A 40,708-nucleotide genomic window follows, 5' to 3' on the forward strand; every position below is an offset into this window, starting at 1 on the left:
CGCGACGATCACGCCGCCCGCAGGGTCTCGGCCAGCAGGCGGCCCTCGGCGGCGCGGCTGGAGCCGGCCCGCCAGGCGACGACGATCTCGCGGCTGGACTGGGCGGTGTTCAGCGGCCGAATGGTCACCGGGGCGTTCTCGGCCAGACCCGCCTGCACGGCCATGGCCGGCAGGAACGAGACGCCCAGGCCCGAGCCGATCATCTGCACCAGGGTAGGCAATGAGGTGGCCGCGAAGCTTTCGTCCTCGCCATTGGTCTTGGGCGGCTCCAGGCCACAGGCCGACAGGGCGTGGTCGCGCAGGCAGTGGCCGTCTTCGAGCAGGATCAGCTCCTGGCCGTCGAGGCTGGAGGGGTCGACCCGCTCCTGCAGGGCCATCGGGTGATTGGCTGGCGCGGCGGCCAGCAGTTCGTCGTCCTCGACATGGGCGCAGTCGAGACCGGTCATATCGTAGGGCAGGGCGATGAGGGCCGCGTCCAGCGAACCTGCCTTCAGCGAGGCGATCAGGCGCTGGGTCAGGTCCTCGCGCAGAAAGAGGCGCAGCTTGGGGAACTGGTCGCGCAGCATCGGCAGGGCGCGCGGCAGCAGGTAGGGGGCCACGGTCGGGATCACGCCCAGGCGGAAACGCCCGGCCAGCGGCTGGCCGGCGCCGCGGGCGGCCTGAACCAGGTCTTCGGTCTGGGCGAGAATGGCGGTGGCCCGGCGCACGGCCTCCTGGCCGGCGGCGGTCAGGATCACGCCCGAGCGGGCGCGATCGACCACCGGCGCGCCGAGGATCTTCTCCAGCTCCTGGATCCCGGCCGACAGGGTGGGCTGGGTGACGTAGCAGGCGTCGGCGGCCCGGCTGAACGAGCCGTGCTCCGACAGGAGCTTCAGATATTGCAGCTGGCGGAGGGTCGGGAGCATGGCTTCCGATATAGGCCGCCTCTATCGAAACTCCAAAAGCAATCGACCCGATTTCGAGCTCGTCGCCAGCGAACGATCGTGCGCATGTCGCTCGCGGCCCACCCAGCGCCTAAAGAACGCCCATGCCCTTCCCTGCCCTCCCCTAAAGCGCCGCCTTCACCGCCCTGGCGAAGGCCGCCCCGTGGTCGTGGGCGTGCTCGAGGAAGAGATCCGGCTCGATGATCTCCAGCTCCATCAGCTGCGGGGTGTGGTCGAGGCCGCGGATCAGGTCGACGCGGGCGTAGGTCAGGGGCGCTCCGACGGCGTCCAGCACCATGCGGGCGGCGTGCAGGGCCTCGGGCTCGGGCGCGATCTCGCTGACCTTGCCGCCGTACTGCGGCTGCACCCGGAAGTCGCCGGGCACGGCCACCTTGGTCACCGCGTGGCTGAAGACCCCGTCGAAGAAGAACAGCGACAGCTCCCCCTCCTCGCCCACCGCCGGCAGGAACGGCTGGATCAGGGCTGGTCCGGTGGGCGCGCCAGAGAGGTCGGAATCGCGGCCCAGCTTCACCGTCTGGTGCGAGCCGCCGGAGACCTGGGGCTTGGCGACGACGACATCGACCTGAAAGCGATCGCGGGCCTCCACGACGGCTTCGGGCGTGACCTTGTCCAGCGTGATCGTCGGCACCACCGGCGCGCCCTTGGCGGCCAGTTCCGGCAGATAGGTCTTGGCCGTGTTCCAGCGCAGCAGCGACGGCGGGTTGGCCGTGCGCACGCCGGCCGCCTCCAGGGCGTCGAGCCGCGCGTACCATTCGGGCTCGCGATGGTGATAGCCCCAGCTGAGCAGCGGCAGGACGATCCCCTGCCCGTCCGGATCGACCGGATCGGTCCAGGAGCGCGACGCGACGGTCAGGCCCAGGGCGCGTAGGGGCGTCGCCAGGCGCTCGAACAGCGGCGGCCAGCTCTGGGCGAAGCGCGGTTCGTCGGCGGCGGGGACCAGGATCAGGACGTCGGGGCGGGCGGTGCTCATGCCCCAGGGTTAGAAAGCCGCACCGTATCGGGCAAGCCCCGCGTTGCCTTGCCGGCCCCGTTCCTTTACTTGCCAACGGTTCTCTTTTCGCAGTCCCCATCGGAACCCCTCATGACCGCCCTCTACGACGTCGCCGCCATCGGCAACGCCATCGTCGACGTCATCGCCCAGTGCGACGACGCCTTCCTGGACGCGCAAGGGCTGGTCAAGGGCTCGATGGCGCTGATCGACACGACGCGCGCGACCAGCCTGTACGACGCCATGGCCGCCGGCATCGAGGCCTCGGGCGGCAGCGCGGGCAACACCGTGGCGGGCGTGGCCAGCTTCGGCGGCAAGGCCGCCTTCATCGGCAAGGTCGCCAACGACCAGCTGGGCCGCGTCTTCACCCACGACATGCGCGCCATCGGCGGCACCTTCATCACCCCGCCGCTGGCCGAAGGCCCGGCCACCGCCCAGTGCCTGATCAACGTCACCCCCGACGCCCAGCGCACCATGTCGACCTATCTGGGCGCCTGCGTCGAGCTGACCGCCGCCGACGTCGACCCGGCCATCATCGAGGCCGCCCAGTACGCCTATCTCGAAGGCTATCTGTTCGACCCGCTGGAAGCCCGCCGCGCCTTCGCCAAGGCCGCCGCCCTGAGCCACGGTTCGGGCCGCAAGATCGCCATCACGCTTTCGGACAGCTTTGTCGTGGATCGTCACCGCGAGGCCCTGCTGGGCTTCGTCGAGACCCAGTGCGACATCGTCTTCGCCAACGCCTCCGAAGTGTGCGCCCTGTTCCAGACCGACGATTTCGATGCGGCCGTGAAGGAACTGGCCAAGCGGGTCGAGATCGCCGCCGTCACCCGAAGCGAAAAGGGTTCGGTGGTCGCCCAAGGCGATAGCGTCCATGAAATCTCGGCCTTCCCCGTGGAAAAAGTCGTGGACACGACGGGCGCGGGCGACCAATACGCCGCAGGTTTCCTCTACGGCCTCTCCCAGGGCCGCTCGCTGGCCGACTGCGGCAAGCTGGGCTCCCTGGCCGCCGCCGAGGTCATCGCCCACTACGGTCCGCGTCCGCAGGTCAAGCTGCGCGACCTGGCCGCCCAGAACGGACTCTAACCACCAAGGCCCTCCGGGGCCTTCAAGGACGAAGCATGGCCCGCACCGCTGAAGTGGTCCGCGAGACGAAAGAGACCCAGATCCGGGTCTGGATCGATCTCGACGGGACCGGCGCCTCGACGATCTCCACCGGCATTGGTTTCTACGACCATATGCTGGAGAGCTTCGCGCGCCACGGCGGCTTCGACCTGAAGATCGAGACCAAGGGCGACCTGCACATCGACATGCACCACACGGTGGAAGACACCGGGATCGTGCTGGGTCAGGCGATCAACAAGGCGCTGGACGGCTTCAAGGGCATCCGGCGCTTCGGCCACGCCTATATCCCGATGGACGAGACCCTGACGCGCTGCGCCATCGATCTGTCCAACCGCGCCTATCTGATCTGGAAGGTCGAGTTCAAGCGGCCCAAGGTCGGCGAGATGGACACCGAGCTCTTCAAGGAGTTCCACCACGCGTTCGCCATGAACTGCGGGGCGTGCATCCATCTGGAGACGCTGTACGGCGACAACACCCACCACGTGGCGGAGAGCGGCTTCAAGGCGCTTGCCCGAGCCCTGCGTCAGGCGGTGGAGTTCGATCCGAAGACCGGCGGCCAGGCGCCGTCGACCAAGGGCGTGCTGTAGGTTCCATGCAAACTCTCGCCCTGATCGACTACGGGTCGGGCAACCTGCGATCTGCGGAGAAGGCCTTGAACGAGGCCGCCCGCCGACGCGGCGTCGCCGCCTCCATCGTCGTCACCGCCGATCCCGATCTCGTGGCCAAAGCCGACCGGGTGTTCCTGCCCGGCGTCGGGGCCTTCGCCTCGTGCCGCGCTGGGCTGGACGCCTCGGGCGTGTTCGAGGCCATGAACGAGGCCGTGCACCAGCGCGGCGCGCCGTTCATGGGCATCTGCGTCGGTCACCAGCTGCTGGCCACCGAAGGTCTCGAGTTCGGCGTCACGCCGGGCCTCGACTGGATCGGCGGCCAGGTGAAGAAGCTTCAGCCGTCCGATCCGTCGCTGACCATCCCGCACATGGGCTGGAACGCGATCGCCTTCTCGCGCGCTCACGCCCTGTTCGCGGGCATCGAGGACGGCGCCCACATGTACTACGCCAATTCCTTCGCCCTGGCGGCGGCCGATCCGGCCGACGTGGTGGCGACCAGCGACCACGGCGGCGCGTTCGTCGCGGCGGTGGCCAAGGGGAATGTCGCGGGCGTACAATTCCACCCCGAAAAATCACAAGCCGCCGGGCTCGCCCTGCTCGCCAACTTCCTGGAATGGCGCCCATGATCCTCTATCCCGCCATCGACCTGAAGGACGGCCAGTGCGTGCGCCTGCTGCACGGCGACATGGACAAGGCCACGGTCTTCAACAACAGCCCGGCCGACCAGGCCCAGCGCTTCGTCAAGGACGGCTTCTCGTGGCTGCACGTCGTTGACCTGAACGGCGCCATCGAAGGCAAGTCGGTCAACACCGCCGCCGTGCAGTCGATCCTGGAGTCGATCTCGATCCCGGTGCAGCTGGGCGGCGGCATCCGCACCCTGGAAGGCATCGAGGCCTGGATCGAGGCCGGCGTGTCGCGCGTCATCCTCGGCACCGTGGCCGTCCACGATCCGGACCTGGTCCGCAAGGCCGCCCGCCTGTGGCCCGAGCAGATCGCCGTGGCCGTCGACGTGCGTGACGGCAAGGTCGCCATCGACGGCTGGACCGGCCTGTCGGACATCGACGCCATCACCCTGGGCAAGCGCTTCGAGGACGTGGGCGTGGCCGCCCTGATCGTCACCGACATCAGCCGCGACGGCGCCCTGACCGGCGTCAATGTCGAGGGCGTGGGCGAACTGGCCGACGCCGTCTCGATCCCCGTCATCGCCTCGGGCGGCGTCGCCTCGGTGGCCGACATCGAACGACTGAAGGCCCGCAAGGGCGTCGAGGTCGCCGGCGCCATCCTGGGCCGCTCGCTCTACGCCGGCACGATCAAGCCCTCCGAAGCCCTGGTCGCGGCGGCGCTCTGATGCTGAAGACCCGGATCATTCCTTGCCTCGACGTCAAGGACGGCCGGGTCGTCAAGGGCGTCAACTTCGTCGACCTGCGCGACGCCGGCGACCCCGTCGAGCAGGCCGCGGCCTATGACGCGGCCGGCGCCGACGAACTGATGTTCCTCGACATCACCGCTTCCAGCGAGGGCCGCGGCCTGATCCTGGACGTGATCTCGCGCACCGCCGAGGTCTGCTTCATGCCCGTCTCGGTGGGCGGGGGCGTGCGCCAGGTGGCCGACATGCGTCGCCTGCTGCTGGCCGGCGCCGACAAGGTCTCGACCAACACCGCCGCGGTCGAGAACCCCGACCTGATCGCCGCCGGCGCCGACGCCTTCGGGGCCCAGTGCGTGGTCGTGGCCATCGACGCCAAGGCCCGGCCGGACGGCTCGGGCTGGAACGTCTGGACCTATGGCGGCCGCAAGGACACCGGCCTCGACGTCGTCGACTGGGCCGCCAAGGTGGTCGAGCGCGGCGCGGGCGAGATCCTGCTGACCTCGATGGACCGCGACGGGGCCAAGATCGGCTACGACATCCCGCTGCTGCAGGCGGTGACGGGCGCGGTCAACGTGCCGGTGATCGCCTCGGGCGGCGCCGGCAAGACCGAGCACCTGGTCGAAGCCGCCCGCGACGGCCACGCCGCCGCCGTGCTGGCCGCCTCGATCTTCCACTTCGGCGAGATCTCGATCGGCGAGGCCAAGGCCGCCATGGCCGCCGCCGGCGTGCCGGTGCGCCTGGATCCGGCGCGAGCGGTCGCATGAGCCGGCTGTTCGAAGTCCTGGAGCGCCTGGCCGCCACCGTCGAGAGCCGCAAGGGCGGCGATCCGAGCGCGTCCTACACCGCCAAGCTGCTGAACGATCCCGCCCTGGCCGCCAAGAAGCTGGGCGAGGAAGCCGTCGAGACGGTGATCGCCGCCGTGTCGCAAGGCCCCGAAGCCCTGGCCTCGGAGAGCGCTGACCTGCTGTACCACTGGCTGGCGCTGATGGCCGCGGCCGGCGTGTCGCTGGACGCCGTGGCCGAGAAGCTGGAAGCCCGCGAAGGGACCTCTGGGCACGCTGAGAAGGCGTCGCGGCCGAAGTAGACGGTTTTCAGCCTTCGGCGGTGCGCACGATGTTGAGAAACGCTCCGTCCTTTCCGCACGACACGCAGTGGAACCAGACGTCCGAAAGTCCTTCGAGCGCGGTCGGCGGAATATCCCTGTGGAGATCGAGGTCGGCCAGCGCATTTCGCGCGATCGCATAGGACACCCGGGCGATGGGGCGATCTCGCTTGAGCATCTCCGCCCAGGCCCGCACGACCTCGATCTCGTCGTCGGCCCGGAACTGGCTCACATAGATACCGCCACGAAACTGGCAGACCACGGTGTAGAGCGAGCCCGTCATCTACCCCTTCCGCTTCAGCGCCACGTAGAGCGCGCCCTCGCCGCCGTGGCGCTGGTCCGCCGGCGACACCCCGGCGATCATCTCGCGCAGGGCCGGCGCGGCCAGCCATTCGGGCGTGCGTTGGCGCAGGACGCCGTGGCCGACCTTGCCCTTGCCGGTGATCACCAGCACCGCCCGGTGGCCGTCGTCGAAGGCCCGGCGGATGAAACGCTCCAGAGTGGCGCGGGCCTGGTCCTGGTCGAGGCCGTGCATGTCGAGGCGGGCGCCGATCGGGTCGTGAGCCTTGGCGATGCGGCGATGGCGGTTGGGCTCGATGCGTTCGGGCGGCGGCTTGGGCGCCTTGGGCTTGGGCTTGAGCGCCGGAATGTCGGCCGGGTCGATGCGCAGCGGCGCGATCGAGGCCAGACGGGTCGGCGGAGCGACCTCGGCGGCGTGACCCATAAGCTCGGCCTTGGCCGGACAAACCTTGACCTTGGCGCGCATCTTCAGCGGCGTCTCGCCGGCCTTGGCGCGTACGGTGGAGGCCACCAGCCGCCAGAGGCGCTGGCCGTCGTCGTCGGGCGGCCGCTTGCTCATCGGATCAGGCCCCGGGGATCAGGATTGCGGCTGAGGGACCAGGCGCCACAGGCGCAGGTCGTGACGCACGCGGCCGGCCTCGGTTCCCGCCGCCTGGCCGGTGCCCATGTAGAGGTCGGCCCGCACCGCGCCCTTGATGGCGCCGCCGGTGTCCAGCGCCACCACGGCCCGGCGATAGGTCGGGAAGGCTCCGGTCAGCTTGGGCGCGCTGGCGTCGATCCAGTAGAGGCCGCCCAGGGCGTTCTGGCTGGGATCGACGGCGATGGCCCGGCCGGCCGGCAGCGGCACATTGGCCGCGCCCGTGGCCTGGCGGCCGTCGTCGGGCAAGGTCTGGAAGAACACGTAGCGCGGGTTCAGCCGCATGATCTCGTCGGCCTTGGGACCACGATTGGCCGCCAGCCAGCCGCGGATCGCCTCGCCCGAGGTGTCGCCGTCGGCCAGCAGGCCACGATCGCGCATGGCCGTGGCGATGCCGGTGAAGGGCTTGCCGTTATGGGCGGCGAAGGCCGCGCGCACGCGGCGGCCGTCGGGCAGGGTCAGGACGCCCGAGCCCTGGATCTGCAAGAAGAACAGGTCCTCGGGCCGCAGCCAGGCCAGCGGCCGGTCCAGCGGCGAGGCCTCGATGGCGGCGCGGTCGTCATAGGGGGTGAAGGTCCCGCCAGCGACGCGGCCGGCCACCGTCTTGCCCTTCAGGGTCGGATCGAAGGCGCCGAGGTCGAGCATGAGCAGATCGGCCGGACGCCCGCGCATCGGGGCGCTGAACTCGGCCGAACGCGACATCCGCGCCTCGTATTCCGGCGCGAAATAGGCGGTCAGCAGGCCCTGGCCGGCGATCGGCTCGGGACGGAAATTGGCTTCCAGGAACAGGCGCGCCCGGGCGTCGTCGACCGGCCCGGCCTGCTTGGCCTTCCGGCACACCTCGGCCGTGGGCGGATCCTTGGCGACGCCGCAGGTCTCGCGGAAGGCCTGCAGGGCGGCGGCGTGGTCTTCCTCGTTCCAGCCCTGGAGCGCCGAGAAGCCGGCCCCCGAAGAGACCGGCGGAGTGGGTTGCGGCCGGGGTGTCGGGGTTGTCGAGGGCGGGACCGGCGCCGTCGGGGTGATCGGCAGGGGCGGGGCGGCCGTCGTACAGGCGGCCAGAACCAGGGCGGCCGCCGCGGCGGTCAGGACGGAACGCAACATCAGGCCTCGGCGACCGCGACGCGCACCAGGGTCCAGTTGGGATTACGGCTCTTGAGATCGCGCTCGAAGGTCCACATGTCGGCCGTGCGGCGATCGTCCACCGCCTCGCCGGCGGCGCTGGTCGAGCGGGTGCGCACCTCGCCGAGGATCCGCACCACGGCGCGGCCGACATCGCCCTCGACCGAGGCGCTGTCGAGATCGACGCGCGGCAGGGTCAGCAGCTCGACGCTCTCGGTGCGGCCCTCGGCCTCGCGAGCGACGATCGCGCCCTCGAAATTGGCCATGACGTCAGGCGCCAGCAGCGGCCGGAGGGTTTCACGATCGCCGGCGGCGAAGGCCTTGAGGATCATCTCGTAGGCCTGGCGGGCGCCCACCAGGAATCGGCCGACGTCGAAGTCGGGCTGGCGGGCGCGCAGGGCGGCCACGCCGGTGGCGGCCACCGGGGCCACGGTCTCCGGGTTTTCGGCCGGACGGCCTGCGGCTGGAGCGGCCACGGCGGCGGGCGTGTCCTCGGGCTGACGCCCGATCCGCCGGCCAAGCACGGCGTAGAGCTGGTAGAGGACGACGGCGGCGAGCACCGCGAAGACGATCAGTTCAGTCACGACAAATTCCGCATCGGGCCGTCGATGGCGACGACAGCCTTCCTATATAGGCGAAGCGACCGCCCGCGTCAGGCGCCTGACGTTGCACGGCGTTCTCGCACATGTTAGCAGCGCCGCTCACGCCTAAGGCCGGGCGACCCGCGCCGAACACGGAAAACGTTCATGACCGACACCATCGGCGCTCCGCCCGCCGCCCAGGACGACAACGAAGCGGCCGCCGCCGGCATCCGCATCGTCGCCCAGTTCGTTCGCGACCTCTCGTTCGAAAACCCTCTGGCCCCGGACTCGCTCCGCGCCGCCGCCGACCAGCCCGCCATCGACATGGGCGTCGAGATGAACGCCCGCGGCCGCAATGACGGCCTGTTCGAAGTGGACCTGAAGCTGTCGGCCCGCGCCACGCGCGGCGAGACCGCCGTGTTCCACGTCGAAGTCGTCTACGGCGGCCTGTTCCACATCACCGGCGTGCCGGAAGACGCCCTCGAGCAAGTCCTGCTGATCGAGTGCCCGCGCTTCCTGTTCCCGTTCGCCCGTCGCCTGATCGCCGACGTCACCAGCGAAGGCGGCTTCCCGCCCTTCCTGATCGACCCGATCGACTTCGGCGGCGTCTACGCCGCGCGCAAGGCCCAGGCCGAAGGCGCGCCGATCGGCAACGCCTGATCCAGGCGCGATCGCTGAATTGAAGAAGGCCCGGAGCGAAAGCCCCGGGCCTTTCTTTTTGCTCGCCCGTCCGCGGCGCGGCTACGGCTGCAGCCGGTAGCCGCCCGCCTCGGTGATCAGGATCCGCGCCACGGCCGGATCGGGCTCGATCTTCTGGCGCAGGCGATAGACGTGGGTTTCCAGCGTGTGGGTGGTGACGCCAGCGTTGTAGCCCCAGACCTCGGTCAGCAGCTCCTCGCGCGAAACCGGCTTGGAGCCGGCGCGGTAGAGGTACTTGAGGATGTTGGTTTCCTTCTCGGTCAGCCGCACCTTCTTCTGCTTGTCGTCGACGAGCAGCTTGGCGGACGGCCGGAACTCGTAGGGACCGATGCGGAACAGCGCGTCCTCCGAGGCCTCGTAGCTGCGAAGCTGGGCGCGGATGCGGGCCAGCAGCACCCCGAAGCGGAAGGGCTTGGTGACATAGTCGTTGGCGCCCGATTCCAGGCCCAGGATGGTGTCGCTGTCGCTGGCGGCGGCCGTCAGCATGATCACCGGCGCGGTGACGCCGTTCTTGCGCATCAGCCGGCAGGCCTCGCGGCCGTCCATGTCGGGCAGGTCAACGTCGAGCAGGATCAGGTCCGGCTTGATCTCGCGGGCCTGCCGCACGCCTTCGCCGGCGGTGGCGCACTCGGCCACGGCGAATTCCTCGTGCAGGGCGAGCTGTTCGGCCAAGGCGCCGCGCAGGTCGTCGTCGTCGTCGATGAGAAGCAGGGTCTTGCGTTGCGCCATGAGCCGGAACATGACCGCTGCGAGGCCCGGCGCCAAGGGGCGCGGCTTGCGGGAGCGGGGTTTGCGATGATCTTCCAGGCGTATTCGGACGGAACGATCGATCTGGGCGACGGCCGGAGCGTGCGCTGCGCCCTCGGCAAGGCCGGCGTCATCGCCGCAACCGACAAGCGCGAGGGCGACAACCGAAGCCCGCTGGGGACCTGGAGCATCCGCAAGGTGCTCTACCGCCCCGACGTCTATCCGGACGGCCCCGCGACGGCCCTGCCCATCGCGCCGATCGCGCCGGACGACGGCTGGTGCGACGCTCCGGGCGACCCGAACTACAATCGACCGGTGAAACTGCCCTACCCGGCCAGCGCCGAGCGGATGTGGCGCGAGGATTCGGTCTACGACCTGGTCGGGATCCTGGCCCACAACGACGATCCGCCGGTTCCAGGGATGGGCTCGGCGATCTTCCTGCACCTGGCGCGTGAGGGGTATCCGGGCACGGAAGGCTGCGTGGCCCTGGCGCGGGCGGACATCGAGACGCTGCTGGCCAAGGCCCAGCCGGGGGATGCGATCGGGATCTCGGAGGCGTGAGCTCAAGACGTCTGGCCCTGTGAGGTGATCCTTCTCCCCTTGCGGGAGAAGGTGGCGAGCGAAGGCCGTCGGATGAGGGGTTTCTCAGATAGGAGACGCTGCCGCCCGGCCTGACCGCTGCACGCGGTGTTGAGTTCTGAGAGACCCCTCACCCGACCCTGCTCCGCAGGGCCACCCTCTCCCGCAAGGGGAGAGGGACATGGGTTGGCGGCCTCCCGTGAAAACTCACGAAAGTTGATGGGGAGGCGCGGAGCGGCCGGGCGGAGCCCGGAGACCGTGATGTGGTTTAGCGTTTCGGCTTCGTCTGACCGCTCCGCCACACCGTAGGCTCGAAGGACCGGGGGCGCGGGTGCTTTTTCAACCCTGGACCCGGTTGTCCCTCGGACGGGCAGGACCAATAGCCCCGCGGTGATCCGGCGGCGCCTCGGCTGATCCTGTTAGGCCGGTTTGAAACGATCCCGGCCCTGTCGACCCGCTTGTCTCGTCACGGAACGGCTGGCGGCCCAATCACGCCTTCTGAGCGATCCTGCAAACCCGCCCTTCCCATGACGCAACAAGCGGCCCCGCTCGATGCGATCTCAGCCGCTAACTCGGGCCGGTACCAAGAGCCCTCCCCATGGCTGGGATGGGGATGATTATGGGGGGTCTGGAGTGGGGGAGGATAAGTTGGGGTTATAAAGTTTCAGGGCGTTGAGTTCGCTGGACTCTTTTCCGATTACGCCGTGTGAAGAGCGTGCGTAAGGCCGCCCCAACTCCGTAAAATCCCCGCGAAAGCGGGGACCCAGGCTTTTTCTGCCACCCGCCGCGCTCGACGATAAAACACCTGGGTCCCCGCTTTCGCGGGGATTTTACGGGGGAGGAAGGCCAAGCCAAGTCTCGCCCCCCTAACCCACTTGGGCACAAACCTCTACCGCGTCCCGAATAGCGCCGAACCGACCCGGACGGATGTGGCTCCACAGGCGATGGCGGTTTCAAAGTCGTCGCTCATGCCCATGGAGAGCTTCGCAAGGCCGTTGCGGGCGGCGATGTCGGCCAACAGGCGGAAATGCGGAGCGGGATCCTCATCGGCCGGCGGGATGCACATCAGGCCTTCCACGGCGAGGCCGTAGGTTTCTCGGCAAGCGGCGATGAAGGTATCGGCGTCGGCGGGGGTGATCCCGGCCTTCTGCGGCTCCTCGCCGGTGTTGACCTGGACGTAGAGGCGCGGGGCCTTGCCCTGGGCCTGGACCTCGTCGGCGAGCACGCGGGCCAGCTTCTCGCGATCCAGGGTCTCGATGACGTCGAAGAAGGCCACGGCGTCGCGGGCCTTGTTGGTCTGCAGGGGGCCGATCAGGCGCAGTTCGATCTCGCCGCGATGCGCGCTCCAGCGTTCCTTGGCCTCCTGCACGCGGTTCTCGCCGAAAACCCGCTGGCCCCCGTCGAAGACCGGGGCGATATGGTCCCAGGGCTGCAGCTTCGACACCGCCACCAGCTGGACGGAGTCGGCGGCGCGGCCGGCGGCCTTCGCGGCGGCCGCGATGCGGGACTGGATGGAGATCAGGGCTTCGGACATGGCGGACCAGGAAACGGACAGTCTGGAGACCCTCTCTAGAACGGCCGCGCGGCTTCGCCCATGGGCCTGGCCGGGCGATCCCCTGCCCCGGCTGCTGTTTTTCACCGATCCGATCCGCACGCCCGATCCGGAAGGCCTCGCCGAGCGCCTGCCGGCCGGCGCGGGGATCGTCTATCGGCCCTTCGACGCCGCCGACGCGGTCGAGCGCGGCTTGCGTCTGGCCAAGATCGCCCAAAGGCGCGGCCTGCTGCTGCTGGCCGGCGCCGATGTGGCCCTGGCCGAAGCGATCGGCGCGCACGGCGTGCACCTGCCCCAGCGGCTGGCGGAAACAGCCCCGGCCATCCGCGCGGCCCATCCGGCCTGGCGGGTCACGGCGGCGGCGCACGACGCGGCCGCCGCGCGAGCCGCAGAGCTAGCCGGGGTCGAAGCGCTGGTGGTCTCGCCAGTCTTTGCCAGCAACAGCCCGTCGGCCGGAACGCCGTTGGGGGTTGAGGGTCTGGCGGTGATCAACGCCAGCATCGCCCTGCCCGTCTACGCCCTGGGCGGCGTCAACGCGAAGACCGCCGACGCGCTGGTCGGCGCGGACGTCTATGGTTTGGCGGGGATCGAGGGGTTCAGCGCTTAGCCACCATTCTCCCGTCATTCCCGCCCTTGTGGCGGGAACCCCTCTGTCAGCCGCAAGGGCAGATGGGGCGACGTGCTGAGCACGTCGCTTGCAGTTCACGTGCGAACGGAACCAGGGGTTCCCGCCACAAGGGCGGGAATGACGGGAAGTTGAAATGTCTGGGATCGAGCTCGAAGCTCAGATCACAAGGATCAGAACTTGAACGCCGTCTCGAGCTTCACGCGCGGGGCGGGCTCGCGGGTTTCGTTCTTGCGGGCGGCCACGGCGGGGTTGTTCTCGCCCAGGGCCACGGCGCCGCCGACGCGGATCGACGGGGTGACCTTGAAGTAGGCCCCGGCCTGGACGTCCTTCAACTCCATGTCGCGACCGACGGGCTGGTCGAGGTCGAGCTTGAGGCCCCACTTGCCCTTGCGGGCGTCGAATTCGAGGGTCTTCTTCGGGCCTTGCGGGCTGAAGGGCGCGCCCTGCGAACCGGTGAAGTCGTTCTTTACGGAGAAGTCGGCGGTGGCGGGCGCGGTGCGGGTCTTCGTCTGGGCGTGCGCGATCGAGGCCGATCCCGTCAGGATCAGCGCGGCGGCGGCGCCTGCCATTACGAATTGGGTCGCGACCTTCGTCACTCGACACCTGTCCCCAAAATTACCCCTGCCCGAACCCTATATAGGCACGGACACCCTGAACGCCGAATAAAGGCCTGAATACAACGCGGTCAACAGGGCTTGGATCACGCGGATCGTCGCAGGTTACGATTCAAGCGGCGCCTGTGGCGGTCATGTCACGCGATTCCTGTTTTGACGCGGCGCGGCCATGCTATAGAGCCGTTCCGGCTGCGGGGGCGCGCCTGGGCTGCGCGCACGCGCCGGCAGACATTTGGAGCAAGGTACTATGGCGTTTGAGCGTGGGTCGGTGTTGCGCGGCGTCGCCGCTGGCGTTCTGGCGCTGTCGGTTCTCGGCGTTGGCGCTTGCAGCAGCAACAAGCCGCCCAAGACCTTCACGACCCAGAGCGAAGAGCCGGGCTTCCAGCCCTTCGGCCTCTTCAAGAAGAGCGCGCCCAAGGCCGCCACGAGCGAAGGCTCGATCGGCGTCAACGGCTTCCTGTGGCGCGCGTCGCTGGACACCCTGGCGTTCATGCCGCTGGCCTCGGCCGACCCGTACGGCGGCGTGATCGTCACCGACTGGTACGTGAACCCGGAAAAGCCGGAAGAGCGGTTCAAGGCGACCGTCTACATCCTCGACACCCGCCTGCGCGCCGACGGTCTGAACGTGACCATCTTCAAGCAGGCCAAGGACGCTTCAGGCGCCTGGGTCGACACGGCGGCCGCGGACCAGACCGCGACCGACATCGAGAACGCCATTCTGACGCGCGCGCGCCAGCTTCGCCTCTCGAACATCAAGAACTAAGGACCTCTCGTCCTTCGCACGCCTTTCGGGAGCTCCCTGGCGACAAGGGGCTCCCGTTCGCATATTTAGGCGCGCCCGGACCGCGAAACCGCTTATGACCATTGCGGACCGCGCCCGGCGCGTATGACGCAAGCTCTTTTGGTTTCCATGGCCCGCTACAATCCCAAAGACACCGAGCCGAAGTGGCGTGAACGCTGGGCGCAAGCCGAGACGTTCCTGACGCCGATCACCCCGGATGCGCGGCCGAAATACTACGTGCTCGAGATGTTCCCCTATCCGTCGGGGCGCATCCACATGGGCCACGTGCGCAACTACGCCATGGGCGACGTCGTGGCCCGCTACAAGCGCGCCCAGGGCTTCAACGTGCTGCACCCGATGGGCTGGGACGCCTTCGGCATGCCGGCCGAGAACGCCGCCATGGAGCGCGGCGTCCACCCCAAGGGCTGGACCTACGACAACATCGCCGCCATGCGCGAGCAGCTGAAGGCCCTGGGCCTGTCGGTCGACTGGTCGCGCGAGTTCGCCACCTGCGACCCGGAATATTACGGCAAGCAGCAGGCCTGGTTCCTGCGCCTGCTGAAGCGCGGCCTGGTCTATCGCAAGGAAGCCTCGGTCAACTGGGACCCGGTCGACATGACCGTGCTGGCCAACGAGCAGGTCATCGACGGCAAGGGCTGGCGCTCGGGCGCGACCGTGGAGAAGCGCAAGCTGACCCAGTGGTTCCTGCGCATCACCGACTACGCCGACGCCCTGATCGACGGGCTGAAGACCCTGGATCGCTGGCCCGAGAAGGTCCGCATCATGCAGGAGAACTGGATCGGCCGGTCCAAGGGGCTGCGGTTCAAGTTCCAGTTTGACGGCGAAGCGCCCGACGGCCTGGCCGAGGGGCTGGAGGTCTACACCACCCGTCCCGACACCCTGTTCGGCGCCAGCTTCGTGGGCATCGCCCCCGAGCACCCGCTGGCCGAGCAGCTGGCGGTCGAGAACCCCGACCTGCAGGCCTTCATCGCAGAGTGCCGCAAGGGCGGCACCTCCGAGGCCGACATCGAAGGCGCCGAGAAGCTGGGTCGCGACACCGGCCTGCGCGTGAAGCACCCGCTGGACCCGTCGATCACCCTGCCCGTCTGGATCGCCAACTTCATCCTGATGGACTACGGCACCGGCGCGATCTTCGCCTGCCCGGCCCACGACCAGCGCGACCTGGACTTCGCCCGCAAGTACGACCTGCCGGTGAAGCCCGTGGTGCTGCCGGCGGGCGCGGATCCGGCTGAGTTCACGGTCGGCAAGGAGGCCTATGTCGGCCCCGGCAAGATCTTCAACTCGGAGTTCCTGGACGGGATGGACGTCGAGGCCGCCAAGGCCGAGGCGGTGGCCCGCATCGAGACCACCGGCCAGGGCCAGGGCGCGACCGTCTACCGCCTGCGCGACTGGGGCGTCTCGCGCCAGCGCTACTGGGGCTGCCCGATCCCGGTCATCCACTGCGAGGCCTGCGGCCCGGTGTCGGTGCCGGAAGACCAGCTGCCGGTGGTGCTGCCCGAGGACGTCACCTTCGACCCCAACAAGCCGGGCAACCCGCTGGTGCGGCACCCGACCTGGAAGCACGTCAATTGCCCGTCGTGCGGCGCCCCGGCCGAGCGCGAAACCGACACGCTGGACACCTTCGTCGACAGCAGCTGGTACTTCGCCCGCTTCACCGACCCAACCGCCGCCGAGCCGATCGACAAGGCCTGCGCCGACCACTGGATGCCGGTGGACCAGTATATCGGCGGCGTCGAGCACGCCGTGCTGCACCTGCTGTACGCCCGCTTCATCACCAAGGCGCTGAAGGACGAGGGTCTGCTGTCGGTCGATGAGCCGTTCGCGGGCCTGTTCACCCAGGGCATGGTCACCCACGAGGCCTACAAGAACGCGGCTGGCGAGTGGGTCGAGCCGTCGGACGTGGTGATCACGGCCGAGGGTAACAGCCGCACCGCCAAGCACGCCAAGACCGGCGCGCCAATCCTCATCGGCGACATCGAGAAGATGTCGAAGTCGAAGAAGAACGTCGTCGCTCCGGAAGACATCTTCGAGGCCTACGGCGTCGACGCCGCGCGCCTGTTCGTGATGAGCGACAGCCCGCCCGAGCGCGACGTGCAGTGGACCAACAGCGGCGTGGAGGGCTCCTGGCGCTTCACCCACCGCCTGTGGAACGAGTTCGACAGCCAGCCGACCGGCGACTTCGCTCATGACGAGGCCGACGAGACGGCCCTGGCCCTGCGCAAGGCGGCCCACAAGCTGATCGGCTTCGTCACCGACAGCATCGAGGGCTTCCGCTTCAACAGCGGCGTGGCGCGCCTGTACGAGTTCCTGAACGCCCTGAAGGCCGCTCCGGCGGAAGGGGCTTCGGAAGCCGTGCTGGCGGCCCGCGCCGAGGCCCTGGACATCCTGGCCCGCCTGGTCGCCCCGTTCACCCCTCACCTGGCCGAAGAAGCCTGGGTGCGTCTGGGTCGCGAGGGCATGGTGGTCGATGCCGCCTGGCCCAAGGCCGATCCGGCCCTGGCCGCCGACGACGAGCGCGTGCTGCCGATCCAGATCAACGGCAAGCGCCGCGGCGAGATCAAGGTCAAGGCCGGCGCCCCGGACGACGAGGTGCAGAAAATCGCTCTGGCGGATCCGGGCGTCATGGCCCACCTTGAGGGGGTCACGGTCCGCAAGGTGATCGTGGTCAAAGACCGCATCGTCAACATCGTGGCGAACTGATCCATGAAGCGTCTCCTGGCGGCCGCCGCCCTCCTCTCGACCCTGGCTCTGTCGGCCTGCGGTTTCACCCCGCTCTACGCCCAGCACGGGGTCACCGGCGGGCTCGGCGCGATCGAGGTGGTGGCCGCTGAGGGCCGCGCCGGCTACCTGCTGCGCGAGCAGCTGGAAGACGCCCTGGCGCGCAACCCCAGCGTCCTGCCCTCGCACCGCCTGAGCTATACGGTGAAGGAAAACCGCTATGCTCGCGGCGTGCGCGTGGACAACGTGGCCAACCGCTACGAGCTCAACATGAAGGTCGACTGGAAGCTGGTCGACGCCACGACCGGCTCGGAGGTCCGCAAGGGCCAGACGATCGCCGTGGTGACCTACGATTCCGCCGACCAGCCCTATGCGGCCATCGCCGCCCAGCAGGACGGCCAGGAACGAGCCGCCGCCGAGGTGGCGCGCAAGATCCAGCTGGACCTCGCCGCCTGGCTGGCCGGCAAGGCGCCCGCCTGACCTCGTGGCCATTCTTTCCAAGCGGCAGGACGTCGAGCGGTTCCTGAAGGATCCGACCCCCGACGTCCGGGCCGTCGTCATCTACGGCAAGGATCGCGGCGTCGTGCGCGACCGCGCCACCCAGCTCGCTCACAAGGTGGTCGAGCGGCCCGACGATCCCTTCGACACCGCTCTGCTGACCGAGGGCGACCTCGACAGCCAGCCGGGCCGTCTGGAAGACGAGCTGGCCGCCCTGTCGATGATGGGCGGCAAACGGCTCGTACGCCTGCGCCTGATGGGCGAGAAGGCCGGACCCGACAAGCAGGCCGCCGAGGCCCTCACCGCCCATGTCGAGGGCCGCCTGAACCCGGAGGCCTTCTTCCTGGTCGAGGCCGGGGCCCTGGGCCGCGACTCCGCCCTGCGCAAGACGGGTGAGAAGGCCAACGGCTGCTACGTCATCCCCTGCTACGAGGACGAGGTCGGCGACATGGCGCGCCTGACCCGCGACGCGCTGTCGAGGGACGGCGTCAGCCTCAACGGCGAGGCGCTGGACCTGTTCGTCAACCGCTTGCCCAAGGAGCGCGGCGTGGCCCGCGCCGAGATCGAGCGGCTGGCGCTGTATCTCGGCCCCAACAGCGGCGTGTTGGCCACCCCGGCCGACCTGACCGACTTTCTCGGCGTCGAGCCCGAGGCTTCGCTGAGCGACGCCGCCGCCGACGCCTTCGGCGGCCGCATCGGTCCCGCCCAGGCTGGCCTGCGCCGCGCCGCCCAGGAGGGTGAAGGCGGCCCCGCGGCCGTACGGGCCATGGGCTACTATCTGGGCCGTCTGCGCCGCACCCTGACCCTGCACAAAAACGGCGTGGACCTGGGAGCCGCCGCCAAGGCCTCGGGCGTGTTCTGGAAGACCGAGCGGGAATTCCTGCGCCAGGCCCGCGCCTGGACGCTGGAGCACCTTCTGACCGTGCAGCAGGACATCCTGACCGCCGACAAGGCCTGCAAGACCTCCGGCTCGCCCGACCAGCTGATCGCCGAACGCCTGGCCCTGCAGATCGCCGGCCGCGCACGTCGGCTGGGGCTCTGAGCGGCGCAAGGTTGATCTTACGTCGGTAAACTGATTGGCTTCTCGCTGGGATCGGGCGGGGGAAGCATCATGCGCGGCGTCTTGCTGGCGGCCAGTCTGTTTTGGCTTGGCGCGCCGCCCGCCTTAGCCCAGTCGCTGACCGCCGGCGAGATCGCCCAGGTCGACGCCATAGCCGCCAAGGCCCTGGCGGACGGCGTCACCCCCTCGCTGTCGATCGCCGTAGGCCTTGGCGAAGGCCAGCTGGCCTTCGCCAAGGCCTACGGGCTGCGGACGCTCGACCCGCCACAGGCCGCCGACGTCGACGCCCGCTACGACATCGGCTCGGTCTCCAAGCAGTTCACCGCCGCCATTGCGCTGCGTTTGGCCGACAAGGGCGCGCTGGCGCTCGACGACAAGATCTCGGCCCGCCTCCCAGGCCTCTCCGGCGGCGAGACGATCACGCTGCGCCAGGCTCTCAACCACACGGCCGGCTACAACAGCTACTTCATGCTCGATTTTCTGCCGGCCGAGAGCGAGCGGCCGATCGCCCCGATCGACATCGCCCGGCGCTGGGGCCGTGCGCCGCTCGACTTCCCGCCCGGTACGCGCTGGGACTACAGCAACACCGGCTATGCGGTCGCCGGCCTGGTCGTCGAGCAGGCCTCCGGCCGGTCCTTGGCCGATCTGCTCGCGGACGAGATCTTCGCGCCCCTGAACATGACCAGCGCCGCACCGACCGACCGGCGTCCCCTCGCCGCCTCCGACGCCCGAGGCTATACGCGCACCGCCACCCAGCCGCCTCGCGTCGCGCCCCAGGCGGGTCCAGGCTGGACCTTCGGAGCCGGCGGTCTGGCCATGACCGCCTCCGACCTGGCGCGCTGGGATGTCGCCATGCTCGACGGCCGCCTGCTCTCGGCCGGCGCCTGGACGGTCCAACGCGATACCGCCCGCCTGACGGACGGCTCCGACACAGGCTACGGCCTGGGCGTCTATGTTGATGTGGTCGAGGGCCATCACCGGGTTCGCCACGACGGCGCGGCCTATGGCTTCACCGCCGAGAACCGGGTCTATCCGGACGAGGCGGCGGCGGTCGTGGTGCTGTCAAACGCCGACTTCGGCCACGCCGTCGGCGGCGTCGCCGACGCGCTGGAGCGCCTGCTGCTGCGGTCGCGCGAGATCACCGTCGCAGAAACGCCGCGTCCCCTGCCGGCGGCGCCTGTCGCCGACCCCGAGGCGCTCACCCGGTTCCGCGCGCTGCTCATCCAGCTCGCCGACGGCGATCTCGACCGTGGGCGGCTGCGCCCCGATCTCTCGGCCTATCTCTCCGGCGCCGTGCTTGATGACTACCGCGCGAGCCTGAAATCGCTCGGCCCGCCGGCGGCGATCGTCCAGCTGCGCAGCGACGAGATCGGCGGCCTGCGCGCGAGCCTCTATCGGTTGACCTGGACGGACGTGACGATGATCGGCGTCCTGCGGATCGCACCCGACGGCGCGATCGCGTCGTTCGCCCTGTTCGAACCTTAAGATGCGTGCCCCCGCACACAAGCCCCCGCACGGCGAAGAGGCCGAGATAGAGATTCGGCCTTCAAGGCAAAGCCTTTGAGCGCAACCAATCGCCAGTCTTGTGGAAAATCATCGCGGGACGGACGACCGATTTATGCGGTCGGATCCGGCTTTCGCCTTGCTGAGCAAGGCCTTAGCGCGAAATCAGCGCCGCCCTGCCCTCGCCTGTGGCGAACGGCGCGGCCCGGTATACGGCCGCGCCTTCTTCCGTGCGCGACAGAAGACCCTCGAGACGCCCTATTTCAGGCGCCCCGGGTCAGGCGGTTGCAGAGGTCGTCCAGCTGCTCGAGCGTCGCGTAGCGGACGATCAGCGAACCGGCGCCGCCGCGATGGTCGATCTCGACGTCGAGGCCGAGCACCGACGACAGGTCGGCTTCCAGGGCCTGGGTGTCGGTGTCCTTGGCGCGCGGCGCCTTGGGCGCGCCGCCGGCCTTGGCGCGCGGGGTCGCATCGCCGGTCTGGGCGACACGGGCCAGGGCCTCGGTCTCGCGCACCGACAGGCCGCCGTCGATGACCTGTTGGGCCAGGGCGCCGGGATCGGCCGCCGTGGCGATGGCGCGGGCGTGGCCGGCCGTCAGGGCCCCGGTAACCAGGTGCTGTTGCACGGCTTCCGGCAGGGCCAGCAGGCGCAGGGTGTTGGCCACGTGGCTGCGGCTCTTGCCGATGGTCTGGGCGATCGCGTCCTGGGTGCGGCCGAACTTGTCCATCAGCACGCGGTAGCTCAGCGCCTCTTCGAGGATGTTGAGGTCCGAGCGCTGGACGTTCTCGATGATGCCAATCTCGAGCACGGCCAGGTCGTCGAGCTCGCGCACGATGATCGGTACGGTCTTGAGGCCAGCCCGCTGGGCGGCGCGCCAGCGACGCTCGCCGGCGACGATCTGGTACTCGCCCGGAGCGCCCGGCGCCGGCCGCACCAGGATCGGCTGCAGCACGCCCTTCTCGGCGATCGAGTTGGCCAGTTCTACCAGGTCATCCTCGCGGAAGGTCCGGCGGGGCTGATCGGGATTACGCTTCAGCAGCTCGATCGGCGCCTCGCGCGAGCCGCCGGTATTGTCGCCCGGCGCCTGTGCAGGGGCCGCATCGACCTCGCCCAGCAGCGCCGACAGACCGCGACCCAGACCCCGACGGCCTTCCGACATCCCCGCTTCACCGACCACGACCGTCTCCTGGAAACTTCAAATTCGATAACGACTTCGACCCGTATCCTCAGGTCGTCTTCACCCTGTGGATCAGGCCGCCTGGGCCTGACGGTCCTTCTCGCGGCTGATGACCTCGCGGGCCAGACGCAGATAGGCCTGCGATCCGGCGCATTTGAGGTCGTACAGCAGCACCGGCTTGCCGAACGACGGCGCCTCCGACACCCGGACGTTGCGCGGTATGACCGCGTCATAGACCTTGTCGCCGAAGTGATCCCGGACATCCTTGGCCACCTGTTCAGACAGGCTGTTGCGGCGATCGTACATGGTCAGCACCACGCCCTGGATCTCCAGGCGCGGATTGAGGCTGCCCCGGACGCGCTCGATGGTGCGGATCAGCTGGGTCAGGCCCTCCAGGGCGAAGAACTCGCACTGCAGCGGCACGAACACGGCGTCAGCCGCGGTCATGGCGTTGACCGTCAGCACGTTCAGCGACGGCGGGCAGTCGATCAGCACATAGGTGTAGGGGCCGTTGGCGCGCAGCGGCTCCAGAGCGTCGCGCAGGCGGTAGGAACGGCGGGCCACCTGGCCCAGCTCCAGCTCGACGCCCGACAGGTCGGCGTCGGCCGGGATCACGTCCAGGCCCGGCAGCGAGGTCTGGACGGCGGCCTCGATCACCGGCGCCTCGCCCATCAGCACGTCGTACAGCGTCTTCTTGCGCTGCAGGCGACCGATCCCCAGGCCCGTCGAGCAGTTGCCCTGCGGGTCGGCGTCGATCAGCAGCACGCGCTCGCCGCAGGCCGCCAGGGCGGTGCCCAGGTTGATGGCCGTGGTGGTCTTGCCCACCCCGCCCTTCTGGTTGGCGACGGCCAGGACTCTCAGCTCAGACTTTGCGGACACGGCTCAGCCCCTTGATTTGCACGACATGGCCGCGCGGATCGCTCTTGGAGCTCCGCACGTCCGACTCGAACTTCCAGGTCTTCTCGGCTTCGGCGATCTCGGCGGCGACCTCCTGGCCCTTCAGGAGCCAGGCGACCGCGCCGCGCTTGAAATAGGGTTGGGCGAATTCCAGCAGGCGCGGCATCGGCGCGCAGGCCCGGGCCGTGACCACCTGGACCTTCAGGTCCAGGCTCTCGGCGCGAGCGTTGTGGATCTCGACCGGCAGGTCGAGTTCGCGGGAAACGGCCTCGAGGAAGCGGCAGCGCTTGGCCATGCTCTCGACGAGGTGGACCTTGGCCCCCGGAACGTCCTTCAGCAGGATGGCCAGCACCACGCCGGGCAGGCCGGCGCCGGCCCCCAGGTCGGCCCAGACCTTGGCCTGGGGGGCGAAGGTCAGCAGCTGGGCGCTGTCCCAGGCGTGACGGTTCCAATAGGCGGCCATCGAGGCCGGGCCGACCAGGTTCATCACCGCGTTCCACTCGGCCAGCAGCTCGCGATAGCGGGCGAGATCCGCGATCTGGACGTCGGTCGCGCCCGTCAGCCTCTGGAAGGCCGGGGCGTCGACCGGGTCGAGCGTCTCGATGACGAATTCGGATACGGCCATCAGGCGGCGCGACCCCGACGAACGTGGGCCAGCAGGGCCGTCAGCGCGCCGGGGGTCACCCCCTCGATGCGGGCGGCCTGGCCCAGGGTCAGGGGCTTCACCCGGATCAGCTTCTCGCGCACCTCGTTCGAGAGGCTGCCGATATCGCGGTAGTCGAGGTCGGCCGGCAGGCGCAGGTCCTCGTCCTTGCGCAGGGATTCGGCGTCGGCGCGCTGGCGGTCGAGATAGCCGGCATAGGCCGCCTCGATCTCGATCTGCTCGCGGGCCATCGGGCTCCAGTCGGCGATCTCCGGCCAGACGCGGACCAGGTCGTCGAGGCCGACGTCGGGATAGGCCAGCATGGCCAGGACGTCGCGGCGCTGGCCGTCGGCATTGACCTTGAAGCCGGCCTTCACGGCCTCGGCGGGTGTCATGTTCAGCGCCCGGGCGCGGGCGCGAACGGCGGCCAGTTCGGCGGCCTTGGCCTCCCAGGCGGCGGCGCGGGCCTCGCCGACGACGCCCAGTTCGACGCCGCGCCCGGTCAGGCGCTGGTCGGCGTTGTCGGCGCGCAGGGTCAGGCGGAACTCGGCCCGGCTGGTGAACATGCGGTAGGGCTCGGTCACGCCACGTGTGACCAGGTCGTCGATCATCACGCCGATATAGGCCTCGTCGCGCGCGAAGACGGCCGGCTCGCGGCCCAGCGCCGACAGCGCGGCGTTCATGCCGGCGACCAGGCCCTGCGCCCCGGCCTCTTCATAGCCCGTGGTGCCGTTGATCTGGCCGGCCAGATAGAGGCCCGGCAGGCGCTTGGTCTCCAGCGTGGCGTAGAGCTCGCGCGGGTCGACATAGTCGTATTCGATCGCATAGCCGTAGCGGATCACCTCCACGGCCTCGAGACCGGGAATGGTGCGCAGGAAGAGCAGCTGGGTTTCGGCCGAGACCGAGGTCGAGACGCCGTTCGGATAGACGGTGTCGTCGTCCAGGCCCTCCGGCTCCAGGAACACCTGGTGGCTGGTCTTGTCGGCGAAGCGGACGACCTTGTCCTCGATCGACGGGCAATAGCGCGGGCCGATCCCCGTGGCGCGGCCGCCATAGACGGCGGACTCGCCCAAACGATCGGCGATGATCTTGTGGGTTTCCTCGGTCGTATAGGTGATGCCGCAGCGGATCTGCGGCACGTCGATACGGTCGTTGAGGAAGGAGAACGGCACGGGCTCTTCGTCGGCCGCCTGCATCTCCAGGCGGTCCCAGGCGATGGTCTTGCCGTCGAGACGGGCGGGCGTGCCGGTCTTCAGGCGGCCCATGTCGAAGCCGAGGCCATAGAGGCGGTCGGATAGGCCGATGGACGGCTGGTCGCCCACGCGGCCGGCCGGGATGCGGGTCTCGCCTTGGTGGATCAGGCCCTTGAGGAAGGTGCCGGTGGTCAGCACCACCTTGGGGGCGCGATAGACGCTCCCCTCCCCGTCCACGGCGCCGGCCACGTGGCCGTCCTCGACGATCAGGTCTTCGGCCGCGGCGGCGATCACGTCGAGGTTCGGATAGGCGAACAGCTCGGCCTGCATGGCCTCGCGATAGAGCTTGCGGTCGATCTGCGAGCGCGGGCCGCGCACGGCAGGGCCCTTGGAGCGGTTCAGCATCCGATACTGGATGCCGGCCTTGTCGGCCATGCGGCCCATCAGGCCGTCCAGGGCGTCGATCTCGCGAACCAGGTGGCCCTTGCCGAGGCCGCCGATGGCCGGGTTGCACGACATCTCGCCGACGGTTTCACGTTTGTGGGTCAGCAGCAGGGTGCGCGCGCCGGTGCGCGCGGCCGCGGCCGCGGCTTCGCAGCCGGCATGACCGCCGCCGACGACGATGACGTCCCAGGCCTGTTGGCCATTGGGGGGCGAGATAGTGGACAAGGGAGAAGCGCCTCAATGCGGAACGCCCCCGTCGCGGCGGGGGCGTGTCCAGACTTATAGCCGCAAGCCGCCCTGTGGGCGAGTCGAGACCGGCGCGTTTCACGTGAAACGCCGTGTGCGTATCTGTGGTCAGCCTGTGGACCGTTCAAGGCGGTGTTCCACGTGAAACATTCACTTCCCAATGCAGAAGCTTGAAAAGACACGGTCAAGCACGTCTTCCGGGTCGATCCGGCCGGTGATCCGGGAAAGCGCCCGGGCGGCGAGACGAACGTCCTCCGCAGCCAGTTCCACGTCGTCGGTTTCGGCCAAGGCGCGCTCCAGATAGGCCCTCGCCTCGCCCAGACGTTCCGCGTGACGGATCCGGGTGGCCGCCGGGAACTCCGCGCCGGACAGCGCCTCGACCACGTGATCGGTCAGAACGGCGCGGATGGGATCGGCCCCCTCCTCCCGTGCCGACAGCGCCGCCACGTGCAACCCCAGCGCCTCGGCCTCGGCGCGTATGGCCGCCACGACGCCCGGCTCTACCAGATCGGTCTTGTTGACCACCATCCAGTCGCCGCTACGGATTATTGCGTGGTGTTCGGAATGTTTCACGTGAAACTCCGCCGCGTCCACGACCCACAGACGCAGATCGGCGTCTTCGGCCCAGGCCCGCGCCCGGCGCACGCCCTCGGCCTCGATGTCGTCGGAGGTCTCGCGGATACCGGCCGTATCGGCCAGCAAGGCCTTGTAGCCGCCCAACACCAAGGGAACCTCGATGACGTCCCGCGTGGTGCCCGGGGTCGCCGTGACGATGGCGGCGTCGCGCTCGGCCAGGGCGTTCAGTAGCGTACTCTTGCCGGCATTGGGCGCGCCGACCAGGGCGATGCGGAAGCCGTCCCGCACCCGCCGCCCACGTGCGACATCAGCCAAAGCGGCGTCGATCTCGAACTTCAAAGTCTCCAGCCCGGGCCGCGCGCGGGCCGCCACGTCCTCGGGCAATTCCTCGTCGGGAAAGTCGACGGCGGCCTCCAGCATGGCCAGCGCCTGGACCAGAAGATCCCGCCAGGCGTCGTAGCGGCGGCCCAAGGCGCCGCCTAGCTGACCCAGCGCCTGCTTGCGCTGGCCTTCGGTCTCGGCGTCGATCAGGTCGCCCACGGCCTCGGCCTGGGCCAGGTCGAGCTTGCCGTGCTGGAAGGCGCGCCGGGTGAACTCGCCGGGTTCGGCCAAGCGCAGGCCCAGGGCCGACAGCGCGGCCAGCAGCGCCTCGACGACCGCCCGGCCGCCATGCACGTGAAACTCCGCGGCGTCCTCGCCGGTGTAGCTGGCCGGCCCCTGGAACCACAGCACCAGGGCGTCATCGAGCGCCACGCCGTCATGGCGGAGGGTGCGCAGGGCCGCCTGACGCGGCTTGGGCAGGTTTCCCGCGAGGGCCCGTACGGCGTCGCTGCTGGCGGGACCGGAGACGCGGATCACCGCCACGGCGGCGCGACCGGCCGCGGTGGCCGGCGCGTAGATCGTATCGACCATCAGATCAGTCGCGCTTGCCGACCGCCGCTCCGGCCGCGGCCGTCATCAGCTTGCGGAAGCTGTCCTGCGCGCCGGCGCCGAACGCCATCCAGTTCTTCAGCAATTCCTCAGGCGCCAGCATCGCCATGTTGGAGTCCATGCGCGCCTGCATCTCCTTGACGAGATGTTCGTTCAGCGGGCTCACGTCCGGCAGGCCCAGAAAGGCCCGCGCCTCGACCGGGGTGCAGTCGATCTCGATCGTCATCTTCATCGAAAAGGTTCCCTGGCGGCGGGCCACGAGATTGTGACGTCGCACCCTGCTCGCCACAGGTTAGAGCGCTTCGGTCGAAAGTCCCAATCGACGGCCCAAGGGTGGCCCCCATGGTGGCCTTGAGTACGGAGAAAGCCCAATGAGCGAGACCCTCACGATCACCACGCCCGACGGCGACTTCACGGCCTATGTGGCCCGCCCCGCCACGGGTGACGCCGCGCCGCCGGCCATCGTCGTCATCCAGGAGATCTTCGGCGTCAACCAGGTGATGCGCGACATCTGCGACAAGCTGGCCGGCGAGGGCTTCCTGGCCGTCTGTCCCGACCTCTTCTGGCGGATCGAGCCCGGCATCGACATCACCGACAAGTCCGAGGCCGAGTGGAAGAAGGCCTTCGAACTGTTCAACGCGTTCGACGTGGACGCCGGGGTCGCCGACATCGACGCGACCATCGACGCCATCCGCCCGCAGTCGTCGGGCAAGGTCGGCGCGGTCGGCTACTGCCTGGGCGGCCTGCTGGCCTTTCTGACCGCCACCCGCACCGACGCGGACGCCAGCGTCTCCTATTACGGCGTCGGCCTGGAGAAGCACGTCGGCGAGGCCGAGAAGCTGGAAAAGCCGCTGCTGCTGCACGTGGCCGAGGAAGACAAGTTCGTGCCCAAGGAAGCCCAGCAGGTGATCTTCGCGGCCCTGAAGGACCACCCGCAGATCACGCTTCATACCTATGCCGGCCGCGACCACGCTTTCGCGCGTGAAGGTGGTGAGCACTATGACGCCGCCGATGCGTCCCTCGCCAACGGCCGCAGCCTGGCCTTCTTCAAGAAGACCCTCGCCTGATGCTGGCCGTCGAAGCCAAGGCCGCCGGCGGCCCCGAAGTGCTGGAGGTCGTCGAGCGCGACCTGCCCTCCCCCGGTCCCGGCCAGATCCTCGTCCGCCACGCGGCCGTCGGTCTGAACTTCATCGACACCTATCACCGCTCCGGCCTCTACCCGCTGAAGTACCCGCAGGTGCTCGGCCTGGAGGCCGCGGGCCACGTGGAAGCCATTGGTGAGGGCGTGACCCGCTTCGCCGTCGGCGATCGCGTCGCCTACAACGGCACCATGGGCGCCTATGCTGAAGCGTCGATCGTGCCGGCCGACCGGGCGGTGAAGGTTCCGGAAGGCGTCGAGCTGGAGGTCGCCGCCGCTGTGCTGCTGAAGGGCATGACGGCCGAGTTCCTGGTCCGTCGCTGCTTCCCCGTGAAGGCCGGCCAGACCCTGCTGATCCACGCCGCCGCCGGCGGGGTCGGCCAGATCCTGGTGCAGTGGGCCAAGGCCCTGGGCGCCAGCGTCATCGCCACGGTCGGCTCGGAGGCCAAGGCCCAGATCGTCCGCGACCTCGGCGCCGACCACGTGATCCTCTACGACCACGAGGACGTCGCCGCCCGGGTGGCCGAGATCACCGGCGGGGCCGGCGTGCCGGTCGTCTATGACGGCGTCGGCAAGGACACCTTCCAGGGCAGCCTGAAGAGCCTGGGCCGTCGAGGCGTGCTGGTGACCTATGGCAACGCCTCGGGACCCGTGCCGCCGTTCGCCCCGCTGGAGCTGGGCGCCAAGTCGGCCTGTATCACCCGCCCTCGCCTGTTCGACTACATCGTCACGACCGAGGAGCTCGACGCGAGCGCCGCGGCCCTGTTCGAGGTGCTGGCCTCGGGCGCGGTGAAGATCGAGATCGGTCAGCGGTTCCCGCTGGCGGAGGCGCGGCAGGCGCATGAGGCGCTGGAGGGACGGAAGACGACGGGGGCGACGGTGTTGGTGCCCTAGGCCCGGGGAAACCCCCTCCGGCCCTCCGGGCCACCTCCCCCAGAGGGGGAGGATCTACGCCGCAGATGCTCCCCCTCTGGGGGAGCTGTCGCGGAGCGACTGAGGGGGTTCACCAACCCCACCGACCAACAAAAAAAGCCCCGGATCGCTCCGGGGCCTTTCTCGTGTTTCACGTGAAACACCAAGCTTAAGTATTCATGCTCTGGAAGAAATCGCCGTTCGTCTTCGACTGGCGCAGCTTCTCGAGCAGGAACTCGATGGCGTCCGAAGCGCCCATCGGATTGAGGATCCGGCGCAGCACGTAGGTCTTCTGCAGCTGGTCGCGCGGGGTGATGAGCTCTTCCTTGCGGGTGCCCGACTTGAGCACGTCGATGGCCGGGAAGATGCGCTTGTCGGCCACCTTGCGGTCGAGGACGATTTCCGAGTTACCGGTGCCCTTGAACTCTTCGAAGATGACTTCGTCCATCCGGCTGCCGGTGTCGATCAGGGCCGTGGCGATGATCGACAGCGAGCCGCCCTCTTCCACGTTGCGCGCGGCGCCGAAGAAGCGCTTGGGGCGCTGCAGGGCGTTGGCGTCGACACCACCAGTCAGGACCTTGCCCGACGACGGCACCACGGTGTTGTAGGCGCGGCCGAGGCGCGTGACCGAGTCCAGCAGGATGACGACGTCGCGCTTGTGCTCGACCAGGCGCTTGGCCTTCTCGATGACCATCTCGGCGACCTGCACGTGGCGCGTGGCCGGCTCGTCGAAGGTCGAGGCGATGACCTCGCCCTTCACCGTGCGCTGCATGTCGGTGACTTCTTCCGGGCGCTCGTCGATCAGCAGGACGATCAGATAGCACTCGGGGTGGTTGGTCTCGATCGACTTGGCGATGTTCTGCAGCATCACCGTCTTACCCACGCGCGGCGGGGCGACGATCAGGCAGCGCTGGCCCTTGCCGAGCGGGGCGACGATGTCGATGACGCGGCCCGAGCGATCCTTGATGGTCGGATCGGGCAGCTCCATGTTCAGGCGCTCTTCGGGATAGAGCGGCGTCAGGTTGTCGAAGTGCACCTTGTGGCGCACGTTCTCGGGGCTTTCGAAGTTGATCTTCGAGACGCTGGTCAGGGCAAAATAACGCTCGCCTTCGCGCGGCGAACGGATCGCGCCCTCGACGCTGTCGCCGGTGCGCAGGCCGAACTTGCGGATCTGCGAGGGCGAAACGTAGATGTCGTCCGGACCCGGCAGGTAGTTGGCTTCCGGCGAGCGCAGGAAGCCGAAGCCGTCCTGGACCACTTCCATGGTGCCCGAACCGAAGATCTCCACGCCTTCTTCGGCGAGGGTCTTCAGGATGGCGAACATCATGTCCTGCTTGCGCATGGAGTTGGCGTTCTCGACCTCGAAGGTCTCGGCGAACGCCAGCAGGTCGGCCGGGGACTTTTCCTTCAGTTCCTGCAGCGACATGCGCGTCAGGCCCATGGCGGCGATGGCCGCGGTGATTTCGGCGTTGTCGTCCTCGTCGCCGGCGTCGCCTTCGGCGGCGTTGTCGGCGGAGGCTTCAGCAGTGGTGTCGATCGCGGCGTCTTCCGTCGTTTCGACGGTGTCGAGCGAGGTTTCCAGCTCGGCGGGGACTTGCGGGTCGGTGTCTTCAGACATGCATGGACTCACGGTGGCCCGGATACGATCCGGGCTTGGGTAGAAATTCAGCCGGCTCCACGTGGAAGCGGCGATGGGGTCGCGCCATTGACGACGGCGCGGATCGATCAGGGGAACGGATCATGAGGCGCACCAGGACGGGCGCGATCCGTGAAAGGCGGGAACGCTGCGGTATGACCGCAACGTCTGACCAAGACGGGAACCACAAGGCGGCCCCGGGGTCAAGCGCTACCGGAGCAGTCCTGTGGGCGCTCGTCATCCCGCCTGAGGATGAAGGTGGGAGAATGCGGGGGCCAGGCCCCCTTCCCGCTAGTTCAGGTACTTGGTCGTCACCGACAGCACGATGACGATCGCCGCCACGAAGGGCAGCTCGTTGGTCGCGCGCCAGAACTTTTCCGAGCGGGTGTTCTGGCCGGCCTCGAACTGGCGGCGGGCCTTCGACAGAAAGCCGTGCCAGCCGAACAGGAAGAACACCCCGGCCAGCTTGGCCAGCATCCAGGGCTTCAGCAGAAAGTCCCAGCCGCGAATGGCGCCGTCGGCCATGATCAGGCCAAGGCCGAAGACCAGGGCGGCGACCATCGCCGGATTGATGATCCCGCGCAGCAACCGGCGCTCCATGACCTTGAAGGTCGCGTCCATCTCCGAACCGAGCGTGGCGCCGGTGTGGTAGACGTAGAGGCGCGGCAGGTAGAGCATCCCCGCCATCCAGGCGATCACGGCCAGGATGTGCAGGCCGCGGATCAGGTTGAAATGCTCGACCAGGAAGTCGGTCACGCGGCGGCTCCCGAATGGACTTTGGGGCAGGGTTGGTCGTCTTCGCAGATCAGCGACGACGGATCGGCGAGGGCTTCCGTGACCAGAGTCCCCAAACAATCGATGAACGCCGGCGTCACGCCCAGGGCCGGCGGGCGGACATAGATCGAGCCCCCGTGCTCGTAGGCCAGCTCGCGATATTCGACGTCGAGCTCGACCAGGGTCTCGATATGCTCGGAGACGAAGGCGATCGGCGCGACGACCAGGGCCAGGCCGGCCTGCGCGGCCGCCTTGACCTCGTCGTCCGTCGACGGACCGATCCACTTCAGCGGGCCGACCCGGCTCTGGTAGCTGATCTTCCAGTCGACGCCCTCGCCCAGGATATCGCCCAGCTTGGCGACAACGGCCGCGGCCGTGGCCTCGACCTGGCGCTGGTAGGGATCGCCGGCGATGATCACCTTCTCGGGCAGACCATGGGCCGAGAACAGGATGCGCGCCGGCTTGGGCGAACCGGCTTTGAGGTAGTCCTGGCGGATCAGATCCGCGTGCGCCTGCACGAACCCTTCGGCCGTGGGATAGCAGCACACGGTCGTCGTCCGACCTGGGCCTTTGCGATAAGCGCGGTTCCACGCTTTCAGCGACGAGGCCGTCGTCGTGGTCGAGTACTGCGGATAGAGCGGCAGCAGCACCACCTCGTCGGGGCCGAAGGCCTTCACGGCCTTGGCCGTCTCGCCGGTCAGCGGATCCCAGTAGCGCATGGCGATGAAGGTCTTGACCGTATCGCCCGGCAACCGCTGGGCCAGCACCGCCTCGAGCGCCGCCGCCTGCTTCTGCGTTTCCGGCAGCAGGGGCGAGCCGCCGCCCATCAGGGCGTAGTTGGCGCGCGCCGACTTGGCCCGGGTGGTCGAGATCAGGGTCGCCACCGGATAGCGGACGAAGAACGGCGCCTGGATGATCGCCGGATCACGGAACAGGTTGAACAGGAACGGCCGCACGGCCTCCTGACGATCGGGTCCGCCCAGGTTGAACAGGACGACGGCGATCTTGCGACCGTTCTTCTGCTGGCTCACTGGCCGGTCACCCGCTTCAGCACCTGCTCGACATGAGCGATCGGCGTATCGGGCAGAATGCCGTGACCCAGGTTGAAGATATAGGGGCCCTGTCCCCACTGCGCGAGCATCTGGTCGACGCGTTCGTCCAGCGCCGCCCCGCCGGCCCGCAGCAGCAGCGGATCGAGGGCGCCCTGGATGGTCTTGGTCTTCTGGATCGTCTGACCCAGCTTCGCCGAGGCCGAGGTATCGAGCGCCACCGCCTCCACCGGCACGGCCTGCGCGTAGGCTTCTACGAGCGTTCCGGCCCCGCGGGGGAAGCCGATGAGCGGCACGGTCACGCCGCGGGCGCGCAGGCCCTCGACGATAGCGATGTGGGGCCGGGTCACCAGACGCTCGAACAGCGGCTCTGAGAGGCCTTCAGCCCAGCTCTCGAACAGCTTCAGCGCCTGGGCGCCGGAAGCGGCCTGCATGGCCAGATAGTCCACCGTCGCGTCGACCAGGATCTGGATCAGCCGGTCCAGCTTGTCGGCGTGCTGGTAGGCGAAGGTCCGCGCGCCCGAGCGATCGCTGGAGCCGCCTTCGATCATGTAGGTGGCCACCGTCCACGGCGCGCCGGCGAAACCGATCAGGGCCTTGGACGGATCGATGTCGGCGCGAACCCGCGACAGCGTTTCGCCGACGGCCTTCAGGGCTTCACCCGCCTGGCCCACCTTGTCGGCCATGGCGTCGAGATCCGGCAGCTCACCGAGCTTGGGACCCTCGCCGGCCTCGAACCAGACCTTCTGGCCGAGAGCGCCGGGGATCAGCAGGATGTCGGCGAAGACGATGGCCGCGTCATACGGAAAACGACGCAGCGGCTGCAGCGTCACCTCGGCCGCCTTTTCGGGGTTCAGGCAGAAGCTGATGAAATCCGGGGTCGTCGCGCGCACGGCGCGGTACTCGGGAAGGTACCGTCCCGCCTGACGCATGAACCAGACCGGGGGACGCTCGGCGGTCTCGCCAGCCAGCACGGAGAGAAACTTCGGGATCGGGGCGCTCGTCATACCGGCGTTAAATCCCGGCGAGCCTTCCCACTCAAGTCCGGGAGACCCCGTACCCTCTTATTCTTCTTAAAAATAAGATTCTTAGAAAGGTAGGAGGAAGGAGGAGGGCAAGTGCAACACGGGGATAAGTCCGCCCGTGTGGAGGAGTCCAACAGGCCCTACTCGGTATGCCCAAGCTTGGTCCACATGGGGGTCATACCTTGTGAACTCCGTGGACAAGCCGCCAGGGCCCTGGAATCCCTAAGGAACCCAGATGCTGGTAAAAGCGAAATTAACCATCTGTTAGGAGTTTCCACAGGCGTGGACGAACGCTCAGGCACATGTCCTGAAGGGCAGGTTCAAGCTGGGGATTGTCCGGCGTCAATGAGGCCGTTTATCACAGGGGCGCGGCGCGTGGCCGCGGCAGGGCGTATTTGGCGCCCGCTTGTCCCCAGAGGGCGCCCAGAGTGGTAAAGCAATCTTTAACGGACGATCCACAGGAAGGCGCCTCGGCTGAGACCGATCGCCACACCGCGCGGTTCGCCACCTACTTCCACATCCACCTGGTGTCGGACTCCACGGGCGAGACGCTCAACGCCATGGCGCGCGCGGTTTGCGCCCGTTTCACCGACATCCTGCCCATCGAACACATCTACGCGCTGGTTCGTTCCACGCGTCAGCTGGATCGCGCCCTCGACGAGATCGCCGGCGCGCCGGGCGTGGTCATGCACACCATCATCGACCCGAACCTGCGCGCGGCCCTGGAAGAAGGCTGCCGCAAGCTCGAAATGCCGTGCATCGCCGCGCTGGATCCGGTGGTCAGCGCCATGTCGCGCTATCTGGGGGCCAAGATCTCCACGCGCGTGGGCGCGCAGCACGCGCTGAACAACGACTATTTCGACCGCATCGAGGCCCTGGACTACGCTATCGCCCACGACGACGGCCAGGGCGGCCAGGATCTGACCCAGGCCGACGTCATTCTGGTGGGCGTGTCGCGCACGTCGAAGACCCCGACCTGCATCTATCTGGCCCATCGCGGCGTGCGCGCGGCCAATGTGCCTCTGGTGCCGGGCCGTCCGCCGCCCGACCAGCTGTTCGAGTTGAAGAACACCCTGATCGTCGGTCTGATGACCAGCCCCGAACGGCTGATCCAGATCCGTCGCAACCGCCTGCTCTCCCTCAAGGAGAATAGAGAGAGCGATTATATCGACACCGACAGCGTGCGGGCCGAGATCATCGCCGCCCGGCGTCTGTTCGAGCGCAACGGCTGGCCGATCATCGACGTCACCCGCCGGTCGGTGGAAGAAACCGCGGCGGCGATCATCAACCTGCTGTCGGGCGGTCGCGGCCAGGTCGAGGTGCTGGGATGAGTGCGACCCCTATTACGCTCGCCTCCACCAGCTGGACGCGCCAGACGATCCTCAAGAACGCCGGCGTGCCGTTCGAGGCGCTCGCCGCCGGCGTGGACGAAGACGCCGCCAAGGCCGGCCTGCTGGCCGAGGAGGTCTCCCCGCGCGACATCGCCGACGCCCTGGCCGAGATGAAGGCGGTCAAGGTCTCGGGCAAGCGGCCGGGCCTGGTGATCGGTTCGGACCAGACGCTTGAGCTGAAGGGCCGGCTGTTCGACAAGGTCGGCACGGTGGAAGAAGCCCGCGCGCGCCTGCTGGAGCTGCGCGGCGAGGTTCACAAGCTGCATTCCGGCGTCGTCGTCGCCCGCGATGGCCGGCCGATCTGGCGCGTGGTCGAGACGGCGAAGCTGTCGGTGCGTCCGTTCAGCGACGCCTGGCTCGACGGCTATCTGGAGCGCAACGGCGAGCAGATCCTCTCATCGGTCGGCTGCTACATGCTGGAGGGCGAAGGCCTGCAGATGTTCGACCGCGTCGACGGCGACTATTTCACCATCCTCGGGCTGCCGATGACCGGCCTGCTCGACTTCCTGCGCCTGCACGGAGCCCTCCAGGCATGAGTTCTCAACACGGGCAGGCGATCACGGGCGCGGCGCTGGTGGCCGGCGTCTGCGGCCAGCCGATCGTCCATTCGATGAGCCCGATCCTTCACAACGCCTGGCTGGCGGCGGCTGGGATCGACGGCGCCTATGTGCCGATGGGCCCGGCCGAGGATCGGTTCGAGGCCTTCGTGAACGGCTTTCGCGGCGGTGTGATCCGGGGCCTCAACGTCACCATTCCCTTCAAGGAGCGGGCCCTGGCCTGCGCCGACGAGGCCAGTGATCTCGCCCGCCTGGCCGGCGCCGCCAACCTGCTGCGCTTCCGCGACGATGGCACGATCTTCGCCGACAACACCGACGGCCCGGGTCTGCTGGGCGCCATCGCCGCCCAGGCGCCGGACTTTGACGTGACCGCTTCGCCCGTCGTGATCCTCGGGGCCGGCGGCGCGGCGCGGGGCGCGGCCGCCGCCCTGCTGCTGGCCGGCGCGCCCGCCGTCCGCATCGTCAACCGCACGCTCGCCAAGGCCCAGGCCGTCGCCGACGCGCTTGGGGACAAGGTCACGGCCGCCGGCGAGGACGCCCTCCCCGCCCTGCTGGCCGACGCCGGCCTGGTGATCAACGCCACCTCGCTGGGCCTGGGCGGCGGCGAAGGTCCGGCGGCCGATCTGTCGCTGACGCCGCAAGGCTGCGTGGTGATGGACATGGTCTACAAGCCGCTGCGCACCGAGTTTCTGCAACGCGCGCAGGCCGCCGGCCGCGCGACCGTGGACGGCCTGGAAATGCTGCTGCTGCAGGCCGTGCCGTCGTTCGAGGCCTTCTTCGGCCAGGCGCCGCCGGCGCAAGTGGACGTGCGCGCCATCGCCCTGGCGCATCTGGGGATCTCAGCGAAGTGATCATCCTCGGCCTCACCGGCTCCATCGGCATGGGCAAGTCGACCACGGCCAAGATGTTCGAGACCCAGGGCGCGCCGGTCTACGACTCCGACGCCGCCGTGCATGCGCTCTATTCGGTCGGCGGCGCGGCCGTAGGGCCGGTCGAGGCGGCGTTTCCCGGCGTTGTCGTGGACGGCGCGATCGACCGGGCGCGGCTCAGCGCTCAGGTCGTCGGCGATCCCGAGGCGCTGGAGAAGCTGGAGGCCATCGTCCACCCGCTGGTCGGCGCCCATCGCATCGGCTTTTTCGAGAAGGCGCAGGCCGACGGGCATGGGATCGTCGTGCTCGACGTGCCGCTGCTCTACGAGACCGGCGGTCAGAAGAACGTCCACAAGGTGGTGGTGGTCAGCGCGCCCGCCGATATCCAGCGCGAGCGGGTGCTGGCCCGGCCCGGCATGACGGCGGAGAAGTTCGAGGCGATCCTGGCCCGCCAGCTGCCCGACGCCGAAAAGCGCACCCGCGCTGACTTCGTCATCGATACGGGCCGGGGCCTGGAGGCCGCCGAGGACCAGGTGCGCGACATCCTGACCCTGTTGAGAACCTCCGCCCACGCTTGATGCGCGACTCGAACCGGCCCATTGAAAGGCCATGGCCCGGGAAATCATCCTCGACACCGAAACCACCGGCTTCGATCCGAAGACGGGCGACCGCCTGGTCGAAATCGGCTGCATCGAGGTGGTGGACTTCATGCCCACTGGCCGCTCGTTCCACGAATATTGTGATCCGCTGCGCGACATGCCGGCCGAGGCCGAGAAGGTGCACGGCCTGTCGGCCGCCTTCCTGACCGGCAAGCCGAAGTTCCACGAGATCGCCGACAAGTTCCTGGAATTCGTCGGTGACAGCGTCGTCGTGGCCCACAACGCCTCGTTCGACCGCAGCTTCGTCAATTTCGAGCTGGAGAAGTGCGGCCGCGCGCCGCTGCCCGAAGAGCGCTGGGTCGACACCCTGGCCATGGCCAAGAAGCGCTTCCCGGGCATGTACAACTCGCTCGACGCGCTCTGCAAACGCTTCAAGATCAGCCTCGACAGCCGCGACAAGCACGGGGCGCTGATCGACTCCCACCTGCTGGCCGAGGTCTATCTCGAACTGCAGGGCGGCAAGGAGCGCGCGCTCGAACTGACCCACGCCGTGGCGGTGAACGCCGTCAGCGCCGCCCGCGCCGGCGGCTACGGCGCCCGCCCGCGCCCCCTGCCCTTCCGCTCGACCGATGCGGAACGCGCGGTGCACGCCGACTGGGTCAAGTCGACCCTGAAGGACAAGGCCGTCTGGCTGAAGTTCGACCTGCCGGAACTGGCGCCGGCCTCCGAGTAACTTAACTCAACCTCTCCCATAGGGAGAGGGTTAGACCTTCAAATCCGCCGTCACCGGCGCGTGGTCGCTCGGGCGTTCCCATTCGCGGACGTTGTCGTGGACGCGCGAGGAGACCTTGCCGTCGACGATCGCCGCCTCGCGCAGGCCGGGGCTGGCCAGGATGTGGTCCAGGCGCAGGCCGCGGTTGGACTTGCGGAAGTCGGCGGCGCGGTAGCTCCACCAGGAAAACAGCTTTTCCGGCTCGGGCGTCGCCAGGCGCGGCAGGTCCAGCAGGTCCATCGACTTGATGAAGGCGTCGAAGGCCTCGAGTTCGGCCGGGGTATGGCTGACCACCTTCAGCATCTGGCGGTGGCTCCAGACGTCGTTTTCGCCCGGCGCGATGTTCAGGTCGCCGGTGACGATCAGCGGCGCCTTGGGATCGCGCTTCTTCAGGGCGGCCGTCAGGGTCTCGTAGAAATCGAGCTTGTGGTCGAACTTCGGGTTGGCGACCCGGTCGGGCAGGTCGCCGCCGGCCGGGATGTAGAAGTTCTGGATCTCGACCCCGGCCACCTTCACCGCCACGCAGCGGGCATGACCCTCGCGGCAGTTCATCAGGGTCGGGACGTCCTCGATCGGCAGGCGCGAGGCGATGGCCACCCCGTGCCAGCCCTTCTGGCCGGCTATCTTCAGGTGCGGCAGGCCCATGGCCTCGAAGGCCTCGCGCGGGAACTCGCCCTCCTGGCACTTGATCTCCTGCATGCACAGGACATCGGGCGCGGCTTCATCGACGAAGCGGGCGGCCTGTTCGGCGCGCAGGCGGACGGAATTGACGTTCCAGGTGGCGATACGGAGGCGCATGCCGCTCCCTACCCTCGCCGTGGGCGGACCACAAAGAAAAACGCCCGGACGCACGAGGCGTCCGGGCGAAAGTCAGGTCTCTCATGCCGCCGCCGGGAGGGGATAGATCCGGCACGGTTTGCGAAGAGCGGGTCGGGCGCTCATCGCCATGCGTGGTAAAAGTGCCACGTCGAAATTTTTAGTTCAAGGGAAAAAGCGCTTCATACTTGCATGTTGTGAGAATGTCACAAACTCGGCCGGTCCAAAGCCTATCCGGTCGGCCCCTTACCCACCCTGCGGCGAGGATCGGTCAGGACGAACAACTTCGAGTCGATCGCGCCGACCTTATCCAGGCCCGACAGGCGCACGCGGGTCTGGCCGCCCTTCACATCGCTGATGGTCCAGCCGATCAGTTCGGGTTCGTTGCTGAAGTTCATCTCCAGCCGACCCAGGGTCTGGCGGCGGGCGTCCTGGGCGACGATCGTGAAGCCGTCGGCCAGCTTGCGCACGCCGGTGATATTCACGCCGCGATCCAGACGCACCTCGCGCGCCAGCAGCAGGGCCAGCGGCGTGCGGCTGAGCGGATAGCTCTCGAAGGTCTTCAGCCGGCTGTCGAAGATGTTGACGTTGCTGCCGTTGCTGACCACCAGCAGGCCGCCAGGACCGTCATATTCGAACCGCGCCTTCCCGGGACGTTGCAGCCACAGGGTGCCCTGGGTGGTCACGCCGCGCGGATCGGTCTGCACGAAGCGGCCCTTGGCGTTGGACAGGCCCTGGATATAGGCGGTGGCCTTGGCGATCAGCGCCTTGTCTTCGTCCGACAGCGTCTGGGCGAAAGCGGGCGCGCCGATCACGGCGGCCAGCAGGCCCGCGCCGCCGGCGGCGAGCAGGGATCGACGGTTCTGATCGGTCGTCTGGGTCATGCGAACTCCTTCAACTCCACCTTTGCCCTGTGCGCGCGTCGCGGGAAAGGCCATGGCGCGGCCGTTTTCCGGCGCTGCGATGAAGGGCCGTTCAGGTTGGGGCTGGGGAGAACGTCGGCGGGACGGTGAAGGTTTCGTTCTGATCCTTCTCCCGTTGCGGGAGAAGGTGGCGGCCGAAGGCCGACGGATGAGGGGTCTCTCAGACTTGAGACGCCCCGCCCGGCCTGACCGCTGCACGCGGCTTTGAGGTCTGAGAGACCCCTCACCCGACCTCGCTCCGCGAGGCCACCCTCTCCCACAAGGGGAGAGGGGTCAAAGAGCCGGTGGCGGGGGCGCCAGGATCTCGCGCTTGCCGGCGTGGTTGGCGGCGCCGACGACGCCTTCCTTCTCCATCCGCTCCATCAACGAAGCGGCGCGGTTGTAGCCGATCTGCAGGCGGCGCTGGATGTAGCTGGTCGAGGCCTTGCGGTCGCGGGTGACCACGGCCACGGCGTGGTCGTAGAGGTCGTTGGCCCCGCCCTCGCCGGCGAAGGCGCCCTCGATGGCCTCTTCCTGCTCCTCGTCGCCGCCGGCGGTGACTTCCTCCAGGTACTGGGGGATGCCCTGGTCGCGCAGGAACTTGGCCACGGCCTCGACCTCGCCGTCCGACACGAACGGACCGTGCAGGCGGGTGATGCGGCCGCCGCCGGCCATGTAGAGCATGTCGCCCTGGCCCAGCAGCTGCTCGGCGCCCTGCTCGCCCAGGATGGTGCGGGCGTCGATCTTGGAGGTGACCTGGAAGCTGATCCGGGTCGGGAAGTTGGCCTTGATGGTGCCGGTGATGACGTCGACCGACGGGCGCTGGGTGGCCATGATCAGGTGGATGCCGGCGGCGCGGGCCATCTGGGCCAGGCGCTGGACGGCGCCTTCGATGTCCTTGCCGGCGACCATCATCAGGTCGGCGACCTCGTCGATGACCACGACCAGATAGGGCATGGCCTCGGGGCGGATCTGCTCGGTCTCGTAGATCGGGCGGCCGGCGTCGTCGAAGCCCGTCTGCACGGTCCGCTCGAAGTGCTCGCCCTTTTCGAGGGCTTCGTTGGCCTTCTCGTTGTAGCCGCCGATGTTGCGCACGCCGATCTTGGACATCCGGCGATAGCGGTCCTCCATCTCGCGGACGGTCCACTTCAGCGCCACGACGGCCTTCTTGGGATCGGTCACGACCGGGGCCAGCAGGTGCGGGATGCCGTCATAGACCGACAGTTCCAGCATCTTCGGGTCGATCATGATGAAGCGGCACTTCTCGGGCGGCAGCTTGTAGAGGATCGACAGGATCATGGCGTTGACGCCGACCGACTTGCCCGAGCCGGTGGTGCCGGCGATCAGCAGGTGGGGCATCTTGGCCAGGTCGGCGATGTAGGGCTCGCCGCCGATGGTTTCGCCCAGCGCCATGGGCAGGATCGAGCTGGCCTTGTCGTAGTCGGCGCTCGACAGCAGGTCGCGCAGATAGACCGTCTCGCGACGCGAATTGGGCATTTCGATGCCGATGGCGTTGCGGCCCTGGGCCACGGCCACGCGGCACGAGATCACGCTCATCGAGCGGGCGATGTCGTCGGCGAGCGCGACGACGCGGGCGGTCTTCACGCCCGGGGCCGGCACCAGCTCGTACATGGTCACGACGGGGCCGGGCCGGATCTGGTCGATCTGGCCCTTCACGCCGAACTCGGCCAGCACGCTTTCCAGCAGGCGGGCGTTCTGGCGCAGGGCGCCTTCGTCGAATTCCGAGGAGCGCGGCTTGGACTTGGCCAGCATGGCCAGTTCCGGCAGCTGGAAGCCGTCTTCGTCCTCTTCGAAGTCGAAGGTCTTCTGCTGTTCGCGCAGTTCGCGGTTGCTGGTCGCGGCCGGGGCCTTGGGCTGGCGGATGGCCAGCGGGCGGGCGTCGAAGCTGGGCGCGAAATCGTCCTCGTCGTCCACCGGCGGCGGGGCCGGGCGAGCGGCCTTGGCGGCGCGGGGCGCGGGCTGGGGCGGGGCGG

The 40,708-nt window shown here is 68.6% G+C and carries 43 protein-coding genes; 21 read left to right on the forward strand and 22 right to left on the reverse strand.

Annotated elements, in window-relative coordinates:
* Positions 1–8: 8 nt before the first annotated feature.
* Complete coding sequence (locus AC2YHT_RS19865; RefSeq protein WP_487291626.1) at positions 9–905, reverse strand: hydrogen peroxide-inducible genes activator; 897 nt, start codon at positions 903–905, stop codon at positions 9–11.
* Positions 906–1,047: 142 nt separating this feature from the next.
* Positions 1,048–1,914 carry an ATP-grasp domain-containing protein gene (locus AC2YHT_RS19870; protein ID WP_487291627.1) on the reverse strand — a complete coding sequence of 289 codons (867 nt, stop codon included), beginning with the start codon at positions 1,912–1,914 and terminating at the stop codon, positions 1,048–1,050.
* A 111-nt stretch (positions 1,915–2,025) separates the two neighbouring features.
* On the opposite strand from AC2YHT_RS19870, the gene AC2YHT_RS19875 reads away from it, so the two are divergent.
* The 6 genes from AC2YHT_RS19875 to AC2YHT_RS19900 are packed head-to-tail and all read left to right on the forward strand — an operon-like array spanning position 2,026 to position 6,112.
* On the forward strand, positions 2,026–3,015 hold the full coding sequence (locus AC2YHT_RS19875) for an adenosine kinase (protein WP_487291628.1): 990 nt from the start codon (positions 2,026–2,028) through the stop codon (positions 3,013–3,015).
* A 35-nt stretch (positions 3,016–3,050) separates the two neighbouring features.
* On the forward strand, positions 3,051–3,641 hold the full coding sequence (gene hisB, locus AC2YHT_RS19880; RefSeq protein ID WP_101713144.1) for an imidazoleglycerol-phosphate dehydratase HisB: 591 nt from the start codon (positions 3,051–3,053) through the stop codon (positions 3,639–3,641).
* 5 nt (positions 3,642–3,646) lie between these two features.
* Entirely contained in the window at positions 3,647–4,288 is a 642-nt protein-coding gene (gene hisH, locus AC2YHT_RS19885) for an imidazole glycerol phosphate synthase subunit HisH (protein WP_487291629.1), read from the forward strand.
* On the forward strand, positions 4,276–5,010 hold the full coding sequence (gene hisA, locus AC2YHT_RS19890) for a 1-(5-phosphoribosyl)-5-[(5-phosphoribosylamino)methylideneamino]imidazole-4-carboxamide isomerase (RefSeq protein WP_199228335.1): 735 nt from the start codon (positions 4,276–4,278) through the stop codon (positions 5,008–5,010). Before hisH ends, hisA begins: the two co-directional genes overlap by 13 nt.
* A complete protein-coding gene (gene hisF / locus AC2YHT_RS19895; protein WP_487291630.1) occupies positions 5,010–5,792 on the forward strand; it encodes an imidazole glycerol phosphate synthase subunit HisF in 783 nt (260 codons plus the stop codon). The genes hisA and hisF overlap by 1 nt, the downstream gene beginning before the upstream one ends.
* Positions 5,789–6,112 (forward strand): phosphoribosyl-ATP diphosphatase, encoded by a 324-nt coding sequence (locus AC2YHT_RS19900; protein ID WP_487291631.1) that lies wholly within the window; start codon positions 5,789–5,791, stop codon positions 6,110–6,112. Before hisF ends, AC2YHT_RS19900 begins: the two co-directional genes overlap by 4 nt.
* 7 nt (positions 6,113–6,119) lie before the next feature.
* Here the strand turns inward: AC2YHT_RS19900 and AC2YHT_RS19905 are convergent, their stop codons facing one another.
* Genes AC2YHT_RS19905 through timA form a run of 4 tightly spaced genes read right to left on the reverse strand, consistent with a single transcriptional unit; the run spans position 6,120 to position 8,770 of the window.
* On the reverse strand, positions 6,120–6,413 hold the full coding sequence (locus AC2YHT_RS19905; RefSeq protein ID WP_487291632.1) for a hypothetical protein: 294 nt from the start codon (positions 6,411–6,413) through the stop codon (positions 6,120–6,122).
* Complete coding sequence (locus tag AC2YHT_RS19910) at positions 6,414–6,989, reverse strand: Smr/MutS family protein (protein ID WP_487291633.1); 576 nt, start codon at positions 6,987–6,989, stop codon at positions 6,414–6,416. It abuts the gene before it with no gap.
* 18 nt (positions 6,990–7,007) lie between these two features.
* Positions 7,008–8,168 (reverse strand): murein transglycosylase A, encoded by a 1,161-nt coding sequence (mltA, locus tag AC2YHT_RS19915; RefSeq protein ID WP_487291634.1) that lies wholly within the window; start codon positions 8,166–8,168, stop codon positions 7,008–7,010.
* Entirely contained in the window at positions 8,168–8,770 is a 603-nt protein-coding gene (gene timA / locus AC2YHT_RS19920; RefSeq protein ID WP_487291635.1) for a TIM44-related membrane protein TimA, read from the reverse strand. The genes mltA and timA overlap by 1 nt, the downstream gene beginning before the upstream one ends.
* 162 nt (positions 8,771–8,932) lie before the next feature.
* Here timA and secB point away from each other — a divergent pair, with 162 nt between their 5' ends.
* Positions 8,933–9,427, forward strand: a complete 495-nt coding sequence (gene secB, locus AC2YHT_RS19925; protein ID WP_487291636.1) for a protein-export chaperone SecB — start codon at positions 8,933–8,935, stop codon at positions 9,425–9,427.
* Positions 9,428–9,508: 81 nt separating this feature from the next.
* Here secB and AC2YHT_RS19930 read toward each other — a convergent pair whose 3' ends face one another.
* The gene (locus AC2YHT_RS19930; RefSeq protein WP_198575488.1) at positions 9,509–10,195 is read right to left on the reverse strand and encodes a response regulator transcription factor; all 687 of its coding nucleotides are present in this window, start codon (positions 10,193–10,195) and stop codon (positions 9,509–9,511) included.
* A 66-nt stretch (positions 10,196–10,261) separates the two neighbouring features.
* Between AC2YHT_RS19930 and AC2YHT_RS19935 the strand changes: the two genes are divergently transcribed.
* Positions 10,262–10,774: a L,D-transpeptidase family protein gene (locus AC2YHT_RS19935; protein ID WP_487291637.1), complete on the forward strand. Its 513-nt coding sequence runs from the start codon at positions 10,262–10,264 to the stop codon at positions 10,772–10,774.
* Positions 10,775–11,681: 907 nt separating this feature from the next.
* Here the strand turns inward: AC2YHT_RS19935 and AC2YHT_RS19940 are convergent.
* The gene (locus AC2YHT_RS19940; RefSeq protein WP_487291638.1) at positions 11,682–12,326 is read right to left on the reverse strand and encodes a YggS family pyridoxal phosphate-dependent enzyme; all 645 of its coding nucleotides are present in this window, start codon (positions 12,324–12,326) and stop codon (positions 11,682–11,684) included.
* On the opposite strand from AC2YHT_RS19940, the gene AC2YHT_RS19945 reads away from it, so the two are divergent.
* On the forward strand, positions 12,325–12,951 hold the full coding sequence (locus AC2YHT_RS19945; RefSeq protein ID WP_487291639.1) for a thiamine phosphate synthase: 627 nt from the start codon (positions 12,325–12,327) through the stop codon (positions 12,949–12,951). The two genes, AC2YHT_RS19940 and AC2YHT_RS19945, sit on opposite strands and share 2 nt — an antisense overlap.
* Positions 12,952–13,142: 191 nt before the next feature.
* On the opposite strand, the gene AC2YHT_RS19950 is transcribed toward AC2YHT_RS19945, so the two are convergent.
* On the reverse strand, positions 13,143–13,568 hold the full coding sequence (locus AC2YHT_RS19950; protein ID WP_487291640.1) for an NtrZ family periplasmic regulatory protein: 426 nt from the start codon (positions 13,566–13,568) through the stop codon (positions 13,143–13,145).
* A 250-nt stretch (positions 13,569–13,818) separates the two neighbouring features.
* Between AC2YHT_RS19950 and AC2YHT_RS19955 the strand changes: the two genes are divergently transcribed.
* The 5 genes from AC2YHT_RS19955 to AC2YHT_RS19975 all read left to right on the forward strand — a co-directional run bounded on the left by AC2YHT_RS19955 (position 13,819) and on the right by AC2YHT_RS19975 (position 20,149).
* Complete coding sequence (locus AC2YHT_RS19955) at positions 13,819–14,349, forward strand: DUF3576 domain-containing protein (protein ID WP_487291641.1); 531 nt, start codon at positions 13,819–13,821, stop codon at positions 14,347–14,349.
* A 147-nt stretch (positions 14,350–14,496) separates the two neighbouring features.
* Positions 14,497–17,088 (forward strand): leucine--tRNA ligase, encoded by a 2,592-nt coding sequence (leuS, locus tag AC2YHT_RS19960; protein WP_487291660.1) that lies wholly within the window; start codon positions 14,497–14,499, stop codon positions 17,086–17,088.
* 3 nt (positions 17,089–17,091) lie between these two features.
* Positions 17,092–17,586, forward strand: a complete 495-nt coding sequence (gene lptE / locus AC2YHT_RS19965; protein WP_487291642.1) for an LPS assembly lipoprotein LptE — start codon at positions 17,092–17,094, stop codon at positions 17,584–17,586.
* A 10-nt stretch (positions 17,587–17,596) separates the two neighbouring features.
* Entirely contained in the window at positions 17,597–18,646 is a 1,050-nt protein-coding gene (gene holA / locus AC2YHT_RS19970; protein WP_487291661.1) for a DNA polymerase III subunit delta, read from the forward strand.
* Between the two features lie 69 nt (positions 18,647–18,715).
* The gene (locus tag AC2YHT_RS19975; RefSeq protein WP_487291643.1) at positions 18,716–20,149 is read left to right on the forward strand and encodes a serine hydrolase domain-containing protein; all 1,434 of its coding nucleotides are present in this window, start codon (positions 18,716–18,718) and stop codon (positions 20,147–20,149) included.
* Positions 20,150–20,430: 281 nt separating this feature from the next.
* On the opposite strand, the gene AC2YHT_RS19980 is transcribed toward AC2YHT_RS19975, so the two are convergent.
* From AC2YHT_RS19980 to AC2YHT_RS20005, 6 genes are all read right to left on the reverse strand, one after another.
* A complete protein-coding gene (locus AC2YHT_RS19980) occupies positions 20,431–21,327 on the reverse strand; it encodes a ParB/RepB/Spo0J family partition protein (RefSeq protein ID WP_487291662.1) in 897 nt (298 codons plus the stop codon).
* Positions 21,328–21,417: 90 nt separating this feature from the next.
* Positions 21,418–22,224, reverse strand: a complete 807-nt coding sequence (locus AC2YHT_RS19985; protein WP_110121127.1) for a ParA family protein — start codon at positions 22,222–22,224, stop codon at positions 21,418–21,420.
* Positions 22,208–22,867: a 16S rRNA (guanine(527)-N(7))-methyltransferase RsmG gene (rsmG, locus tag AC2YHT_RS19990; RefSeq protein WP_487291644.1), complete on the reverse strand. Its 660-nt coding sequence runs from the start codon at positions 22,865–22,867 to the stop codon at positions 22,208–22,210. Before rsmG ends, AC2YHT_RS19985 begins: the two co-directional genes overlap by 17 nt.
* Positions 22,867–24,738, reverse strand: coding sequence for a tRNA uridine-5-carboxymethylaminomethyl(34) synthesis enzyme MnmG (mnmG, locus tag AC2YHT_RS19995; protein ID WP_487291663.1), 1,872 nt, complete (start codon positions 24,736–24,738; stop codon positions 22,867–22,869). Before mnmG ends, rsmG begins: the two co-directional genes overlap by 1 nt.
* A gap of 180 nt (positions 24,739–24,918) precedes the next feature.
* On the reverse strand, positions 24,919–26,256 hold the full coding sequence (gene mnmE, locus AC2YHT_RS20000) for a tRNA uridine-5-carboxymethylaminomethyl(34) synthesis GTPase MnmE (RefSeq protein WP_487291645.1): 1,338 nt from the start codon (positions 26,254–26,256) through the stop codon (positions 24,919–24,921).
* 4 nt (positions 26,257–26,260) lie between these two features.
* Positions 26,261–26,506 (reverse strand): DUF6489 family protein, encoded by a 246-nt coding sequence (locus AC2YHT_RS20005; RefSeq protein WP_110121131.1) that lies wholly within the window; start codon positions 26,504–26,506, stop codon positions 26,261–26,263.
* A 139-nt stretch (positions 26,507–26,645) separates the two neighbouring features.
* On the opposite strand from AC2YHT_RS20005, the gene AC2YHT_RS20010 reads away from it, so the two are divergent.
* Both AC2YHT_RS20010 and AC2YHT_RS20015 read left to right on the forward strand, forming a co-directional pair.
* On the forward strand, positions 26,646–27,341 hold the full coding sequence (locus tag AC2YHT_RS20010) for a dienelactone hydrolase family protein (protein ID WP_487291646.1): 696 nt from the start codon (positions 26,646–26,648) through the stop codon (positions 27,339–27,341).
* Complete coding sequence (locus AC2YHT_RS20015) at positions 27,341–28,306, forward strand: quinone oxidoreductase family protein (protein ID WP_487291647.1); 966 nt, start codon at positions 27,341–27,343, stop codon at positions 28,304–28,306. Before AC2YHT_RS20010 ends, AC2YHT_RS20015 begins: the two co-directional genes overlap by 1 nt.
* Before the next feature lie 187 nt (positions 28,307–28,493).
* Here AC2YHT_RS20015 and rho read toward each other — a convergent pair whose 3' ends face one another.
* The 4 genes from rho to hemE form a co-directional block, all read right to left on the reverse strand.
* Positions 28,494–29,942, reverse strand: a complete 1,449-nt coding sequence (gene rho, locus AC2YHT_RS20020) for a transcription termination factor Rho (RefSeq protein WP_110121134.1) — start codon at positions 29,940–29,942, stop codon at positions 28,494–28,496.
* A gap of 309 nt (positions 29,943–30,251) precedes the next feature.
* A complete protein-coding gene (locus AC2YHT_RS20025) occupies positions 30,252–30,764 on the reverse strand; it encodes a CopD family protein (RefSeq protein ID WP_487291664.1) in 513 nt (170 codons plus the stop codon).
* Positions 30,713–31,765, reverse strand: coding sequence for a ferrochelatase (gene hemH / locus AC2YHT_RS20030; RefSeq protein ID WP_487291648.1), 1,053 nt, complete (start codon positions 31,763–31,765; stop codon positions 30,713–30,715). Before hemH ends, AC2YHT_RS20025 begins: the two co-directional genes overlap by 52 nt.
* A complete protein-coding gene (gene hemE, locus AC2YHT_RS20035) occupies positions 31,762–32,790 on the reverse strand; it encodes a uroporphyrinogen decarboxylase (protein WP_487291649.1) in 1,029 nt (342 codons plus the stop codon). The genes hemH and hemE overlap by 4 nt, the downstream gene beginning before the upstream one ends.
* Positions 32,791–33,236: 446 nt before the next feature.
* On the opposite strand from hemE, the gene AC2YHT_RS20040 reads away from it, so the two are divergent.
* Genes AC2YHT_RS20040 through dnaQ form a run of 5 tightly spaced genes read left to right on the forward strand, consistent with a single transcriptional unit; the run spans position 33,237 to position 36,957 of the window.
* The gene (locus AC2YHT_RS20040) at positions 33,237–34,139 is read left to right on the forward strand and encodes a pyruvate, water dikinase regulatory protein (RefSeq protein ID WP_487291650.1); all 903 of its coding nucleotides are present in this window, start codon (positions 33,237–33,239) and stop codon (positions 34,137–34,139) included.
* Positions 34,136–34,735 carry a Maf family protein gene (locus AC2YHT_RS20045; RefSeq protein ID WP_487291651.1) on the forward strand — a complete coding sequence of 200 codons (600 nt, stop codon included), beginning with the start codon at positions 34,136–34,138 and terminating at the stop codon, positions 34,733–34,735. Before AC2YHT_RS20040 ends, AC2YHT_RS20045 begins: the two co-directional genes overlap by 4 nt.
* Complete coding sequence (gene aroE / locus AC2YHT_RS20050; protein WP_487291652.1) at positions 34,732–35,607, forward strand: shikimate dehydrogenase; 876 nt, start codon at positions 34,732–34,734, stop codon at positions 35,605–35,607. Before AC2YHT_RS20045 ends, aroE begins: the two co-directional genes overlap by 4 nt.
* Positions 35,604–36,203 (forward strand): dephospho-CoA kinase, encoded by a 600-nt coding sequence (gene coaE, locus AC2YHT_RS20055; RefSeq protein ID WP_487291653.1) that lies wholly within the window; start codon positions 35,604–35,606, stop codon positions 36,201–36,203. Before aroE ends, coaE begins: the two co-directional genes overlap by 4 nt.
* A 31-nt stretch (positions 36,204–36,234) precedes the next feature.
* Positions 36,235–36,957 (forward strand): DNA polymerase III subunit epsilon, encoded by a 723-nt coding sequence (gene dnaQ / locus AC2YHT_RS20060; RefSeq protein ID WP_487291654.1) that lies wholly within the window; start codon positions 36,235–36,237, stop codon positions 36,955–36,957.
* 30 nt (positions 36,958–36,987) lie between these two features.
* On the opposite strand, the gene xth is transcribed toward dnaQ, so the two are convergent.
* The 3 genes from xth to AC2YHT_RS20075 form a co-directional block, all read right to left on the reverse strand.
* Positions 36,988–37,794: an exodeoxyribonuclease III gene (gene xth / locus AC2YHT_RS20065; protein ID WP_487291655.1), complete on the reverse strand. Its 807-nt coding sequence runs from the start codon at positions 37,792–37,794 to the stop codon at positions 36,988–36,990.
* A 248-nt stretch (positions 37,795–38,042) separates the two neighbouring features.
* On the reverse strand, positions 38,043–38,696 hold the full coding sequence (locus AC2YHT_RS20070; protein ID WP_487291656.1) for an outer-membrane lipoprotein carrier protein LolA: 654 nt from the start codon (positions 38,694–38,696) through the stop codon (positions 38,043–38,045).
* Between the two features lie 312 nt (positions 38,697–39,008).
* A partial coding sequence (locus AC2YHT_RS20075; protein ID WP_487291657.1) for a DNA translocase FtsK occupies positions 39,009–40,708 on the reverse strand: 1,700 nt, incomplete at its 5' end.

This window comes from Caulobacter sp. SRI_008 (assembly GCF_057586355.1).

What these genes read in the sequence shown, in the direction of transcription:
- hisF (WP_487291630.1), top strand. Translation starts at nt 5,010, where the DNA reads ATGCTGAAGACCCGGATCATTCCTTGCCTCGACGTCAAGGACGGCCGG.
- rsmG (WP_487291644.1), bottom strand. Translation starts at nt 22,867, where the DNA reads ATGGCCGTATCCGAATTCGTCATCGAGACGCTCGACCCGGTCGACGCC.
- AC2YHT_RS20045 (WP_487291651.1), top strand. Translation starts at nt 34,136, where the DNA reads ATGAGTGCGACCCCTATTACGCTCGCCTCCACCAGCTGGACGCGCCAG.
- aroE (WP_487291652.1), top strand. Translation starts at nt 34,732, where the DNA reads ATGAGTTCTCAACACGGGCAGGCGATCACGGGCGCGGCGCTGGTGGCC.
- AC2YHT_RS20005 (WP_110121131.1), bottom strand. Translation starts at nt 26,506, where the DNA reads ATGAAGATGACGATCGAGATCGACTGCACCCCGGTCGAGGCGCGGGCC.
- AC2YHT_RS19875 (WP_487291628.1), top strand. Translation starts at nt 2,026, where the DNA reads ATGACCGCCCTCTACGACGTCGCCGCCATCGGCAACGCCATCGTCGAC.
- lptE (WP_487291642.1), top strand. Translation starts at nt 17,092, where the DNA reads ATGAAGCGTCTCCTGGCGGCCGCCGCCCTCCTCTCGACCCTGGCTCTG.
- hisH (WP_487291629.1), top strand. Translation starts at nt 3,647, where the DNA reads ATGCAAACTCTCGCCCTGATCGACTACGGGTCGGGCAACCTGCGATCT.
- secB (WP_487291636.1), top strand. Translation starts at nt 8,933, where the DNA reads ATGACCGACACCATCGGCGCTCCGCCCGCCGCCCAGGACGACAACGAA.
- hemE (WP_487291649.1), bottom strand. Translation starts at nt 32,790, where the DNA reads ATGACGAGCGCCCCGATCCCGAAGTTTCTCTCCGTGCTGGCTGGCGAG.
- AC2YHT_RS19900 (WP_487291631.1), top strand. Translation starts at nt 5,789, where the DNA reads ATGAGCCGGCTGTTCGAAGTCCTGGAGCGCCTGGCCGCCACCGTCGAG.
- AC2YHT_RS19945 (WP_487291639.1), top strand. Translation starts at nt 12,325, where the DNA reads ATGGCGGACCAGGAAACGGACAGTCTGGAGACCCTCTCTAGAACGGCC.
- leuS (WP_487291660.1), top strand. Translation starts at nt 14,497, where the DNA reads ATGGCCCGCTACAATCCCAAAGACACCGAGCCGAAGTGGCGTGAACGC.
- AC2YHT_RS20010 (WP_487291646.1), top strand. Translation starts at nt 26,646, where the DNA reads ATGAGCGAGACCCTCACGATCACCACGCCCGACGGCGACTTCACGGCC.
- hisB (WP_101713144.1), top strand. Translation starts at nt 3,051, where the DNA reads ATGGCCCGCACCGCTGAAGTGGTCCGCGAGACGAAAGAGACCCAGATC.
- AC2YHT_RS19940 (WP_487291638.1), bottom strand. Translation starts at nt 12,326, where the DNA reads ATGTCCGAAGCCCTGATCTCCATCCAGTCCCGCATCGCGGCCGCCGCG.
- hisA (WP_199228335.1), top strand. Translation starts at nt 4,276, where the DNA reads ATGGCGCCCATGATCCTCTATCCCGCCATCGACCTGAAGGACGGCCAG.
- xth (WP_487291655.1), bottom strand. Translation starts at nt 37,794, where the DNA reads ATGCGCCTCCGTATCGCCACCTGGAACGTCAATTCCGTCCGCCTGCGC.
- AC2YHT_RS19975 (WP_487291643.1), top strand. Translation starts at nt 18,716, where the DNA reads ATGCGCGGCGTCTTGCTGGCGGCCAGTCTGTTTTGGCTTGGCGCGCCG.
- AC2YHT_RS19935 (WP_487291637.1), top strand. Translation starts at nt 10,262, where the DNA reads ATGATCTTCCAGGCGTATTCGGACGGAACGATCGATCTGGGCGACGGC.
- AC2YHT_RS19980 (WP_487291662.1), bottom strand. Translation starts at nt 21,327, where the DNA reads ATGTCGGAAGGCCGTCGGGGTCTGGGTCGCGGTCTGTCGGCGCTGCTG.
- AC2YHT_RS19870 (WP_487291627.1), bottom strand. Translation starts at nt 1,914, where the DNA reads ATGAGCACCGCCCGCCCCGACGTCCTGATCCTGGTCCCCGCCGCCGAC.
- AC2YHT_RS19910 (WP_487291633.1), bottom strand. Translation starts at nt 6,989, where the DNA reads ATGAGCAAGCGGCCGCCCGACGACGACGGCCAGCGCCTCTGGCGGCTG.
- mnmE (WP_487291645.1), bottom strand. Translation starts at nt 26,256, where the DNA reads ATGGTCGATACGATCTACGCGCCGGCCACCGCGGCCGGTCGCGCCGCC.
- dnaQ (WP_487291654.1), top strand. Translation starts at nt 36,235, where the DNA reads ATGGCCCGGGAAATCATCCTCGACACCGAAACCACCGGCTTCGATCCG.
- AC2YHT_RS19930 (WP_198575488.1), bottom strand. Translation starts at nt 10,195, where the DNA reads ATGGCGCAACGCAAGACCCTGCTTCTCATCGACGACGACGACGACCTG.
- AC2YHT_RS19905 (WP_487291632.1), bottom strand. Translation starts at nt 6,413, where the DNA reads ATGACGGGCTCGCTCTACACCGTGGTCTGCCAGTTTCGTGGCGGTATC.
- rho (WP_110121134.1), bottom strand. Translation starts at nt 29,942, where the DNA reads ATGTCTGAAGACACCGACCCGCAAGTCCCCGCCGAGCTGGAAACCTCG.
- AC2YHT_RS20015 (WP_487291647.1), top strand. Translation starts at nt 27,341, where the DNA reads ATGCTGGCCGTCGAAGCCAAGGCCGCCGGCGGCCCCGAAGTGCTGGAG.
- AC2YHT_RS19865 (WP_487291626.1), bottom strand. Translation starts at nt 905, where the DNA reads ATGCTCCCGACCCTCCGCCAGCTGCAATATCTGAAGCTCCTGTCGGAG.
- mltA (WP_487291634.1), bottom strand. Translation starts at nt 8,168, where the DNA reads ATGTTGCGTTCCGTCCTGACCGCCGCGGCGGCCGCCCTGGTTCTGGCC.
- AC2YHT_RS20070 (WP_487291656.1), bottom strand. Translation starts at nt 38,696, where the DNA reads ATGACCCAGACGACCGATCAGAACCGTCGATCCCTGCTCGCCGCCGGC.